At 75.1% G+C, this 54,985-nt stretch carries 54 protein-coding genes, 3 tRNA genes and 1 other RNA gene (1 of these 58 only partly in view); 24 read left to right on the top strand and 34 right to left on the bottom strand.

Translation table 11 applies throughout. The features are described from left to right. The 6 genes from ACR80Q_RS02000 to ACR80Q_RS01975 form a co-directional block, all read left to right on the top strand. Positions 1–1,292 carry the 3' portion of a monovalent cation/H+ antiporter subunit D family protein gene (locus ACR80Q_RS02000; RefSeq protein ID WP_435375867.1) on the top strand. 271 nt of this gene lie to the left of the window's left edge, so 1,292 of the gene's 1,563 nt are visible here — the last part of the coding sequence; its start codon lies off the left edge, out of view; the stop codon is at positions 1,290–1,292. Next, positions 1,289–1,651, top strand: coding sequence for a Na+/H+ antiporter subunit E (locus ACR80Q_RS01995; RefSeq protein ID WP_435375865.1), 363 nt, complete (start codon positions 1,289–1,291; stop codon positions 1,649–1,651). The genes ACR80Q_RS02000 and ACR80Q_RS01995 overlap by 4 nt, the downstream gene beginning before the upstream one ends. Next, positions 1,648–1,905 (top strand): MrpF/PhaF family protein, encoded by a 258-nt coding sequence (locus tag ACR80Q_RS01990; RefSeq protein ID WP_435375864.1) that lies wholly within the window; start codon positions 1,648–1,650, stop codon positions 1,903–1,905. The genes ACR80Q_RS01995 and ACR80Q_RS01990 overlap by 4 nt, the downstream gene beginning before the upstream one ends. Beyond that, positions 1,902–2,288 carry a monovalent cation/H(+) antiporter subunit G gene (gene mnhG / locus ACR80Q_RS01985; RefSeq protein ID WP_435375862.1) on the top strand — a complete coding sequence of 129 codons (387 nt, stop codon included), beginning with the start codon at positions 1,902–1,904 and terminating at the stop codon, positions 2,286–2,288. Before ACR80Q_RS01990 ends, mnhG begins: the two co-directional genes overlap by 4 nt. Positions 2,289–2,297: 9 nt before the next feature. After that, positions 2,298–2,789: a phage holin family protein gene (locus ACR80Q_RS01980; RefSeq protein WP_435375861.1), complete on the top strand. Its 492-nt coding sequence runs from the start codon at positions 2,298–2,300 to the stop codon at positions 2,787–2,789. 130 nt (positions 2,790–2,919) lie between these two features. Further along, positions 2,920–3,744, top strand: a complete 825-nt coding sequence (locus tag ACR80Q_RS01975) for an alpha/beta fold hydrolase (RefSeq protein WP_435375860.1) — start codon at positions 2,920–2,922, stop codon at positions 3,742–3,744. Positions 3,745–3,778: 34 nt separating this feature from the next. Here ACR80Q_RS01975 and ACR80Q_RS01970 read toward each other — a convergent pair whose 3' ends face one another. Beyond that, on the bottom strand, positions 3,779–4,969 hold the full coding sequence (locus tag ACR80Q_RS01970) for a MarP family serine protease (RefSeq protein WP_435375859.1): 1,191 nt from the start codon (positions 4,967–4,969) through the stop codon (positions 3,779–3,781). Then, complete coding sequence (locus ACR80Q_RS01965) at positions 4,966–5,673, bottom strand: NUDIX hydrolase (RefSeq protein WP_435375858.1); 708 nt, start codon at positions 5,671–5,673, stop codon at positions 4,966–4,968. The genes ACR80Q_RS01970 and ACR80Q_RS01965 overlap by 4 nt, the downstream gene beginning before the upstream one ends. Positions 5,674–5,817: 144 nt before the next feature. Here ACR80Q_RS01965 and ACR80Q_RS01960 point away from each other — a divergent pair, with 144 nt between their 5' ends. Both ACR80Q_RS01960 and ACR80Q_RS01955 read left to right on the top strand, forming a co-directional pair. Further along, positions 5,818–6,345 carry a hypothetical protein gene (locus ACR80Q_RS01960; RefSeq protein WP_435375857.1) on the top strand — a complete coding sequence of 176 codons (528 nt, stop codon included), beginning with the start codon at positions 5,818–5,820 and terminating at the stop codon, positions 6,343–6,345. Positions 6,346–6,448: 103 nt separating this feature from the next. Beyond that, positions 6,449–7,123 carry a Crp/Fnr family transcriptional regulator gene (locus tag ACR80Q_RS01955; RefSeq protein ID WP_435375856.1) on the top strand — a complete coding sequence of 225 codons (675 nt, stop codon included), beginning with the start codon at positions 6,449–6,451 and terminating at the stop codon, positions 7,121–7,123. Here the strand turns inward: ACR80Q_RS01955 and ACR80Q_RS01950 are convergent. From ACR80Q_RS01950 to sp36, 5 genes are all read right to left on the bottom strand, one after another. Beyond that, complete coding sequence (locus ACR80Q_RS01950; protein ID WP_435375855.1) at positions 7,080–7,691, bottom strand: NUDIX hydrolase; 612 nt, start codon at positions 7,689–7,691, stop codon at positions 7,080–7,082. The two genes, ACR80Q_RS01955 and ACR80Q_RS01950, sit on opposite strands and share 44 nt — an antisense overlap. Then, entirely contained in the window at positions 7,688–8,473 is a 786-nt protein-coding gene (locus ACR80Q_RS01945) for an MBL fold metallo-hydrolase (protein WP_435375854.1), read from the bottom strand. The genes ACR80Q_RS01950 and ACR80Q_RS01945 overlap by 4 nt, the downstream gene beginning before the upstream one ends. Before the next feature lie 32 nt (positions 8,474–8,505). Next, the gene (locus ACR80Q_RS01940) at positions 8,506–9,255 is read right to left on the bottom strand and encodes an NUDIX domain-containing protein (RefSeq protein WP_435375853.1); all 750 of its coding nucleotides are present in this window, start codon (positions 9,253–9,255) and stop codon (positions 8,506–8,508) included. Between the two features lie 30 nt (positions 9,256–9,285). Beyond that, the gene (locus ACR80Q_RS01935; protein ID WP_435376040.1) at positions 9,286–9,756 is read right to left on the bottom strand and encodes a RidA family protein; all 471 of its coding nucleotides are present in this window, start codon (positions 9,754–9,756) and stop codon (positions 9,286–9,288) included. Between the two features lie 403 nt (positions 9,757–10,159). Then, entirely contained in the window at positions 10,160–10,315 is a 156-nt protein-coding gene (gene sp36 / locus ACR80Q_RS01930) for a Sp36 family protein (RefSeq protein ID WP_502306123.1), read from the bottom strand. Positions 10,316–10,423: 108 nt separating this feature from the next. On the opposite strand from sp36, the gene bagA reads away from it, so the two are divergent. Both bagA and bagB read left to right on the top strand, forming a co-directional pair. Continuing rightward, complete coding sequence (gene bagA / locus ACR80Q_RS01925; protein ID WP_435375852.1) at positions 10,424–11,419, top strand: ATPase BagA; 996 nt, start codon at positions 10,424–10,426, stop codon at positions 11,417–11,419. Further along, positions 11,416–12,612 carry an ArsA family ATPase gene (gene bagB / locus ACR80Q_RS01920; protein WP_435375851.1) on the top strand — a complete coding sequence of 399 codons (1,197 nt, stop codon included), beginning with the start codon at positions 11,416–11,418 and terminating at the stop codon, positions 12,610–12,612. Before bagA ends, bagB begins: the two co-directional genes overlap by 4 nt. A 19-nt stretch (positions 12,613–12,631) precedes the next feature. On the opposite strand, the gene ACR80Q_RS01915 is transcribed toward bagB, so the two are convergent. Further along, entirely contained in the window at positions 12,632–13,072 is a 441-nt protein-coding gene (locus tag ACR80Q_RS01915; protein WP_435375850.1) for a WhiB family transcriptional regulator, read from the bottom strand. A gap of 164 nt (positions 13,073–13,236) precedes the next feature. Between ACR80Q_RS01915 and ACR80Q_RS01910 the strand changes: the two genes are divergently transcribed. Both ACR80Q_RS01910 and ACR80Q_RS01905 read left to right on the top strand, forming a co-directional pair. Beyond that, positions 13,237–15,798: a penicillin-binding protein gene (locus ACR80Q_RS01910; RefSeq protein WP_435375849.1), complete on the top strand. Its 2,562-nt coding sequence runs from the start codon at positions 13,237–13,239 to the stop codon at positions 15,796–15,798. 56 nt (positions 15,799–15,854) lie between these two features. After that, positions 15,855–15,931 (top strand) — tRNA-Pro (locus ACR80Q_RS01905). Between the two features lie 50 nt (positions 15,932–15,981). On the opposite strand, the gene cuyB is transcribed toward ACR80Q_RS01905, so the two are convergent. The 5 genes from cuyB to ACR80Q_RS01880 form a co-directional block, all read right to left on the bottom strand. Beyond that, the gene (gene cuyB / locus ACR80Q_RS01900) at positions 15,982–16,695 is read right to left on the bottom strand and encodes a cysteate racemase (RefSeq protein WP_435375848.1); all 714 of its coding nucleotides are present in this window, start codon (positions 16,693–16,695) and stop codon (positions 15,982–15,984) included. After that, positions 16,692–17,963, bottom strand: a complete 1,272-nt coding sequence (locus ACR80Q_RS01895) for a carboxylate--amine ligase (protein ID WP_435375847.1) — start codon at positions 17,961–17,963, stop codon at positions 16,692–16,694. Before ACR80Q_RS01895 ends, cuyB begins: the two co-directional genes overlap by 4 nt. Positions 17,964–18,100: 137 nt before the next feature. Continuing rightward, positions 18,101–19,090, bottom strand: coding sequence for a metallophosphoesterase (locus ACR80Q_RS01890; protein ID WP_435375846.1), 990 nt, complete (start codon positions 19,088–19,090; stop codon positions 18,101–18,103). Continuing rightward, positions 19,087–20,220, bottom strand: a complete 1,134-nt coding sequence (locus tag ACR80Q_RS01885) for an aspartate-semialdehyde dehydrogenase (protein WP_435375845.1) — start codon at positions 20,218–20,220, stop codon at positions 19,087–19,089. Before ACR80Q_RS01885 ends, ACR80Q_RS01890 begins: the two co-directional genes overlap by 4 nt. Before the next feature lie 5 nt (positions 20,221–20,225). Then, entirely contained in the window at positions 20,226–21,533 is a 1,308-nt protein-coding gene (locus tag ACR80Q_RS01880) for an aspartate kinase (RefSeq protein WP_435375844.1), read from the bottom strand. A 122-nt stretch (positions 21,534–21,655) separates the two neighbouring features. Here ACR80Q_RS01880 and ACR80Q_RS01875 point away from each other — a divergent pair, with 122 nt between their 5' ends. Continuing rightward, positions 21,656–22,606: an ABC transporter ATP-binding protein gene (locus ACR80Q_RS01875; RefSeq protein ID WP_435375843.1), complete on the top strand. Its 951-nt coding sequence runs from the start codon at positions 21,656–21,658 to the stop codon at positions 22,604–22,606. Continuing rightward, positions 22,603–23,739, top strand: a complete 1,137-nt coding sequence (locus tag ACR80Q_RS01870) for an ABC transporter permease (RefSeq protein WP_435375842.1) — start codon at positions 22,603–22,605, stop codon at positions 23,737–23,739. Before ACR80Q_RS01875 ends, ACR80Q_RS01870 begins: the two co-directional genes overlap by 4 nt. 10 nt (positions 23,740–23,749) lie before the next feature. Here ACR80Q_RS01870 and ACR80Q_RS01865 read toward each other — a convergent pair whose 3' ends face one another. From ACR80Q_RS01865 to ACR80Q_RS01845, 5 genes are all read right to left on the bottom strand, one after another. Beyond that, a complete protein-coding gene (locus ACR80Q_RS01865) occupies positions 23,750–24,349 on the bottom strand; it encodes a DUF5063 domain-containing protein (RefSeq protein ID WP_435375841.1) in 600 nt (199 codons plus the stop codon). Beyond that, entirely contained in the window at positions 24,342–24,941 is a 600-nt protein-coding gene (recR, locus tag ACR80Q_RS01860; protein WP_435375840.1) for a recombination mediator RecR, read from the bottom strand. Before recR ends, ACR80Q_RS01865 begins: the two co-directional genes overlap by 8 nt. 54 nt (positions 24,942–24,995) lie before the next feature. Continuing rightward, positions 24,996–27,800 (bottom strand): DNA polymerase III subunit gamma and tau, encoded by a 2,805-nt coding sequence (locus tag ACR80Q_RS01855; RefSeq protein ID WP_435375839.1) that lies wholly within the window; start codon positions 27,798–27,800, stop codon positions 24,996–24,998. Positions 27,801–27,912: 112 nt separating this feature from the next. Next, a complete protein-coding gene (locus tag ACR80Q_RS01850; protein ID WP_435375838.1) occupies positions 27,913–29,358 on the bottom strand; it encodes a sodium/glutamate symporter in 1,446 nt (481 codons plus the stop codon). Positions 29,359–29,444: 86 nt separating this feature from the next. Beyond that, complete coding sequence (locus ACR80Q_RS01845) at positions 29,445–29,825, bottom strand: YchJ family protein (RefSeq protein ID WP_435375837.1); 381 nt, start codon at positions 29,823–29,825, stop codon at positions 29,445–29,447. A gap of 62 nt (positions 29,826–29,887) precedes the next feature. On the opposite strand from ACR80Q_RS01845, the gene ACR80Q_RS01840 reads away from it, so the two are divergent. Further along, positions 29,888–31,009, top strand: coding sequence for a class I SAM-dependent methyltransferase (locus tag ACR80Q_RS01840; RefSeq protein ID WP_435375836.1), 1,122 nt, complete (start codon positions 29,888–29,890; stop codon positions 31,007–31,009). Positions 31,010–31,064: 55 nt separating this feature from the next. Here the strand turns inward: ACR80Q_RS01840 and ACR80Q_RS01835 are convergent. Then, positions 31,065–31,149 (bottom strand) — tRNA-Ser (locus tag ACR80Q_RS01835). A gap of 96 nt (positions 31,150–31,245) precedes the next feature. On the opposite strand from ACR80Q_RS01835, the gene ffs reads away from it, so the two are divergent. The 3 genes from ffs (at position 31,246) to ACR80Q_RS01820 (ending at position 32,449) form a co-directional block, all read left to right on the top strand. Further along, positions 31,246–31,342: signal recognition particle sRNA small type (gene ffs / locus ACR80Q_RS01830), an RNA gene on the top strand. A gap of 98 nt (positions 31,343–31,440) precedes the next feature. Next, positions 31,441–31,740, top strand: coding sequence for a type II toxin-antitoxin system VapB family antitoxin (locus tag ACR80Q_RS01825; protein ID WP_435375835.1), 300 nt, complete (start codon positions 31,441–31,443; stop codon positions 31,738–31,740). A gap of 76 nt (positions 31,741–31,816) precedes the next feature. Next, complete coding sequence (locus ACR80Q_RS01820; RefSeq protein WP_435375834.1) at positions 31,817–32,449, top strand: LytR C-terminal domain-containing protein; 633 nt, start codon at positions 31,817–31,819, stop codon at positions 32,447–32,449. Positions 32,450–32,463: 14 nt separating this feature from the next. On the opposite strand, the gene ACR80Q_RS01815 is transcribed toward ACR80Q_RS01820, so the two are convergent. From ACR80Q_RS01815 to ACR80Q_RS01780, 8 genes are all read right to left on the bottom strand, one after another. Continuing rightward, positions 32,464–32,952 carry an Lrp/AsnC family transcriptional regulator gene (locus ACR80Q_RS01815; protein ID WP_435375833.1) on the bottom strand — a complete coding sequence of 163 codons (489 nt, stop codon included), beginning with the start codon at positions 32,950–32,952 and terminating at the stop codon, positions 32,464–32,466. Positions 32,953–33,096: 144 nt separating this feature from the next. Next, complete coding sequence (locus tag ACR80Q_RS01810; RefSeq protein ID WP_435375832.1) at positions 33,097–36,669, bottom strand: indolepyruvate ferredoxin oxidoreductase family protein; 3,573 nt, start codon at positions 36,667–36,669, stop codon at positions 33,097–33,099. A 142-nt stretch (positions 36,670–36,811) separates the two neighbouring features. Beyond that, positions 36,812–38,146 (bottom strand): methyl-accepting chemotaxis protein, encoded by a 1,335-nt coding sequence (locus ACR80Q_RS01805; RefSeq protein WP_435375831.1) that lies wholly within the window; start codon positions 38,144–38,146, stop codon positions 36,812–36,814. 86 nt (positions 38,147–38,232) lie between these two features. Further along, a complete protein-coding gene (locus ACR80Q_RS01800) occupies positions 38,233–40,080 on the bottom strand; it encodes an ATP-dependent metallopeptidase FtsH/Yme1/Tma family protein (RefSeq protein WP_435375830.1) in 1,848 nt (615 codons plus the stop codon). 302 nt (positions 40,081–40,382) lie between these two features. Continuing rightward, positions 40,383–40,472, bottom strand: a tRNA-Ser gene (locus ACR80Q_RS01795). Between the two features lie 94 nt (positions 40,473–40,566). Beyond that, entirely contained in the window at positions 40,567–40,845 is a 279-nt protein-coding gene (locus ACR80Q_RS01790) for a DUF2277 domain-containing protein (protein WP_435375829.1), read from the bottom strand. 72 nt (positions 40,846–40,917) lie between these two features. Next, positions 40,918–41,352 (bottom strand): nucleoside deaminase, encoded by a 435-nt coding sequence (locus ACR80Q_RS01785; protein WP_435376039.1) that lies wholly within the window; start codon positions 41,350–41,352, stop codon positions 40,918–40,920. An 88-nt stretch (positions 41,353–41,440) separates the two neighbouring features. Further along, positions 41,441–42,001 (bottom strand): tRNA adenosine deaminase-associated protein, encoded by a 561-nt coding sequence (locus ACR80Q_RS01780; protein WP_435375828.1) that lies wholly within the window; start codon positions 41,999–42,001, stop codon positions 41,441–41,443. Between the two features lie 86 nt (positions 42,002–42,087). On the opposite strand from ACR80Q_RS01780, the gene upp reads away from it, so the two are divergent. The 4 genes from upp (at position 42,088) to ACR80Q_RS01760 (ending at position 45,230) form a co-directional block, all read left to right on the top strand. Further along, positions 42,088–42,723, top strand: a complete 636-nt coding sequence (gene upp, locus ACR80Q_RS01775; RefSeq protein WP_435375827.1) for a uracil phosphoribosyltransferase — start codon at positions 42,088–42,090, stop codon at positions 42,721–42,723. A gap of 132 nt (positions 42,724–42,855) precedes the next feature. After that, positions 42,856–43,041, top strand: a complete 186-nt coding sequence (locus tag ACR80Q_RS01770; RefSeq protein ID WP_435375826.1) for a hypothetical protein — start codon at positions 42,856–42,858, stop codon at positions 43,039–43,041. Positions 43,042–43,263: 222 nt separating this feature from the next. Continuing rightward, positions 43,264–43,845: a PH domain-containing protein gene (locus ACR80Q_RS01765; protein WP_435375824.1), complete on the top strand. Its 582-nt coding sequence runs from the start codon at positions 43,264–43,266 to the stop codon at positions 43,843–43,845. After that, positions 43,842–45,230: a bifunctional adenosylcobinamide kinase/adenosylcobinamide-phosphate guanylyltransferase gene (locus tag ACR80Q_RS01760; RefSeq protein WP_435375823.1), complete on the top strand. Its 1,389-nt coding sequence runs from the start codon at positions 43,842–43,844 to the stop codon at positions 45,228–45,230. The genes ACR80Q_RS01765 and ACR80Q_RS01760 overlap by 4 nt, the downstream gene beginning before the upstream one ends. 4 nt (positions 45,231–45,234) lie before the next feature. Here ACR80Q_RS01760 and ACR80Q_RS01755 read toward each other — a convergent pair whose 3' ends face one another. From ACR80Q_RS01755 to ACR80Q_RS01740, 4 genes are all read right to left on the bottom strand, one after another. Continuing rightward, entirely contained in the window at positions 45,235–46,266 is a 1,032-nt protein-coding gene (locus tag ACR80Q_RS01755) for a CorA family divalent cation transporter (RefSeq protein ID WP_435375822.1), read from the bottom strand. Further along, complete coding sequence (locus tag ACR80Q_RS01750) at positions 46,206–47,762, bottom strand: lytic murein transglycosylase (RefSeq protein WP_435375821.1); 1,557 nt, start codon at positions 47,760–47,762, stop codon at positions 46,206–46,208. Before ACR80Q_RS01750 ends, ACR80Q_RS01755 begins: the two co-directional genes overlap by 61 nt. A 219-nt stretch (positions 47,763–47,981) precedes the next feature. Beyond that, on the bottom strand, positions 47,982–48,650 hold the full coding sequence (locus ACR80Q_RS01745; RefSeq protein ID WP_435375820.1) for a hypothetical protein: 669 nt from the start codon (positions 48,648–48,650) through the stop codon (positions 47,982–47,984). Continuing rightward, on the bottom strand, positions 48,647–49,891 hold the full coding sequence (locus ACR80Q_RS01740; protein WP_435375819.1) for a serine/threonine-protein kinase: 1,245 nt from the start codon (positions 49,889–49,891) through the stop codon (positions 48,647–48,649). Before ACR80Q_RS01740 ends, ACR80Q_RS01745 begins: the two co-directional genes overlap by 4 nt. An 85-nt stretch (positions 49,892–49,976) precedes the next feature. Here ACR80Q_RS01740 and ACR80Q_RS01735 point away from each other — a divergent pair, with 85 nt between their 5' ends. Together ACR80Q_RS01735 and ACR80Q_RS01730 are read left to right on the top strand one after the other, a co-directional pair. After that, a complete protein-coding gene (locus ACR80Q_RS01735; RefSeq protein WP_435375818.1) occupies positions 49,977–50,618 on the top strand; it encodes a trimeric intracellular cation channel family protein in 642 nt (213 codons plus the stop codon). Positions 50,619–50,692: 74 nt separating this feature from the next. Then, positions 50,693–52,438: an EAL domain-containing protein gene (locus ACR80Q_RS01730; protein WP_435375817.1), complete on the top strand. Its 1,746-nt coding sequence runs from the start codon at positions 50,693–50,695 to the stop codon at positions 52,436–52,438. Here the strand turns inward: ACR80Q_RS01730 and ACR80Q_RS01725 are convergent. From ACR80Q_RS01725 to ACR80Q_RS01715, 3 genes are all read right to left on the bottom strand, one after another. Beyond that, the gene (locus ACR80Q_RS01725) at positions 52,407–53,249 is read right to left on the bottom strand and encodes a hypothetical protein (RefSeq protein ID WP_435375816.1); all 843 of its coding nucleotides are present in this window, start codon (positions 53,247–53,249) and stop codon (positions 52,407–52,409) included. The two genes, ACR80Q_RS01730 and ACR80Q_RS01725, sit on opposite strands and share 32 nt — an antisense overlap. 117 nt (positions 53,250–53,366) lie before the next feature. Continuing rightward, positions 53,367–54,593: an NAD(P)/FAD-dependent oxidoreductase gene (locus tag ACR80Q_RS01720; RefSeq protein WP_435375815.1), complete on the bottom strand. Its 1,227-nt coding sequence runs from the start codon at positions 54,591–54,593 to the stop codon at positions 53,367–53,369. A gap of 29 nt (positions 54,594–54,622) precedes the next feature. After that, on the bottom strand, positions 54,623–54,985 hold a 363-nt coding region (locus ACR80Q_RS01715; RefSeq protein ID WP_435375813.1), incomplete at its 5' end, for a bifunctional 3-phenylpropionate/cinnamic acid dioxygenase ferredoxin subunit.

Raw genomic sequence — 54,985 nt, 5'->3', positions numbered from 1 at the left:
CCTCGACCGCCTTCGCCGTCTTCACCGGCGACGACGAGGACCGCTACTTCCTGCCGCTGGTCCTCGTGCTGTCCGGCGGCGTGTACGGCGCCTTCGTCACCGCCGACCTGTTCAACCTGTTCGTGATGATCGAGGTCGCGCTGATCCCGTCCTACGTCCTCATCACCCGGCGCGGCTCCGCGTCGGAGATGGGCGCCGGCCGGGTGTACCTGACGGTCAACCTGCTCGTCTCGACCGTCCTGCTGGCCGGGGTGGGCCTGGTCTACGGCGCCACGGGCACCGTCAACCTGGGCGAGCTGGCCGGCGCGGCGACCGAGTCGGTCGGCGCGGCGCTGGGCGGCGGGGTCGTGCTGATCGCGCTGGCCGCCAAGGCGGCCCTGGTACCGCTGCACTCCTGGCTGCCCCGCACCTACCCGTTCGCCTCGGTGGCCACGACCGCCCTGCTGTCCGGCCTGCTGACCAAGATCGGCGTCTACGGCATCTTCCGCATCTACGCCGTCATGTTCTCCGGTGACGAGCGGCTGCAGACCCCGTGGCTGGTCATCCTGCTGCTGACCATGGTGGTCGGGGTCCTCGGCGCGCTCGGCGAGTCGTCGATGCGGACCATCCTCGCCTTCCACATGACGAGCCAGGTCGGCTACATCCTGCTCGCCATCGGGTTCTTCGGGGAGCGGGGGCTGCAGGCAGGCATCTTCTACCTGGTGCACCACATCATCGTGAAGGCGGCGCTGTTCCTGGCCTGCGGAGCGGTGGAGCACGAGGCGGGCACGGGCACGCTGTCCCGGCTGGGTGGGGCCGCCCGCCGCGAGCCGTTGCTGGCCCTGGCCTTCATGGGCGCGGCCCTGTCGCTGGTCGGCATCCCGCCGTTCTCGGGCTTCGTCGCCAAGTACTCCCTGGTGAGCGCCGCGGCGGTCGAGGGCGAGTGGGTCGCGGTCGCGCTGATCGTCGTGGTCAGCCTGTTCACGCTGCTGTCCATGCTGAAGATCTGGAACGGTGCCTTCTGGGGGGCCGACCCCGACGAGGAGGGTCGGGCCCTGACGCCGGGCGCCTCCGGTGCGCTCCCCGACCAGACCGACCCGATGAGCTCGACGCTGCTGCGTCGCGCCAAGGTCGCCATCACCGAGGGCCCCCCCGGCGGCATGCCGCGGGGCCTGATCCTGCCCGGGCTGGCCCTGGCCGTGCTGTCGCTGGTGATCGGCCTGGGCGCCGACGTCCTGCTCGGGCTGGCGGGGACCGCGGCCCAGGGCCTGGTCAACCCCTCGGCCTACGTGAGCGCGGTGGCGGGCCGATGACCGCGCAGCTGCGACGCGCAGCGCGGTCGCTGGCCTTCGCCGGGTACTTCGTCAGGCTCCTGGTGGTGGCCAACTGGGAGGTCGTCTCCGACCTGCTGACCCCCGGCAGCCGGCTCCGGCCCGGCATCGTCGCGCTGCCGCTGCGGTCCCGCAGCGCCGGGGAGATCACGCTGCTGTCCGCCCTGATCACCCTGACCCCGGGCACGCTGACCATCGACGTGTCCGACGACCTGGACGTGATGTACGTGCACGGGATGTACGCCCCGGACGCCGACGAGTTCCGCGCCGAGCTGAGCGACCTGGAGAGCCGGATGCTGCACGCGGTGCGCCTGGACGACCACCAGGAGGCCGGCCGATGATCGTCGTCGACGTGGCCCTCGTGGTGCTGGCGCTGTCCCTGCTGCCCGCCGTGTGGCGGATCGCGGTCGGGCCGACCGAAGCGGACCGGGCGCTGTCCGCGGACCACGTCTTCTTCGTGTTCCTGGCCGTGGCGGGCCTGCTCGCGCTGAGGCTGCAGGACTCGGTGTTCCTGGACGTCGTGCTGGTGGGGACCCTGGTCGGGTTCCTGGCCACCGTCACCCTGGCGCGCCTCGTCGACCGGGGTCGCTCGTGAGCGCCGTGGAGGTCGTGCAGGCCGGCCTCGGCTACGGGCTGGTGGTGCTCGGGGTCGGCCTGGTCGCGGTCGCCGCCCTGGGCCTGATCCGCTTCCCCGACGCCTACTCCCGGCTCAGTGCCGTCACCAAGGCCGCCACGCTCGGGGTCTGCCTGACCCTGCTCGGCGTGCTCGTGCTGGACCCGTCCTGGTCGAACGCCGTCAAGGTGCTGCTCGCGGTGGCCCTGCAGTTCGTCACCTCCCCGGTGGGCGGGTTCGCCCTCGGGCGCGCCGCCTACCGCTCCGGCAGCCCGTTGGCCCCGAGCTCGTCCTACGACGAGCTGGGGGGCCGCCACGGGCGCCGGAGCGGCGACATGGGTGGCGACGACCCCGCGCGCCGTTAGCCTTCGTCCATGACAGCGCCCCAGACCGACCGCACCATCGGCCAGCTGGTCACCGACGCCCTCGACGACGTCCGGTCGATCGTCCAGCACGAGAAGGCCCTCCTCAAGGCCGAGGTCAGCAGCGCCGCCAAGGCCGGCGGGGTCGGCGTCGGGCTGCTCGTCGCGGCCGTCGTGACGTTGAGCCTGGCTCTCGTCTTCCTGCTCATCACGGCCGCCGAGGCGCTCGTCGCCGCCGGCCTGCTGCGCTGGGCCGGGTACCTCGTCGTGGGCGGGGCGCTGCTGCTGCTCGCGATCCTGCTCGGGCTGGTCGGCGTGGCGTCGCTGAAGAAGGTCAAGGCCCCCCAGAAGGCCGTCGAGCAGGGCAAGGGCACCGTCGAGGACGTCAAGAACGCCTTCGGCAGCGACGAGGAGACCGTCGCGGCGGGCGCCACGCGGGTCGGCAGCAGCGGCGCGACCGCGGCCCCGTCGGCCGGCAGCCACGCGGCGGGGCGCACGGGCTGAGCGAGGGCAGGAGCCGCTGAGCCCCCGACGCCGGCCGCCGTTCCCGGCGCACCTGACCGACGCCTCGGTCGTCGGCGTCCCGGGACCGTGGCAGCACCGGTTCGTCGGGGCCCACGGCAGCCGGTTCCACGTGGCGGTCTGCGAGCCACCGGCCGGCGGGTCCGCGGAGGCCCCGCTGGTGCTCCTGCTGCACGGCGCGCTGCAGAACTGGTACGCCTGGCGGGGCGTGCTGCCGGGCCTGGCCGCGGCCGGCTACCGGGCGGTGGCCGCCGACCTGCGTGGCCACGGCGCCTCCGACGCCACCCCCCGCGGGTACGACCTGCCGGGCCTGGCCGACGACGTGGACGCGCTGGTGCGCTCGCTCGGCGCGCAGCGGGCCGTGGTCGTGGGGCACGACCTGGGCGGGTGGGTCGGCTGGACGCTGGCCGCCCGGCACCCGGAACGCCTCAGCGGCCTGGTCGCCGTCGCCGCCCCGCAGCCGCGTCCGGCGCTGCTGACCGGCGGGGTGCTGCGTGCGGTCCTGTCGGCCCAGGCCCCCAGCTGGCCCGAGCGTGTCCTGCTGCACGGCGACGGCATCAGGTCCCACCTGGACGCGGCGCGGGCCACCCCGGCCCCCCGGGCCGACGTCGAGTACTACCTGGCGTCGGTCCGGGTGCCGTCGGTGGCGCACACCTGCCTTGAGCCGTGGCGCTGGCTGGCGCGCGCCTCGCCCCGTCCCGACGGGGTCCGCTGGTGGCGCTCGGTCCGCCCGCCCGTGGCCGCGCCGGTGCTGCAGCTGGACGGCGGGCGGGACCCCTGGGTCCGCACCGGGTCCGACGACCCCGTGCCCGGCGGGCCGGGCAGCGCGCGGGCGGTCGTCGCCGACGCCGGTCACCTGCTGCCGGAGGAGGCCCCCGCCGCGGTGCTCGAGCACCTGCTGGCCTGGCTGCCCGGGGTGCTCGGGCCGCAGGGCTGAGCGTCCTGGGCGGGCCGACGGCACCCGCGGGCGCTCAGGCGGGCGCGCAGTCCCCCGTGGCGACGGCCCCCGAGGCCGCCGCGGCCACGTCCAGCACCGGTGCGGCCTCGGCCAGGGTCACCGCGTAGCCCGTGCTGGCGTCGTCCAGGCTCCGCGCGAACACCACGCCGACGACCTGGCCGGACACGTCGAGCACCGGTCCGCCGCTGTTGCCGGGGCGGATCTGGGAGTTGAGGGAGTACACCTCGCGCGTGACCTCCGCCTCGCCGTAGATGTCCTCCCCGACCGCGGTGATGACGTCGCGGACCCGGCCGGACGACAGCACGTACGGCCCGTTCAGCGGGAACCCGGCGACCACGACGTCCGCCCCGCGGCCCAGGTCCACCCCGATCGGCAACGGCCTCGCCGTCAGGCCGGGGACGTCGACCACGGCCAGGTCACGGGCCGGGTCGAACACCACGACGGCCCCCGGCAGCCGCTCGCCGGTCCCGCCCACCTGCACCTGCACCTCGGTCATGCCCGCCACCACGTGGGCGTTGGTGAGCACCCGGTCCTCCGCCACGACGAAGCCCGACCCCTCCTGGCCGCGACGGCACGCCTCGGCCTGGCCGCTGACCCGCACCACCCCGGCTCCGGCCGCGACGACGGCCGGGTCCTGGGCGACGCCGGGGTCCGGGTCCTCGACCGGCAGGACCGGTTCCGCGCCGGCGAACACGGTAGGGAACAGCTCCCCGCTCACCGAGCCGTACCAGTCGTCCAGGGCCCCGGCGAGCGGGTCGGGGACCACCTCGTCGACCACCCCCACGACGCGTGAGTCGGCCACGACGCGCGACAGGGTGGGGAACGGGCTGACCCGGACGGCCCCGGCCACCACCCAGACCACCAGGGCGGTGGCCACCACGGCACCGAGCAGACCCGTCGCGGCGTCGACCGCCCGCGCCGGCTGCCAGGTCACGCGCTCTCGCAGCCCGCCGGCCAGCGCACCCAGCAGCGCCTGGCCGAGCACCCCGGCGACCACCGTGCCGCCCAGCAGGACCAGCGACCGGGTGGGTCCGGCGGACATGTCGGCGACGGCCAGCGGCAGCAGCTGCGAGGCGGCGACGGCCCCCACGACGAAGCCCAGCAACGACAGCGTCCCCACGAACAGGCCCTGGCGGAACCCGGTCCCGGCGTAGCCGACCAGCAGCAGCACCAGCAGCCCGTCCAGCAGCAGCGCCCCGCTCACGGCGGCGCCGCCCCCGACAGCGGGCTGCCCTCGTGGTCGACCACCGGGGTCTGGTCCCACGGCCGGGCGAGCCCGGACAGGTCCAGCAGCCAGGACAGCAGCCCCGCCGTGAACCCCCAGACGAACAGCCCGCCGGCGAGGAAGCCCGGTCCGCTGCCCCGGCCGGCGGGGTACCGCACCCCCACCCGGTTGGCCGGGTCGACGAGCTCGGCGACCGGCACCCGGACGACCTGGGCGACCTCGAGCGGGTCCACGACGCCGACCGGGCCGGGGGCGTGCCACCAGCCGACGACCGGGACGACCTGGTGCGAGGACGGGGGCACCCACAGCGCCGGCGTCGTCCCGAGCACGTGCACCGACCCCGGGTCGACCCCCACCTCCTCGGCGGCCTCCCGCAACGCCGTGGCCGTGTCGTCGGCGTCCTCGGGGTCGCGGCGGCCCCCGGGGAACGCGACCTGGCCCGGGTGGCTGGCGAGCGAGTCCGAGCGACGGGTCAGCAGCACGTCGGGCGCGGAGCCGTCACCGGTCGCGTCGCCCAGCAGGACGAGCACCGCGGCCCGTCGGACGGCGCCGTCCCCGGGCGGGGTGGCGCGCCACCCGGCCGGCAGCTCCTGCCCCGCGAGGACCGCTCGCCGCCAGGGGGCCAACCAGGCCGGCTCGTCGGCGCCGGGGCCCGCTGCGACGGTCGGGGCAGCGGACGGCACCCGCCCAGGGTACGAGCAGGTGCGCCCTCCGGGTGACGTGCGGCCCTGGCCCTCCAGGCGGGGCCACGGCCGGACGACACCTGCACCACGACGAGAACCCCGAGCCCGCCCGGGCCCGGCCGACCCCCAGCAGGAGACGACCCCATGCACATCCCCAGGCAGACCGACGGCTCGCGCGAGCGCGCAGCCCGTCGCACCGGCCACGAGGGCAGCGGTGCCACCGCGGTCCCCGGCCCTGCTGCCCTGGGCGCGGACGGGTTGCGGGCACGCCTCGAGCGCCTCGTCGCGCAGCAGCGGGCCGTCACCTACTGGCAGCGGCTGGTGCAGGCCCGGACCGACCTCGTCGTGGCCGGTCTGCTCTACGGCACCCCGGTCCCCGCCGCCCGCACGCTCGCCGCCACCACGCTCGGCGGTGCCGACCAGGCCCGCCCCGCGACGCCCCCCTGCGCGCAGGACCCGGACGACCTGCACGCGCTGGCCACCCCTCCCGACGGCCTCGACGTGGCCGGTCTGCTCGGGGTGGTCTCCCTGGACGGCGACGGCCCGGGCGGTCACCTGGACCGGCTCCGCGTGGCCGCGGGGCTGCTCGCCCACCGCCGGTGCGTGCTGGAGGCCGAGCTGGACGCCGTCACCCTGGCCCTGCAGGACCGGCTCGCCGGGACCTCGGGCTGAGGTCGGCCGTGGCCGCCCCCGGAGACGCCGGACGCGCCACAGCCAGCAGGAACGGCCGTGATCCGGCATGATCCGACGTGCCGGTTCGAGCGAGGGAGGTCGCATGACGGAGGAGATCCTGCGTCGGGCACCGCTGCTCGCCGCGCTGGACGAGGAGTCGGCCCGCGCCCTGGTGACGCGGATGCGACCCGTCGAGCTCGCCCGGGGCGAGCGGCTGTTCCACGAGGGCGACCCCGGGGACGCGCTGTACGTCATCGAGACGGGCAAGATCAAGCTCGGTCGGCGGGCCGCCGACGGCCGGGAGAACCTGCTGGCGATCCTGGGTCCCGGGGAGATGTTCGGCGAGCTCTCGCTGTTCGACCCGGGCCCGCGGGTCGCCACCGCCGTCGCGGTGTCGCCCAGCCGGGTGCACTCCCTGACGCGGGACGACTTCGTGCCGCTGCTCGACCAGCCCCGGGTGGCCCTGTCCCTGCTGGCGGCGCTGGGTCGTCGGCTGCGCCGCACCAACGAGGCCCTGGCCGACCTGGTGTTCTCCGACGTGCCGGGCCGCGTGGCCAAGGCCCTGCTGGACCTGGCCAAGCGGTTCGGCCGCCCCGTGGACGACGGCGTCCTGGTGGCGCACGAGCTGACCCAGGAGGAGCTGGCTCAGCTCGTCGGGGCCAGCCGCGAGACGGTCAACAAGGCGCTCGCCGACTTCGCCGGCCGGGGCTGGCTGCGGCTGGAGGCCCGCGCGGTCACGATCCTGGACGTCGACCGGCTGGCTCGTCGAGCCCGCTGAGCAGCCACATCAGCGCGACCAGGCTCAGCCCCTCGTTGACCCGGCCCTCGCGCACCAGCTCCCGCACCTCACGCAGCGGCACCCAGGCCACCCGGTCGGACTCGGCCGGGTCGGGCTCGCCGACCTGCTCGCCCGCCCCGGCCAGGCAGACCTCGAAGCGGTGGTCCCCCAGCCCGCCGATCGGGTGGAACCCGGTGACGTGACGGACGTCCGTCACCGTCCAGCCGGTCTCCTCCAGGGTCTCCCGCGCCGCCGCCTGCTCGGCGGTCTCGCCCGGCTCGAACCGCCCCGCCGGCACCTCCCAGCCCCAGGCGTCCGGGACCAGCCGGTGCCGCCAGAGCAGCAGCACCTCCTCCTCGGGCGTGCCACCGGTCCCCGGGTCGCCCACCGCCACCGGCCGGCGCACCACGCACGCAACGGCCGGCAGCGGCTGGCGCAGGGCGTGGTGGTCGTAGCGGTGCCCGTCGGGGTGGACCACGTCGATCAGGTGGAGCCCGACCCAGGGGCTGTCGTACAGGCTGCGCTCCCCCAGGACCCGCCAGCGGCTGGTGCCCTCCTCACCGCTCACCCGGCCCGGGCCAGGTGGACCAGGGTCGCCCGGACGGTGCGGGACGCGGCCTGGACCAGGACGGGGTCGGTCACCTCGGGGTAGACCGCGGCCACCACCGCGGCCACGAGCACCTCGTCCGCCGGGTCCGCCTCGTCCGCGCGGTCCGCCGGGCCCGCCGGGCCCGCCTGGCCGTGGCGGCCCGCCAGGGCGGCGCGGACCTGCTCGACCCGGGCGAGCCGGTGCGCGCGGAGCTCCCGTACCGACGCCACCAGGTCGGGCAGCACCGGCCCGTGCCCCGGCAGGCCTGTCCACGGGCCCGCCGCGCCGTCGCCCAGCGCGATCAACCGGTCGAGCGAGTCCAGGTAGTGCGTCAGGTCGCCGTCGGGGTGGGCGACCACGGACGTGCCGCGCCCCAGCACCGTGTCGCCGGTCAGTACCTCGGACCGCCGGGGCAGCAGCAGCGCCAGGGAGTCGTCGGTGTGCCCCGGCAGCGGCAGGACGACAACCCTCTCGTCGCTGGCCGGCTCCAGCAGCGACCACCCGGGCGGCTGCCCCAGACGAGGGTCCAGGGCCATCACCGGCGCCCCCGCGGCCGCCACGGCCTGCTGGAGCACCGGGTGGTCCAGGGCGGCGGCGTGGTCGGGGTGGCGGTGGGTGAGCAGCACCCCCCCGAGGCGTCCCGAGTCCCGACCCACCTCGGCGAGCACGGCGTCCAGGTGGGCGGCGTCGGCGGGCCCGGGGTCCACCACGAGCACCGTCCGGCGTCCCACCAACCACGTGTTGGTCCCCTCGAGGGTCATCGGCCCAGGGTTGGGGGCGCGCACCAGCCGGGTCACGGCACGTCCCCGGCGTGCCGGGGCAGCAGCAGGTCGACCCCGCGCTCGCCGACCTCGGGGCCCTCTCGCCACACCGCCCGCGGCACGACGGGGACCAGGACGGCCCCGGCGACCAGCCGGGCCACGGCGGTCGCAGCGCCGACCCCGTCGGCGGCCGCCTGCAGGCGACCCAGCACGGCACGCGTCGGGGGCAGCGCGGCCCGGGTCCCGTCGCCCAGCGCCGCGAGCAGCTCGGCCGGACCGGCCCAGCCGTGCTCGTGCACCTCGTGGTCGGGGGGCATCCGCCCGGGCGCGCGGGCCCCGTCGCCCCCGCTCCCGCTCAGCACCCCGACGAGGAACGTGGAGTCGTAGCGGCGCGGCTCGTGCTCGGGGGTCACCCAGCGCACGAGCGGACGCAGCAGCTGCGGCGCCACCGCATGACCGGTCTCCTCGGCCAGCTCGCGGGCCGCGGCCCGCGCCAGGACGGTGAACCGGTCGGGGTAGCCGGGGTCGTCGCTGCGCCGGAGCCGGTCCACGTCGTCGACCGCCCCGCCGGGGAACGCGAGCAGGCCCGGCGCCACGGCCAGCTGCCGGCCGCGGGTGATCCACAGGACCTCGACCGTCCCGGCGTCACCGTCACGCAGCAGGCAGACGGTCGCCGCCTGCCTGGGAGGGCTGCCCTGGGGCGAGCCCGCCAGCAGCCACGCGCGTGCGGTCGCGTCCGCCCGGCGCGGGAGGGGGAGGACCGTGGTCTCCGGCTCGCTCACCACTGACCTCCTGCTGCGCCCGGGACGGGCTCAGCGCACCTCGACGACGATCTCCACCTCGACGGGGGCGCCGAGCGGCAGGGCAGCCACCCCGACCGCGGACCGGGCGTGACGACCGGCCTCGCCGAACACCTGACCGATCAGGACGGACGCACCGTTGAGGACGACCGGCTGCTTGCCGAAGCCCGGGGCGCTGGCGACGAACCCCGTGACCTTGACGACGCGGACGACGCTGTCGAGGTCGACCAGCGACGCGACCGCGGCGATGGCGTTGAGCGCGCACTGACGGGCCAGGGCGGCGGCCTCCTCCGGGGTCACGTCGACGGCCTCGTCGCCGACGACGCCGGTGGTGGTCAGCTGGCCGTCGAAGAACGGCAGCTGACCCGACGTGTGGACCAGGTTGCCGGTCCGGACGGCGGGCACGTAGTCCGCGACCGGGGCCGGGACGACGGGCAGCTGCAGACCGAGCTGCTCCAGACGCTGCGAGGGCGGGCCGGACAGCTCCGGCTCGGGCGCCGGCTCCGGCTGGGTCCCGGGCTCGGCCTCGGCCTCGGACCCGGGCTCGGTCCCGGGCTCGGACCCGGACTCGGGCTCGGACGGCTGCAGGTCCGACGGCTGCTCGCCGAAGGCCGCGGGGTCGGGGGTGTCGTCACCCAGCACCTCGGCCTCCTCGACCGACGGCTCCGACCGTCCCTGGGACCGCTCGTCGTCGACGGGCTCGTCCCCGGCGCCGAAGGACGCCGTGCCCGGGTCCGGCGCGACCGTGTCGTCCTGGGCGCCGGCCTGCTCACCGTGGTCCACGTCGACCGGGCGACCCGCCTCGTGCTCGTGCTCCGTCACCGGTGGTTCCCCTCGTGGTCGGTGACGCGCGCGGCTGCTGCCGGCGCGTCGGGGTGCTCGCCGCTCACGGCTTGGGTCGCTTGAGGTAGGCGACCAGCCCTTGCCCTCCTGGTCCCTCGATCACGTTGACCAGCTCCCAGCCGTCCTCGCCCCACTGGTCGAGGATCTGCTTGGTGGCATGGACGATGAGCGGCACCGTCGCGTACTCCCACTGCTGCATGTTGCGCAGCGTACGCGTGAACACCCTCCGTACGCGATCACACCGCGCCTGGTCCGCCGGGCCGCCCTGGACGTGCCCCGCAGGTCAGGGGTGTCTACCGTGAGGTCCGTGCCCGACCTCCTCGACCCCCGGGTCCGACTCCACGTCGTGACCGGCAAGGGCGGGACGGGCAAGACGACGGTCGCCGCCTCGCTGGGACTGGCCCTGGCCCGCAAGGGCCGCCGGGTGCTGCTGACCGAGGTCGAGGGGCGCCAGGGACTGGCCCGGCTCTTCGACGTGGACCCGCTGGGCTTCACGCCCACCCCGCTGGTCCGCCTGGGCGAGGGCGAGCTGCTGGGGATGGCCGTCGACGCCAAGTCCGCGCTGCTGGAGTACCTGGAGATCTTCTACCGCCTGGGTCGGGCCGGACGCACGCTCGACCGGATCGGCGCGGTCGACTTCGCGACCACCATCGCCCCGGGGCTGCGGGACGTGTTGCTGACCGGCAAGGTCTACGACGCCGTGCGCACCCGCCAGGGCAGCCGGCGCGGCGACACGCCGTACGAGTACGACCACGTCGTCCTGGACGCCCCGCCCACCGGTCGGATCGGCAACTTCCTCAACGTCAACGCCGTCGGCGCGGGGCTGGCCAAGGTCGGTCCCATCCACACCCAGGCCGAGTCGGTGATGAAGGTGCTCCGCAGCTCCGTCACCCGGGTGCACCTGGTCACGCTGCTGGAGGACATGCCCGTGCAGGAGACCGCCGACGCCGCCGCCGAGCTGCGCGGGCTCGGCCTGCCCCTGGGCAGCCTGGTGCTCAACCAGGTCCGGCCGCCCCTGCTGGAGCCGGACGAGCTCGGGCTGGCGACCGAGCGACGGTGGGACGTGGCGGCCCTGGCCGACGACCTCGCGGCGCTCGGGGTCGGGGGCCGGCACCCACGGTCGCGGGCGGAGGGCCTGCTCGCCGAGGTCCGGGACCACGCCCTGCGGGTGGAGCGCGAGGCCGAGCTCCGCGAGCGTCTGCTGGGGCTCGCGCTCCCCGTCGTCGAGCTGCCCCAGCTGCCGGCCGGCCGCGGGGGGCTGGACGACTCCGGGGTCCACGAGCTCGCGGACGAGCTGGCATGAGCCCCCGCTCCCGCGCGAAGGACCCCGCCGGCCCCGGGCCGCGCCTGGACGTCGACGCCCTGCTCGACGACCCGTCGGTGCGGGTCGTCGTCTGCTGCGGCTCCGGCGGGGTCGGCAAGACCACCGTCGCCGCGGCGCTGGCGCTGCGCGCCGCCGAGCGGGGACGCCGGGCGGTGGTGCTGACCATCGACCCGGCGCGGCGCCTGGCCCAGTCGCTGGGCCTGTCCGAGCTGGACAACACCCCCCGCCCGGTCGAGGGGGTCCAGGCCACGGGCGAGGGGTTCCTCGACGCGATGATGCTGGACATGAAGCGCACCTTCGACGAGGTCGTCGAGGCGCACGCCACCCCGGAGAAGGCCGAGCAGATGCTCGCCAACCCCTTCTACCAGGCGCTGTCGAGCTCGTTCGCGGGCACGCAGGAGTACATGGCGATGGAGAAGCTCGGTCAGCTGCGCGCGGTCACCGACCCCGACGGCCGCGAGCGCTGGGACCTGATCGTCGTGGACACCCCGCCCAGCCGGTCCGCGCTGGACTTCCTCGACGCACCCGAGCGGCTGGGCTCGTTCCTGGACGGGCGCCTGATCCGGCTGCTGCTCGCCCCGGCCAAGGCCGGCGGGCGCGCGTACGTCCGGGTGCTGTCCAGCATCGCCGGCGGCGTCACGGGCGTCATGAACCGGATCCTGGGCGCCCAGGTGCTCACCGACGTCCAGACCTTCGTCGCCGCGTTCGACACCATGTTCGGCGGTTTCCGGGAGCGGGCGCAGCACACCTACGCCCTGCTGGCCGGCGAGGGCACGGCCTTCGTCGTCGTGGCCGCCCCGGAGGGTGACGCCGTCCGCGAGGCCGGCTTCTTCGTCGACCGGCTCCAGGCCGAGGGCATGCCCCTGGCCGGGGTCGTCGTCAACCGGATGACGACCTCCACGGAGGCCGCGCTGGACAGCGACCGCACCCTGGAGGTCGCCGAGCAGGCCCCGCCCGGCACCCGTCAGGTGCTGTGGGTCCACGCCCGCCGGGTCCGTCGGCTCGAGGCCGAGCGCGAGGTGGCGGCCCGGTTGACCCGGCTGCACCCACCGGTGCCCACCGTCGTGGCCCCCGCCCGACCCCTGGACGTCACGGACCTGGAGTCGCTGCGGGGCGTGGGCGACGACCTGGCCGCCGGTCCCGCCGTCAGCCCCCGGACCAGCACGCCCTGACCCCCGCCGGGGCCCGTGCTCAGCTGGCGCGGGCGTTGGTGCTGCGGCTGTCGTGGCCGACGGAGCCGCGCTGCCGGGGGGCGGCACCGACCCGGCCACCCTCGTGCTCGTCCTTCGCCCGCTCCAGCAGGGTGCGCCACGAGGTCACCCCGGGGTGGTCGCGCAGCCACTGGCGGCGCTCCCGCTCGGTCATGCCGCCCCAGACCCCGAACTCCGTCCGGGTGTCCAGCGCGTGCGCCAGGCACTCGCTGCGTACCGGGCACGCCCGGCACACCAGCTTGGCCTGCTGCTGCGCGGCCCCCTGGACGAACAGCGCGTCCGGGTCCTCGCCCTGGCACGCCCCCTGGCTCGGCCACTCCTCGACCCACGGCATCTCGCGGCCCTCCTTCTCACCCCGGCGGGAGTCCCGCCCGCTGAGGCGCTTGTCGACGAGTCGCTGAGAGGTGCTCAGCGGCTGCACTGGTACGGATTCCAAACTAGGGATGGTGCTGAGCCGGTGACAGGGCCTGATCGACCAGTCCTCGCTCGTCCCTCCGGTCAGTACGTCGTCGACCGAACGGTGGATGGCCCCAGGTCAGGACCTGCTCCCGGACGCACACAGGTTCGGCACGTACCCTGGCCGACATGAGGGATCAGCACCGTGCCGTGATACGCGGCACCGTCGGGGGACGGCAGCAGGCACCAGCAGGGACGGTCCCGGCACGGTTCGCCCGGTCGTTGTCCATGCTCCGCCACGACGACCGGGGCAACGTCGCGACCGGGTTCCTGCGGGTGCTGACGCTGCTGGCGGCCTTCGTGGCGGTGGCGCTGGTGGCCGGGGTGCTGGCCGCCGGGCTGGTCCTCCCCGCGGCCGGCGCCGCCGGGTACCTCACCCGCAGCGGCAGCGACTACTACGAGGACCTCCCCACCGACCTCGAGATCCCCCCGCTGTCGCAGACCTCGAGCATGGTCGCCGCCGACGGCAGCCTGATCGCCACGTTCTTCTCCGAGAACCGCTCCCCCACCTCGCTCAACCGGATGGGCGAGTGGGCCCCCAAGGCCATCATCGCCATCGAGGACGAACGCTTCTACACCCACGGCGGCCTGGACACCCGAGGCACGCTGCGCGCCCTGGGCAACAACGTCCTCGGCGGCTCCCAGCAGGGCGCGTCGACCCTCACCCAGCAGTACGTCAAGCAGGTCCAGCTCGAGTCGGCCGTCTACTCCGGCGACCCCGAGGAGCTCGCCCGGGTCCAGGCCGAGATCAACGCCAGCGGCCCGGAGGGCTACGGCCGCAAGCTCCGCGAGGCCAAGCTCGCCATCTCGCTGGAGGAGGAGCTCACCAAGGACGAGATCCTCGAGCGGTACCTCAACATCGCGAACTTCGGCAACGCCACCTACGGGATCCAGGCCGCTTCGCAGCGCTACTTCAGCGTCAACGCGGAGGAGCTGACCATCCCGCAGGCGGCCATGCTCGCCGGGGTCGTGCAGGCCCCCACCCGCTGGGACCCCCTCGACAACCCGGACAACGCGCTGAGCCGGCGCAACACCGTCCTGTTCAGCATGCTCAGCACCGGGGCCATCACCCAGGCCCAGTACGACGAGGCGTCGGCGTCCGAGCTGGGCCTGGCCCCGCGGGAGACCCAGCGCGGCTGCATCACCTCCGGCGCCCTGGCCTACTTCTGCGACTACGCCGAGCAGCTCATCCTCAACGACCCCGCCTACGGCGAGACCCGCGCGGAGCGGGAGAACCTGCTGCTGCGGGGCGGCCTGCGCATCGAGACGACCATCGACCCGCAGGTGCAGGCGCTGGCCTGGGAGGCGGTCCGGTCCCAGGTGCCCGAGGACGAGCGGGCCGGCGTGGCGATGAGCGTCGTCCAGCCCGGCACGGGTCACATCCTGGGCATGGCGCAGAACCGGGTGTTCGGCGTCGACCCCAGCGACCCCGCCCAGAGCGCGCAGAACTACAACGTCGACGCCCGCTACAACGGCGGCAACGGCTTCCAGCCGGGTTCCAACATGAAGCCCATCGTGCTGGCGGCCTGGCTGGACGCGGGCAACGCGCTGAACGAGCGCGTCCCCGCCCCCCAGCAGCGCACCTTCCAGTACGGGGACTTCACCGTCTGCGGGGAGCGGCTGCGCCCCTACGGCGAGACCTACAGCCCCCGCAACTCCGGCGGCACGGCGTCGTCGGTGACCATCGCCGAGGCGTCGTTCCGCTCGGTCAACACCGCCTACATCGAGATGTCGTCGCGGCTGGACCTGTGCGACATCCGGGACATGGCCACCAAGCTGGGCATCCACCCCGCCGTGGACCCCACGGCGCAGATCCAGCCGCTGCCGTCCATGGCGCTCGGCTCCGCCGAGGTCGCACCCCTCACCATGGCCAACGCCTACGCCACGTTCGCCGCCGAGGGCATCCACTGCGCCCCGACGGCGATCACCCGCATCACCGACCGGACCGGGGCCGACCTGGCCGTGCCCGCGGCCGAGTGCGAGCAGGTCATCGACCAGGAGGTGGCCCGCGGCGTGAACGAGGCGCTGCAGGAGACCCTGGTCCAGGGCACCGCGCGCAGCTCGGACTACGAGGGGCTGGCGGCCGGCAAGACCGGTACGACGAACGACTTCAACGCCGTCTGGTTCTCCGGCTACACCCCCGAGCTCGCCGCGTCCGTCTGGGTCGGCGACCCCGGCACCGACGGCCAGCCGCAGCCGCTCAACTCCTTCGACATCAACGGCGAGCGGTACCGGCAGGTGTTCGGCTCCACGTTGGCGCTGCCCACGTGGGACGCGTTCATGAACCCGGCCAGCGACCTGCTGGGCATCGGCGACACCGAGTTCACCGCCCCCGAGGACGACATCCTCGAGGGGCCCCGGTTCGCGGTGCCGGACGTCGTCGGCGAGGACGCGGACGACGCGGAGGAGGAGCTGACCGCGCTCGGCCTGCGCGTGTCCATCAGCTCCACCGGGCGCTTCTCGGACTCCGTCGATGAGGGCGACGTCGTCGCGCAGAGTCCGTCCTCCGGCTCCCTGCAGCGCTCGGGCGCCACCATCACCCTGACGCTGTCGCAGGGCGAGGAGCCCCCGCCGCCCCCGGAGCCCGAACCCGAGCCGGAGCCCGAGCCGGAGCCGGAGCCCTCGGTGGCGGCCGACATCCCGCCGGCCGAGGGCGAGGTCGAGGCCGAGGCACCGCCGGCCGACGGCTGACCCGGCCGCCCGACGGCGAGGAGCACCTCCGGCCTCGGCTACACTCAGGCGCGCAACGGGCTGTGGCGCAGCTTGGTAGCGCGCCTCGTTCGGGACGAGGAGGTCGTGGGTTCGAATCCCGCCAGCCCGACCACACGAAGGGGCCGATCCGCGAGGATCGGCCCCTTCGTCGTCCCCGAGGTCTCAGGGCAGGGCGCGGGCGCCGGCGCGCACGATGGTGGCCACCGCGAGGGAGTCCACCGAGTCGACGACGACGTGCGGGCTGGACCGCACCAGCGCGTCGTTGAGGACGGACAGCTCGGTGCAGGCCAGGGCCACGGCCTCGGCACCGGCCGCCGCGACCCGGTCCACCACGCCCGCCAGGGCGGTGAGGTCGGCGGGCCGCCCGGCCTTGACCTGGTCGTAGATCACCGCCATGACGAGGGCCTGGTCCGCCGGCGACGGCACGACCGCCTCGGCACCGACCGCGGCAAGCTCGTCGTGGTAGGTCCGGGCAGCCAGGGTGCCGTCGGTGGCCAGCACCCCCAGCCGCGCCAGGCCCGGCACCCGCCGGCGGGCCGCGGCCACGGTGGCCCGGACGATGCCCAGCACGGGGACGCCCGCGGCGGCCTCGACCTGCGGCAGGAACGGCTCGGCGGTGTTGCAGGGCAGCACCACGGCCCGCGCGCCGATACGGACCAGGTCCTGGGCGGACGCCGCCATCACGGGGCCCGGGTCCTCGGTGCTGCGACCCAGCAGGAACGCCGTCCGGTCGGGGATGCTGGAGCGCTGGTGGACCACCAGGTCGACGTGCTCCTGGTCGGTGCGCGCGTCCGTCAGGTGCACCACCCGCTGCAGGAAGTACGCCGTCGCCAGGGGACCCACCCCGCCGACGACCCCGACGAGGGTGCGGCTCACCCGCCGGTGCTCCCGGCGGCCTGCACCACCCGGGAGCGGGCCTGCCCGACCGGGTAGTACCGGGTGAACTTGCGGACCTGGTTCGCGTGGCTGGCCGCCAGGTAGGCGAGGCGACGAGGGTTACGCTCGGGGGCGTACCAGAGCGGGTTGTGGACCTGGCCCGCGCGGTAGGCGGCCCGGACCCGCCCCCGCAGACCCTCGTCGGTGACGTAGCGCAGCAGCAGCGCCCGGGGCAGGACGGTGAACAGGTGCCCGGGGACCGCCTGGGTGCGCCCGCCCGGGGCGAACGGCTCCAGACCCAGGACGTGCTCCCGCACGTACGGACCCACCGGGTCGACCTGACCGGCGGCGACGTAGAAGTTGCTGCGACCCAGGCGGGGGTTGAGCTCGAAGAACACCGTCCGACCCGTCCGCGGGTCGTGCTTGAGGTCGAAGTTCGCCCACCCGGTCCACCCGACGTGGGCGAGCATCCGGCGGGCGTGCTCGACGGACACCTCGTCGGTGTCGGTGAGGATCGCGGCCGGGTTGCCGATGGCGCTGGGGGCGTGCTCCTCGAGCAGGACGTGACCGAAGGAGGAGTACCGGACCACCGAGCCGGCGTCGGCGTAGGAGGTCAGGATCCGCATGCCGGAGTCGTCACCGGGGATCAGGTCCTGGACGAGGAACGAGTCGCGGTACCCGGCGTCGCGGACCCGGCGCAGCAGGTCGAGCAGGTCCTCGCGGGTGGGCACGACGAAGCCCTTGCTCTTCCCGGCGAACGACACGGCGTGGTAGGCGACGGTGCTGGCCGCCTTGGCGAAGACGGGGAACGTGAGGGAGGACGTGTCGACGTCGACCGGCTCGGCCAGGTCGACGACGACGGTCCGGGGGTGGGGGACGTCGAGCTCCGCGCAGAGCTCGCTGAAGGACGCCTTGTCGGTCATCCGCTGCAGCAGCGGACGCTGGACGTACGGGACGACGACGTGGGCCCCGAGCCGGTCCCTCACCCCGACCAGCAGCGACACCAGCCGGTCGGCGCTGGCGATGACGAGCCCGGGGACACCGTCGTCGGGGACGAGCTCGCGCAGCAGGGTGACCAGGACGTCCGGGTCCTCGATCCGCGGCTCGACCACGTGACGGAGGATGCGGGAGCGGCCCATCAGCCCCGTCGACGCGGTGGAGACCACCACCGCTCGTACCCCGTGGTTCTCGTGGAAGTGCCGCGCCAGGCTGTAGGCGCCGATGTCCCCGCCCAGCACCACCGGGCGGAACGCCGCCGTGTCCTGCACCGCTCCTCCAGCTCGTGTCACCCGCGGACGCCGTCCGGCGTCCCTCCCTCGCCGGCCCCGCTGACACGCCGGGGCTCGACCCGGACCACCGTACCGTCGAGCCGTCGCCCCCCGGACCCGGACGACGAGGCCGCCCGTCAGACCCGGGGCACCAGCGTCAGCAGCGAGGCCTCCGGCCGGCAGGCGAGCCGCACCGGGGTGAACGGGCTCGTCCCCAGCCCGGCGCTCACGTTGACCCAGGACGACCGCGGCGCGCTGAAGCCGTCGCGGGCCGGCACGTCGGAGGGCCACGCGAACAGGCCCTTCGCGTACCGGGGCGGCAGGTCGCAGTTGGTCACCAGCGCACCGAACCCGGGCACGCACACCTGGCCGCCGTGGGTGTGACCGGCGAGCACCAGGTCGGCCCCGTCCTCGGCCATGGCGCTGAGCACGCGCCGGTAGGGGGCGTGGCTCACCCCGATGCGGAGCCCGCTGGCCCGGCGGCCGTGCTCCGGCGGGGGCATCCGGTCCCGCCGCAGGTGGGGGTCGTCCACCCCGACGAAGCGCACCGTGCGGCCCAGCAGCTGCAGGGTGCCGCGGGCGTTGTCCAGGTCGAGCCAGCCCGCCCCGGTGAGCGCACCGGTCAGGTCGGCCGTCGGCAGCGGTGTGGGCCGGAGGTCCAGCTCGCTGGGCCCGAGGAAGTAGCGCAGCGGGTTCCGTAGCTCGGGCGCGTGGTAGTCGTTGGACCCCAGCACGAACACGCCCGGCCGCTCCAGGAGCCCGCCGAGGGCCGCCAGCACGGTGGGCACCGCGTCGACGTGGGCGAGCATGTCGCCGGTGACCACGGTCAGGTCGGGCTCCAGCGCGGCGAGGCCCGCGACCCAGTCCCGCCGGTGGGTGTTCCGGGGCGTCAGGTGCAGGTCGGACAGGTGCAGCACCCGCAGCGGCGCCGCCCCGGGCTCCAGGACGGGGACGTCGACGCGCCGCAGGGCGTGGGCGCGGGCCTCCAGCAACGACCAGCCCAGGACCCCGGCGCCGGTCAGCACCGTCGCCCCGGCCAGGCGTGCGGCCCGGCGGGCGCCGCGCCGGGTGCGACCTGGACCTTGGCCGCCGGGGCCGTCGGGGCCGGTGCGGCCGGGGCGGGTCACGCCCCGGCCCGCCGCCCCGTCAGCTCGGCCGCGACCAGCTCGGCGATCTCCGCGGTGTTCAGCGCCGCGCCCTTGCGCAGGTTGTCACCGCTGACGAACAGGTCGAGCGTGTTGGGGAAGTCCAGCGCCTGGCGGATCCGACCGACGTAGGTGGGGTCCTGCCCGACCACGTCGGCCGGCGTCGGGAACTGCCCGTTCGCGGGGTCGTCCTGCACCACGACGGTCGGAGCCTGCTCGAGCTCGGCCCGGGCCTCGTCGGCGGTCAGCGCCTCGGCGAAGGTGGCGTGGACCGCGAGGGAGTGCGTCGTGACGACCGGCACCCGCACGCAGGTCGCCGACACCTTGAGGTCGTCGATCCCGAGGATCTTGCGGGACTCGTTGCGGACCTTGAGCTCCTCGCTGGACCAGCCGTCGTCCTTGAGGCTGCCCGCCCACGGCACGACGTTCATGGCCAGCGGCGCCCCGAACGGGAAGCGCCCGTCGACGCCGTCGTCCAGCGCGTCGGCCACCGCGCGGCGGACGTCGCCCGGCGCGGTGCCCAGGGTGTCGTCCGCGGCCACGACCCCGAGCTCGGCGCGGAGCCGGTCGACCCCGGGCTTGCCCGCCCCGGACGCCGCCTGGTAGCTGGACACGACCAGCTCGGTGAGCCGCCAGCGCCGGTGCAGCGCACCGAGGGCCGCCATCATGGTCAGGGTCGTGCAGTTGGGGTTGGCGATGATGCCCTTGGGACGGTGCGCGACGGCCTCGGGGTTGACCTCGGGCACGACCAGCGGGACGTCGGGGTCCATCCGGAACGCGCCGGAGTTGTCGACCACGACCGCACCGCGCGCGGCGGCGACGGGCGCCCAGTCGGCGCTGATCTCGTCGGGCACGTCGAACATGGCCACGTCCACGCCGTCGAACACCCCCGGCGACAGGGCCTTGACCTCGACGCCCTCGCCGCGGACCTGCAGCACGGTGCCGGCGGAGCGGGCCGAGGCGATCAACCGGATCTCGCCCCACACGTCGGGACGGCTGCTGAGGATGTCGAGCATGACGGTGCCGACGGCGCCGGTCGCGCCGACCACGGCGAGGGTGGGCCTGCGGCCGGTGGTGGCGCCGCCGGTCGGGCTGCTGGTGGTGGTGGTCATCGTCCTCAGCGTCCTGTCCCGCCGTACACGACGGCCTCGATCTGGTCGGCGTCCAGCTGGAACGCCGTGTGCACCGCGCGGACGGCGTCGTCCACCTTGTCGGCGTGGGTGACGACCGAGATCCGGATCTCGGAGGTGGAGATGACGTCGATGTTGACGCCCGCCTCGGCCAGCGCGGCGAAGAACGTCGCCGAGACGCCGGGGTGGCTGCGCATGCCGGCACCGACGAGCGAGACCTTGCCGATCTGGTCGTCGTACTGCAGCCGGGTGAACCCGATCTCCGACTGCACGCCCTGCAGGGTGTTCATGGCGTCGGCACCGTCGGTCTTGGGCAGCGTGAACGACACGTCGGTCAGACCCGTCTGCGCGGCCGACACGTTCTGCACGATCATGTCGATGTTGACGCCGGCGCGGGCGACCTCCTGGAAGATCGCGGCCGCCTTGCCCGGGACGTCGGGGACGCCGACGACGGTGATCTTGGCCTCGCTGCGGTCGTGCGCGACGCCGGCGATGATGGGCTGCTCCATGCTGCGCTCCTCACTGGGGGCCCCATCCGGCCGTCGGGCCGGGGGATCGAACATGCTGCCGGTGACGGTGGTGCCGGTGCGGTCGGAGAACGAGCTGCGCACGTGCACGGGGATGCCGTAGCGGCGGGCGTACTCCACGCAGCGCAGGTGCAGGATCTTGGCGCCGTTGGCGGCCAGCTCCAGCATCTCCTCGTAGGTGACGGTGTCGAGCCGGCGGGCGGTGGCCACGATCCGCGGGTCGGCGCTGAACACGCCGTCCACGTCGGTGTAGATCTCGCAGACGTCGGCCTCGAGGGCCGCGGCCAGCGCCACGGCCGTGGTGTCCGAGCCGCCACGACCGAGCGTGGTGATGTCCTTGGTGTCCTGGCTGACGCCCTGGAACCCGGCGACGATCGCGATGGCGCCCTCCTCGAGCGCCGTGCTGATCCGCCCGGGCGTGACGTCGATGATCCGGGCCTTGCCGTGGCTGGAGTCGGTGATGACCCCGGCCTGCGACCCCGTGAACGAGCGCGCCTCGTGACCCAGGTTCTGGATCGCCATGGCCAGGACCGCCATGCTGATCCGCTCACCGGCGGTCAGGAGCATGTCCAGCTCCCGGCCGGGCGGGGTCGGGGTGACCTGCTCGGCCAGCTCCAGCAGCTCGTCGGTGGTGTCGCCCATGGCGGACACGACCACGCACACCTTGTTGCCGGCCTGCACCGTACGGACGATGCGCTGGGCGACGCGCTTGACGGCGGCGGCGTCGCTGACGCTGGACCCGCCGTACTTCTGCACGACCACACCCATGGGACGGACCACCTCCGAGGCTCTGGGACGTCAGCCGTCCCGCGCTCCCCCGCTCGGGTGGAGGCGGCCGGAGTCTACCGAGGCTCCCCCACCCTCGATCCGCGGTGCTGCATGCTGGGCGCATGACCGGCTCGGACGGCGCATCGCAGGCGGACGGGATCCAGGTGGTCGGGGTCCGTCGCTCGTTCGGTCCCGTGCACGCCGTCGTCGACATGAGCCTCGCGGCACCCGCGGGGCAGGTCACGGCCCTGGTCGGGCCGAACGGCTCCGGCAAGACCACGCTCATGCTGATGGTCGCCGGTCTGCTGGCCCCCGACGCCGGCACGGTCCGCGTGGCCGGGGCCGACCCCGCCGGCGAGGGCGCGGCGGTCCGGGCCCGGCTGGGCTGGATGCCCGACGTGTTCGGCGCCTGGGACGCGCTGACCGTCGTGGAGCACCTGCAGGTGTTCGCCCGGGCCTACCGGGTGCCGCCCGCGGTGGCCGAGGTCCGGGTGCACGAGCTGCTGCACCAGGTCCGGCTGGGCGACCTGGCCGGCGCCCCGGCCCGGGTGCTGTCCCGCGGGCAGAAGCAGCGGCTCGGGCTGGCCCGGGCCCTGGTGCACGACCCGGAGGTGCTCGTGCTGGACGAACCCGCTTCCGGCCTGGACCCCGGTTCACGCGTGGAGCTGCGCCACGTGCTGCGGGCCCTGGCCGAGCGGGGTCGGTGCGTCCTGGTCAGCTCCCACGTCCTCAGCGAGCTCGACGAGCTCGCCGACAGCGCCGTCTACGTCCTCGACGGGCGGACCGTGGCCCCCGAGGCCCTCGCGAGCGCCCACGCCCGGTCCGGCTGGCGGCTGCAGGGCCCGGACCGGACCGCCCTGGTGACCGCCCTGGCCGCGCGCGGGCTGCACCCCGTCGACGGACCGGCCGGTGCGCTGGACCTCGCCCTGCCCGACGAGCAGCAGGCGGCCGACCTGCTCACCGACCTCGTCACGTCGGGGGTCCGGTTGAGCCACTTCGCGCCCACCGCCGGCCGGATCGAGCAGACGTACCTGGGGCTCACCGGCCCCGACGGCGGGAGGGCCGAGCGGTGAGCGCACCCACGGGCGAGGTCGGGCCGGGCCGCAGCGCGGAGGCGCCGCCGACCTCCTGGGACCGGCCGACCGGCGGCACCCCGACGTGGCGGGTGTCCCGGCACGGGGTGGGGACGGTGGCCTGGCTGGAGCTGCGTCGGCTGATGCGGGCCCGACGGTGGCTGGTGGCGTGGGCGGCGTGGACCACGTTGGTGACCGGGCTGTGCGGTCTGGTGGTGCTGTCGACGGTGACCCTGGGCGGCGCGATCACCGCGGGCACCGGCACGGTGCTGTTCGGCGTCACGGTGCTGGTGGTGCTGTCGTTCGGCCTGCTGGTCGCCCCCGGGCTCGCCGCCACGAGCATCAACGGTGACAGCCGCGACGGGACGCTGGCCACGCTGCAGGTGACGCTGCTGAGCCCCGCCGAGATCGCCGTCGGCAAGCTGCTCGCGGCCTGGTGCGGCACCCTGGCGCTGCTCGCCGGGGCCCTGCCGTCGCTGGTCGTCGCGTTCGCCCTCGGCGGCACCAGCCTGACCCGGCTGCTGGTGATCGTGCTGCTGGTGGGGGTGTCGCTGGCCGTGGTGACCGCCGTCGGGCTGGGCCTGTCGGCCGTGGTCGTCCGGCCGGTCGCGAGCGTCGTGCTGTCGTACCTCGTGGCGTTCTGCCTGGCCGTGGTCTCGCCGTTGCTCGTGCCGTTGTCCTCGGCGCTGCTGACCACGACGGAGACCGTCACCTACGTCGAGCCCGCGGGCTACGACCCGGACACCGGCCGGCCCACCGACTGCGTGGAGCGCCGCTCGCAGGAGAGCCTCCCGCGCACCGACCTGACCTGGTGGCTGCTGGTCACCAGCCCGTACGTGGTGGTCGCCGACGCCGCCCCGCTGCAGCCCGACCTCGACCCTGCCTCGGGGTCCGACGTGCTGCGCGGTCTCGGCGACGTGTCGCGGGAGGCCCGCCTGGGTCCCGACCTGTCGGTGGACTGGTGCAGCGAGCTGGACGACCGGGCCCGCGCGGCGGAGCGCGCCGCGCTGCCCCCGGTCTGGCCGTGGGGCCTGGCGTTCTACGCCGTCCTCGTGGCCGGGTCCACGGCCCTGGCCGTCCGCCGGCTGCGCACCCCGGTCGGCCGGCTCCCCGTCGGCCAGCGCATCGCCTGACCGGGTGCCCTCAGCGGGCGTGCAGGGCCTCGAACTCGGCCTCGGCGGCCACGTCGGCGTCCACGTCGAGCCGGGCGTGGGCCATGAGCGAGACGAGGGCCCGCTGGGCGGCGGTGCCGCGCTGGCCCCAGGTGGCCAGGTAGGCGAACTGCCACCACCACAGCGCCTCCGCGACCCGTCCGGCCTCGAGGTGCCGCAGCCCGTAGGCCAGGTCAGACGCCACCTGGGTCAGGTCGTCGGCGAGGCTGCCGATGGCGACGTCGGAGCCGCCCTGCGGGTCGACGGTCTCGGTGTAGGTGTCCTGGTCCCCGAGCGCCGCGACCAGGCCCAGGCGCAACGGGTCCATGTCCGGCTCCGGCCCGGTGTCGGGTTCGAACCGGTCGGCCGGCACGACGTCGCGCGTGGCCCCCAGCCGGGCGCCGACGGCCAGGATCCGCGACAGCGCCAGGTGCAGCAGGGGGATCGCCGCGCCCTCGCCGTCACCGGCGGCCACGTGGGTCGTGGTGTCGAGGAAGGCCTGGACCTCGGCCGCCACCTCGACCGCCAGGGACACGTCGCCCTCGCTGACGCGGCTCGTGGTGCCCGTCGTGCCGTCACCGGTGTCAGACATCGATCAGTCTCCGTCCCTCGAACGCCCTCCCGAGCGTCACCTCGTCCGCGTACTCCAGGTCTCCACCCACAGGGAGGCCGCTGGCCAGCCTGGTCACCCGCAGCCCCATCGGCCTGACGAGGCGGGCCAGGTACGTCGCCGTGGCCTCGCCCTCCAGGTTCGGGTCGGTGGCCAGGATCAGCTCGGTGACCTGGTCCGAGGCCAGCCTGCCCATCAGCTCTCGGATGCGCAGTTCGTTGGGGCCGATGCCGTCGATGGGGCTGATCGCGCCGCCGAGCACGTGGTAGAGCCCGCGGAACTCCCGCGTCTTCTCGATGGCCACGACGTCGCGGGGCTCCTCGACGACGCAGATGACGGCCGGGTCGCGGCGGGGGTCGCGGCAGATCCGGCAGCGCTCCTCCTCGGACACGTTGCCGCAGACGTCGCAGAAGCGGACCCGGGCCTTGACCTGCGCGAGCACCTCCGACAGCCGGGTCACGTCCTCCGGGTCGGCCTGGAGCAGGTGGAAGGCGATGCGCTGCGCCGACTTGGGACCGACGCCGGGCAGGCGTCCGAGCTCCTCGATCAGGTCAGCGACCACTCCTTCGTACACCCCGTGAGACTACGGCGCCCGGCACCCCCGCCGCGCCCGGCCGCGGGGTCGGCCTCAGGTGCCGTCCGTGCGGTCGTCCTGGATCACCTGCGCGCCGAGCAGCCGGGTGAGCACGTCGGTGCCGTGGCCCGAGCCGTCGACGTCGGCGCTCGGGTCGTCGCGGGACACGACGTCGTCCACGGCTGGTTCCGGCGCGATCGGCTCGACCCGTGGACGGGTGCGGGCCGGGGCCTCCTGCACCGCCGGTGCCCCCGGGTCGCCCCCGCCCGGGGCGGCGGGTCGGGCCGCGGACGGCACCGTCCGGGCGCTGGGGCCGGTGACGACGGGCCACCCGTCCGCGCCCAGGGGGGCCGGGCCGTCGTCGGGACCGGGGTCGGGCTCGGCGGGGCCGGGGTCGACGGGCGGGGCCCCCCCGGCACCACGGCCCCCGACGACCCCGACCGCCTTGCGCTCGACGCCCAGGGTCTCGACCAGGGCCTCCTTGACGCAGTCGGAGTGGCCACGCTGGTTGAACGCGTCGGCCAGCCCCTGGGTGGGGAAGCCGAGGGTGAGGCTCTGGCCGTCCAGGGCCAGGACCTGGGCGTTCTCGCTGACCAGGGTCCAGGTCAGCCGTCGGATGGTGCGGAGCCGGTCGACCACCTGGTCCCAGGTCCGACGGACGACCTCGACCGTGACACCGCCTGCGTCGGTCCCGCCGTCGGGCCCGGACCCCGCCGGGGGCGGGGTCGGGGGGGCCTGCGTCGGGGGCCGGTCCGCCGGGCCGTCGGACCGCGGTGCGGCGGGCTCCCGCGGTGCGGCGGGCTCCCGCGGTGCGGCGGGGTCCCGCGGTGCGGCGGGGTCCCGTCGCGCGGCGGGGTCCCGAGGTGCGGCGGGGTCCCGTCGCGCGGCGGGGTCCCGAGGTGCGGCGGGGTCCTGCGGTGCGGCGGGCGCCCGCGGTGCGGCGGGGTCCTGCGGTGCGGCGGGCGCCCGCGGTGCGGCGGGGTCCTGCGGTGCGGCGGGCGCCCGCGGTGCGGCGGGGTCCTGCGGTGCGGCGGGCGCCCGCGGTGCGGCGGGGTCCCGCGGTGCGGCGGGTGCCCGTCGCGCGGCGGAGGCCCGAGGTGCGGCGGGGTCTCGTCGCGCGGCGGGGTCCCGAAGTGCGGCGGGGTCCCGTCGCGCGGCAGGGTCCCGAGGTGCGGCGGGGTCCTGCGGTGCGGCGGGCTCGCCGGAGCGCTCGGCGGTCCGGTCCGAGGGCGCCGGGGCCGTCCTGGGGTCGAGGGGTCGACCGGCGGTGGCCGGCCAGTCCGGGGTCGCAGGGGTCCCGGCGGTGGAGCCCGGCGCCCCGGCCGCGTCGCGTGGACGCGGCTCGGGCGGGGTCTGGTGGTCCGGGCGCTGCTGGGTGGCGGGCTGCTGCTGAGGGGGCGGTGCTGTCGGCCGGGTCGCCCGCTGCGGCTCAGGCTGCCGCGGCTCGGAATGCCGCGGCTCGGGCGGCCGCGGCTCGGACGGCTGCGGCTCAGGCTGCCGCGGCTCGGAATGCCGCGGCTCGGGCGGCCGCGGCTCGGACGGCTGCGGCTCAGGCTGCCGCGGCTCGGAATGCCGCGGCTCGGACAGCCGCGGCTCGGACGGCCGCGGCTCAGGCTGCCGGGGCTCAGGCTGCGCTGCCGGCGCCGACCGCGGCTGGGGCCGCGGCAACGCCCCGCCCTCGCCCAGCGCCGCCAGCTGACGCTCCAGCCGCTCGACCCGGGTCGGCACCGCACCGTCGTCGTCGGCCCCCACGACGAGCAGCCGCGCGACGAGCAGCTCCAGGAGCAGGCGCGGGCTGGTGGCGCCCGCCATCTCACCCAGGGCGGCGGCGACCACGTCGGCGGCCCGGGACAGCTCGGCGTGGCCGAACCGCGAGGCCTGGTGCCGGAGCCGCTCGAAGGCGTCCTCGGGGACCTCGGGCAGCACCGCGGCCGCCCCCTCGCCCACCCGCGACACGATGACCAGGGTCCGTAGCCGCTCGAGCAGCTCGTTGGTGTAGCGGCGCGGGTCGTGGCCGGACTCCACGGCGTGGTGCACCGACGCGAACGCCGCGGCCCCGTCGACCGCGGCGAGCGCGTCGACCAGGTCGTCCAGCAGCGACTCCGGGACGTAGCCGAGCAGGTTGGTGGCCAGGTGCACGTCGACGTCGCCGTCGGCACCGGCGATCAGCTGGTCCAGCACCGACATCGAGTCCCGCACCGACCCGCCGCCGGCGCGGATGACCAGCGACAGCGCGGCCGGCTCGACGGTGACCCCCTCGCGGCGGCAGACGTCCTCGAGGTGCTGCAGCAGGCGGGCGGGCGGCACCAGCCGGAACGGGAAGTGGTGGGTCCGGGAGCGGATGGTGCCGAGGACCTTCTCCGGCTCGGTGGTCGCGAACACGAACACGACGTGCTCCGGCGGCTCCTCGACCACCTTGAGCAGGGCGCTGAACGCGTCGGTGGTGATCTGGTGCGCCTCGTCGATGATGACGACCTTGTACCGGTCGCGGACCGGGAAGTTGGCCACCCGCTCGCGCAGGTCCCGGGCGTCGTCGATGCCGCGGTGGCTGGCGGCGTCGATCTCGATGACGTCGAGGCTGCCGGTGCTGCCGTTGGCCAGGTCCACGCAGGACGGGCACTGCCCGCACGGCGTGGGGGTGGGCCCCTGGACGCAGTTGAGCGAACGCGCGAGGACCCGGGCGCTGGTCGTCTTGCCGCAGCCGCGCGGGCCGGAGAACAGGTAGGCGTGGTTGATCCGCCCCTTGGCCAGGGCGGCCGTGATGGGGGTGATGGCGTGGTCCTGGCCGACGACCTGCTCGAACGTGTCCGGGCGGTACCGGCGGTACAGGGCGAGGATCGGACGCGCCTCGTCTGCCATGGCCGTCACCTTACGGCGAGCGCCGGACACCCCGCCGCCGTCGGTCCCCAGGCCGGCTCCCGCCGGCCCAGGACGGCCCCGTCCTGGTGGCCAGGCCCGCACCCCGCACAGATCAGTCGCGCGTGCCGACCGGCATCTCGACCGTCGTCCGCTCCCCGCGACGCCCGTAGTAGAGGATCCCGACCGCCAGCGAGAACACCAGCAGCGCGGTCATCCCGAGCAGCAAGGGGGTCGGGCCCGTCGCGGCGATGAGCGGGATGGCGGCCGCGGTGATGAGCCCGCCGCCGAAGAACGGCTCGAACGCGAGCTGCTTGTAGCCGAACGCCTCCATGGCCGGGGTCTTGCCGTCCGGGTCGGCGACCTTGATCAGGATGATGCCCGTCGCGGTGACCCCGAGGGACTGGCCCAGGTCGCCGATCCCGCGCTCGAACCAGAAGTTGGGGATCATGCGCTGCGCGAGGAACGCGAACACACCGAAGTTCCAGGCCAGGCCGGCCCCGGCCAGCAGCAGGAACGGGACCAGGTTGTCGGCGATGGCCTGGATCGACAGCGTGGCGAGGGCGCTGACGATGAGCAGGTCCAGGGCGATGCCCTGCAGCCGCAGCATCATCTGCCGGTCGATGATGCCGGTGCGGTCGAACTTGTCGGCGAACACCTGCACCGCGACACCGCCCAGCATCGCCAGGGGGAACAGCGGGACGAACGCGAAGATCTCGATGGTGTCGGCCCACAGCAGGGTCTCCAGCGCCTGCAGCCCCTCGAGCAGGGCCGCCCCGATGAGGATGGCCACCGCGACGATCGCGAAGTGGATGGCCAGCGGCTCGATGGACGCGCTGCGCACGGTCATGAACGCGGCCGGCGGCTGGTCCTTCTCGTACAGACCACGCTGCTCGGCCAGCGACGCCTTGGCGTCGCTCTCCAGCACCACCGCCCGCCCGGTCCGCACGCCCCAGTTGATGATGGCGATGCCCACCACGACGCCGGACACCACGCCCACGGTGGCCAGGCCGAGCGCGAGGTCCTGCCCCTCGGCGAACCCCAGCTCGGCGAGGGTGTCGCCCAGCCCGGCCGCGGTGCCGTGGCCGCCCTCGAAGCCGATCTCGATGAGCGCCCCGGAGATCGGGCTGAGCCCGAACACCGGCACGAGCACCAGGATCGCCAGCAGCAGGCCGATGACGTACTGCCCCGACGCCATCGTGACCCCGAGGGCCAGCTGTGGTCCGGCCAGGTCCGCGGCGTCCTTGACCTTGGGGATCTTCTCGCCCAGGAACAGGGTCGCGAAGACGACCGAGATCAGCAGCCCGGGCAACGACGACCACACCTCGAGGAACGAGGCCGGCCAGAGCCCGCCGCCCAGCAGGGAGTCCTCGCCCGCCCCCAGGGCCACCGCGGCGGCGCCGACGACCTCCGGCCCGACCAGCAGCGCGATGAACCCGCCGATGATGGAGCTGGGCAGGAAGAGCTTCTGCGCCGTGCGCGACCTGATCCGGATCAGCTTGGCGACGAGCAGCAGCACCCCGAGCACGAGCAGGCTGAGCCCGATGGTCTCCGGCGACATGGTGGTCCCCCGTCCGTAGTGGCCGCCCACCTTCCCGGCTGGCACCGCCCGTGACAAGACCGCCACGCATCGTGCCCGGTGGTGGTCTACCGGCCGGTCACCCCGTCCAGGTAGTACCAGCGACCCCCCTCGCGGACGAAGCGGCTCACCTCGTGCTGGGACCCCCGCCCCCCGGGCGAGCGGTGGAAGGCCTCGAACGCCACGGTCCCCTCGTCGTCGAACATGCCGCCCGCGGTGGTGGCCAGGACGTCCAACCGGTACCAGCGCAGGTCCGGGTCGAGCTCGAGCGACGACGGACGGGTGCTGCGGTGCCAGGTCCGCAGCAGGTGCCCCACGTCCCCGACGGCGAAGGCGCTGTAGCGCGAGCGCATCAGCTGCTCGGCCGTGACGGCTCGGGAGTGGTCGACGTGGACGGGCCGGCAGCACCGGTCGAGGGGCAGTCCGCTCGAGCAGGGGCAACGTTCCATGACGGCATCATGGGGCCGCTCCGGTGGACCGCCGACCCCCGGGACCTCCGTAGTCTCGACCGGTGACGACTCCCCTGGACGACCTGACCCGAGCCCCCGACGTCCAGGCCCCGAACCTGGTGGCGGTCGACGCCACGGACCGCTTGCTGCTCGACACGGCCGCCGAGACGGTGGCGGACCTGGCCCCGGGGCAGGTCGTCGTGGTCGACGACCAGTACGGGGCGCTGACCGTCGGGCTGGCCGCCCTGCACGGCGCCACCGGGGTGCGGGTGCACACCGACCGGCTGACCGGCGAGCTGGCCCTGGCGACCAACGCGGCCCGTACGGGGGTCACCGACGCCTACTCCGTGCACGGGCTCGACGCCGGTCTGCTCGGCGGCGCGCGACTGGTGCTGCTCCAGCTGCCCCGGAGCCTGTCCGCCCTGGACGAGGTCGCCGCCGCGGTGGCCCGGTGGGCCGCGCCCGACGTGACGCTCCTGGCCGGCGGCCGGGTCAAGCACATGACCCGGGCGATGAACGAGGTGCTGGCCCGTCACTTCGACGACGTGACCGCGGGCCTGGGCCGGCAGAAGTCGCGGGTGCTGACCGCTCGCGGGCCCCGGCCGGCAGCCGACGGGACCGCGACGTACCCCGAGACCGAGCACCACGCCGACTACGACCTGACCGTCGCCGCGCACGGGGCCGCCTTCGCCGGCACCAAGGTGGACCTGGGCACCCGGTTCCTGCTGGAGCACCTGCCGCGCATGAAGCCCGACGCCGTGGACGTCGTCGACCTGGGGTGCGGGACCGGCCTGGTCGCGTGCGTGGTCAAGCGCGCCCGGCCCGCCACGCACGTCCTCGCCACGGACGAGTCCGCGGCCGCCGTGGCCTCGACCCGCGCCACCGCGGCGGCGAACGGGCTCGAGGTCGCCGTGGTGCGCGACCTGGGCCTGTCGCAGCAGCCCGACGCCAGCGCCGACCTGGTCCTGCTCAACCCGCCGTTCCACTCCGGCGCCACCGTGCACCCCGGCGTCGCCCGACCGCTGTTCGCCGAGGCCGCGCGGGTGCTGCGCCCCGGTGGCGAGCTGTGGACGGTCTACAACTCCCACCTCGAGCACAAGGCGACGCTGGCCGGGATCGTCGGGCGGACCGAGCAGATGGGCCGCAACAAGACGTTCACGGTGACGCGCTCGGTCACCGCCTGAGCCACGACGCGCGAGAGGCCCGCCCTGCAGGTGGCAGTGACGGGCCTCTCGACCGCGGAGGATGGGGGATTTGAACCCCCGAGGGCGTTAACCCAACACGCTTTCCAAGCGTGCGCCATAGGCCGCTAGGCGAATCCTCCGTCGGTAAGGGTACTGGAGGTCCGGCGGCACTCGGTCCGCCCCGGGCGCCGCCCACGGGCGTGCACCGGCAGCCGCTCCCGGTTGCTACCCTCGTGGACGACCCCCCGTGTGGCGGCACCCTGCTGAACTCCCCCAGGGCCGGAAGGCAGCAAGGGTACGTGGGCTCTGCTGGGTGCACGGGGGGTCCTTCGTGCGCCGGTGACCTGCACCCGCGGCAACGATCCGATGTCGATCGGTGTCCTCCGAAGCGGGGACGGGGAGATCCCGCCCGGTCGTCGTATCCTCGGGCCGTGATCTTCAAGCGGGTGGGCCACGTGCGTCCGTACCCGGACCACGGCCGGTACTCGGCCAAGGACTGGGCCGACGTGCCGCCTCGCCCTGTCCGCCTGGTCGAGCTGGTCACCACCAAGCGCACGCTGGACCTGGAGCAGCTGCTCGACGAGGACTCGACGTTCTTCGGCGACCTGTTCCCGCACGTCGTGCAGTGGCGCGGCGAGCTGTACCTGGAGGACGGCCTGCACCGGGCGGTCCGCGCGGCCCTCGGGCAGCGAGCAGTCGTCCACGCCCGCGTGCTGGTGCACGAGGGCTAGGCCGGAGGACCCCGACATCTTCAACCGCAGACGCCCCGAGCCGCCGCCGGAGCCGGACTGGGACGACCCCCTGTGGGTGCCCCAGCCGGTCGAGCGCTGGATCGAGCCCGAGGAGATCGTCCACCGGCAGCGACGTCGTCGTGGTCGTTGGCGAGCGCTCCGCCACGCCGTCGTCCTCCTCATGATCATCCTCGCCGTGGGCGGGGTGGGCGTGGCCGCCGGCGGGGCGGTGCTCGGTCGCTGGGACCTGCCGTGGTCCCCCGCCCCGAGCAACCAGGCCTCCGCCACGGCCGAGCCGTCGACCGCCGCGCTGGCCTGCGAGCCGGCCGTCGTCACGCCCGCCGGGGTCGCCGGGACCAGCGTCGAGGTGCTGAACGCGACCTCGCGCAGCGGGCTGGCCGGCACCGTCGGCGACGAGCTCGAGGTCCGTGGCTTCACGGTGGTCGACGTCGGCAACTTCGCCGGCCCCGTGGCCGAGCCGGCCCAGGTGCGGTTCCCGGCCGGGGCCGAGCCCGCCGCCCTGGCCGTGGCCGCGCACCTGGAGGGCGCCGTCGTCGTGGCGGACCCGCAGGTCACGGTGGTCACCGCCGTGCTCGGGGACGCCTGGACCGGGGTCGCGACGCTCGACCAGGCCGTGGCGACCGCCCAGGTGCCGCAGCCGTCGGTCATCGCCTGCGCCGCCGGCGCGGAGGCCGAAGCCGTCGGCTGAGCGGTCCCCGGCTCTCAGCCGGTCTGGCCCGCCCGGTCCCCCAGGACCGGCAGCGTGGTCTTCTCCCGGTGCTCCAGCACCAGCGACGTGTGCTCGGCCACCACGTTGTCGAAGGAGGCGATGTCGTTGAGCAGCCGCTCGCCCAGGCTGGTCACGTCGGCCGCGGACAGGTGCACCAGCACGTCGTAGGTGCCCGTGGTCAGGCTGATGCCGACCGTCTCGTCCAGCTGCCAGACGGCGTCGATGAACGCGGCCACGACCTCGCTGCTCTTGGGCTGCAACCGGACCGACACGACCGCGCGGACGGTGCGCCCCAGCGCCCGGTGGTCGACGACGGCGTGGTACCCCGTGATGACGCCGGCCTCCTCGAGGCGACGCACCCGGGCCAGCATCGTCGACGGCGCGACCCCGGCCAGGTCCGCCAGCGCCTTGTTGGACCGACGGGCGTCGCGCTGGAGCTCGGCGAGGACGAGCCGGTCCAGCGCGTCGAGGGCTAGGGGCATGACCTGACGCTAGTCGGGCGCCCCGGGCGTGAGCGCACGGCCGGTCGGCCCGGGGCCGCGGCGCAGGCCCCGACGACTGTCGTCACCGTGGGTGCACCCCCGGGGTGTGCCCACCTCGCGCCGTGCTCCCAGACACCCCGGCGCTCAGCCGCCGTACCCGGCCATCGCCTCCTGGACCGCCACCCGGTACTCCGCGACGCGACGTTCCTTGAGCGCCTCGTAGCCGCGGACGGTGTCGGCCATCCCGGCGATCTCGACCGCTCGCGCGTGGCTGCCGGCGGACAGGCCCGCCACCAGGCGTGCGACGAGCCCGACGTACTCGCCGACCAGCGCGCGCTCGGTACGACGCATCTCGGTCGCCCCGAACGGGTCGAGCCGGGTGCCCCGCAGCCGCTTGCCCCGCGCCAGCGCCGAGAACGCCGGCCGGGTGCGGTCGTCGAAGCGGATCTTGCCGCGGCGTCCGAGCGCCTTGAGCATCGGCGGGTGCAGCAGGAACGAGCGCGACCCGGTCCCGGCCTCGGCCGCCGCGGCGTCGGCCTCCGGCAGCAGCATGAGGCGCGCCACCTCGTACTCGTCCTTGTAGGCCATCAGCTTGTGCAGCGACCGGGCGACGGTGGTGGTCAGCTCGTCGTGCCCCTCGCCGACCAGCTCGCGCTCGGCTGCGGCGACCCGCTGGACGACGTCCAGGAAGCGGACGGAGTACCTGGCGTCCTGGTAGCCGACGAGGTCCGCGGCCAGCATCCGGACGACCTCGGCCAGGTCGTCGTGCAGGCCCAGGCCGTCGACGCGACGACGGAGCGCCCCGGGCAGCGGCGGGGTCGACAGCATCTCGCCGGCGGTGACGCGACGGTGGGCGACCTCGGCGTCGACCCGCTCGGGGTCGGCGGCCCAGGCGCGACCCCAGTCGAACGCGGCCAGGTTGGCCTCGACCGCGACACCGTTGAGCTCGACGGCGCGGCGCAGGCTGGCCACGCCCACCGGTACGGCCCCGGTCTGGGTCGCCGCCCCCAGCACGAGGACGTTGGCGTAGGCGGCGTCGCCCAGCAGGACGCGCGACATCCGGCTCGCGTCGCCGGCCAGCAGCCGGCTCGACGCGGCCCGCAGCCTGGTCGTGACCTCGCCGTCGGTGGGGTACGCGATGGACGGCTGCGACACCATCCGACCGGTGGGCGTGCGGGTGGTCGACAGCACGACGCGGGTGGCCCGCGGGTCGCAGGCGGCCAGCACCGGGTCGCTCGCGCCGACCAGCCCGTCGAAGGCGAGCAGGGTGGAGGTCTGGCCGTCGCCGATCAGGTTGGTCGAGGCCGCACCGTCGCGGGTCAGGACGACGTCGCTGATCACGGGGCCGGCCTTCTGGGAAAGGCCCGTCTGGTCGAGCCCGCTGACGTCCCAGCCGTCGAGCATGGCCGCGGTCCCCAGCATCTGGGCCACGGTGACGACACCTGTGCCGCCGATGCCGGCGAGCCGGATCCGCACGACGTCCTCACCGGTCGGTGCGACGGGCTCCGGCAGCTCCCACCCCGGACCACCACCCGCACCACGTGCCGTCGCGTCGGCCGGACCGACGCCGGGTGCCGTCGCGTCGGAACCCTCGGACACGTCGATCTCCATGAACGCCGGGCAGTCGCCCTTGACGCAGGAGAAGTCGAGGTTGCAGGAGTCCTGGTCGATCCGGGTGCGGCGCCCCAGCGGGGTGTCGACCGGCTGCACGCTCAGGCAGTTGGACACCGCGCCGCAGTCGCCGCAGCCCTCGCAGATGCGGGGGTTGATCGCGATCCGCTTCGGGGGCGTCTCGACCCGGCCGCGCTTGCGCCCGCGTCGGAGCTCCGCGGCACAGGGCTGGTGGTGGATGAGGACGGTGACGCCGTCGACGGCGGCGAGCTCGGTCTGCACGTCGACGATGTCGTCCCGGTCGCGGACGTCGACCTCGCGCGGCAGCCCCGCCCGGTCGTAGTCGCCGGCGTCGGGCGCGGTCACGACGACCCGCTTCGCGCCGAGCGCCAGCAGCGTCGTGGCCAGGGCGGGCACGCCGACGCTGAAGGTGGCGTCCTGCCCGCCCGTCATCGCCACGGTGTCGTTGTAGAGGATCTTGAACGTGATGCGGGCGCCGGCGCCGATCGCGGCCTGCACGGCCAGCTGACCGGAGTGGAAGTAGGTGCCGTCGCCGAAGTTCTGCACCACGTGCTCGGTCTCGACGAACGGGCTCATCCCGATCCAGTGGGCGCCCTCGTTGCCCATCGCGGTGATGCCGAAGGTGTCCCCGACCAGCGCGGGGTCCATCAGCAGGCTCATCCCGTGGCAGCCGGTGCCGGCGCCGACGAGCGTGCCGTCGGGGACCTTGGTGCCCCAGTTGTGCGGGCAGCCGGAGCAGAAGAACGGGGTGCGCTGCGTGGACAGCGGCAGCAGCGAGCCGACCTCGATGCGCTCGCGGGGCGGCGGCGTCAGCCGCTCGGCCAGGCGCTGCGACAGCCGGGCGCGCAGGGCCTCGACGATGGCGTCGGCGTCCATCAGGCCGTACTCGTGGAGCAGCTCGACGCCCGCCTCGTCGCGCTTGCCCACCACGCGGGGACGGTGGTCGGTGTCGTACAGGACCTCCTTGATGAGGCCCTCCAGCGTGGGGTTCTTCTCCTCCACGACGACGATCTCGTCGAGCCCGCGTGCGAACCGGCGGACCAGCTCGCGGTCGAACGGCACCGGCATCCGCAGCTGCAGCAGCCGGATCCCCGCGTCGGCCAGGTCGGCGTCGCTGCTCAGCCCGAGCCGGCGCAGCGCCTCGCGGGTCTCGTAGTACGTGTAGCCGGTCGACACGATCCCGATCCAGGCGTCGTCCGGGTCGACAGGGGTCCGGTTGAGGTTGTTGAGGACGCCGTAGCGGTAGGCCAGGTCCTGCCGGACCGTCCGGAACTCCTTCTCGACCGCGATCATGCGGGCCGAGCCCAGGAACACCGCCGACGGGTGGCGCTCGACGGCGTCCCAGCCCTCCGGCATGACGGGGTCGGCGTCCAGGACGGGCAGGTCCACGGTGCCGACGGCGTCCGCGACCGGGGTGACGATCTTCATGGCCGCCCACAGCCCGCAGGCGCGGCTGATGGCGACGGCGTGCAGGCCCAGCTCCAGGCACTCCGCCGGGGTGCCGGGGTACAGGATCGGCATGTGCAGGTCGACCAGGGCGGCGTCGCTGCTGGACGGCATCGTGCTGGACTTGGCGGCCGGGTCGTCGCCGACCAGGGCGACGACGCCGCCGTGCTGGCTCGTGCCGGCGAACACGCCGTGACGGATGGCGTCGGTCGCCCGGTCCAGGCCGGGGGCCTTGCCGTACCAGATGCCCAGCACGCCGTCGTAGGTCGCGTCGGGGCGCGAGGCCGCCAGCTGCGAGCCCATCACGGCCGAGGCGCCGAGCTCCTCGTTGACGGCGGGGCGGTGGACCAGCGGCAGGTCGTCGTGCAGCCGCTTCATCCGGGCGACCTCGAGGTCGTACCCGCCCAGCGGCGAGCCGGGGTAGCCGGACAGCAGGGCGGCCGTGCTCAGCCCCGCGGCCCGGTCGCGGCGCAGCTGCTCGATCGGCAACCGGGCCAGGGCCTGGATGCTGCTCATGATGACCCGGCCCGAGTCCTTGGTGTACCGGTCGTCCAGGCGGTAGCCGTCGGCGGTCGCCGCCGTCGGCGCCGGGTCCACCCTCGCGCCGGCCTGGTCGCGGGTGTCCGCGGTCTCCGTCATTAACGACCTCCTCGTCGGTTCCGGCGAGGGTGGCAGTCGTGCGGGCGCCAGACAAGGCGGCCGAACGACACGACGCTCGACCGAGCGTCAGACCTCATGAGCAATAGATCCTGCGGTCAGTGGCAGAACATCGTTCGACGCCTCAGTCGGTGTCGACGACCGTGGCGGCATCAGCCACGCCGCGCAGCTGGGTGGCGACCTGCCCGGCGGCCTCGGTCGCGCTGAACATCGACGCGGACACCTCGGCCGTGGCGGCGGTCTGCTCCGTCACCGCGGCCTCGATGGTCTGCTGGGCGTCCAGCACGTCCCCCATCACGGACCGGATCCGGTCGACGAGGGCCGCGGTCTCGGCCACCTCGGTGCGCACCGACGCCACGACCCGCCGGATCTCGTCGGTGGCGGACGTCGTCTCGCGCGCCAGCTCCTTGACCTCCTCGGCCACCACGGCGAACCCGCGGCCGGCGTCACCGGCCCGGGCCGCCTCGATGGTCGCGTTGAGCGCCAGCAGGTTCGTCTGGGCCGCGACCCCGTTGATCCGGGTGGCGATGGCCTCGATCTCGCTCATCGTCGCCGTGAGCCGCGCGATGGTCTCGACCGACTCCTGGGAGCGGGAGTCCGCGTCCAGCGCCGTCGCCGACGCATGCCCGGCGGCCGCCGCGATGGACCCGATGGCGCCACGCAGCTCCTCCAGGACACCGGTCGCGGTGCTCACGTCCCGGCTGAGCGTCTGCCCGGCGGCCTCGAGCTCCACCATGCGTCCGGCCACGTCGGCGGCCCGGGCGCGGTTGGCCTCGAGCCGTCGCACCGCCCGGGCGGCGGAGGCGTCGCGCTCCTCGGCCAGCCGGGCGAGGTTGGCCGCCCGCTCGCGCTGCGCGAGCTCGGCCTCGTGCCGGCGGGTGGCCTCGGCCTGCTCGGCGAAGCGCCAGCCGAAGGCCAGCGCGGCCGCCTGCGCGAGGAGGAACACCGCGTGCAGCCCGGCGTAGGGGACGGGGTTCTCCTGGGCGTGGTGGGACGAGAACACCGACATGGGCGCGACGAGAGCCATCAACGAGTGGTGCAGGGCCACGTACAGCACGGCGGTGAGGAACGGGGCCCACGACTGGTAGAGCGCCACGACGGTGAGGAGCACGTAGAAGGAGATGTGCAGGTCGGTCAGGCCACCCCCGGCGTGCACGAGGACGCTGGCGCCCAGCATGAGCGCGAGGCTCACGGCGCTGCTGCGCACGGCCTGACCCGCGCCCGAGCGCGCCACCAGCAGCAGCGGCAGCACCGCGGCCAGCTCGAGCCACACCATCAGCTCCCCGGTGCCCCGCACCAGGGCGAGCACGAGCAGCAACGGCACCTGGACCGCGGCGACGGCCACGATGACGCGGTGCCGGGCCCGGAACACGTCGTCGGTGAGCGGGATGCTGCGCGGCAACCAGCCGGCCGGACCGGCACCGGTCACCGTGGTGCCGGGTGAGGACGTGGAGGTCATGGCTCCACGATCGGCAGCGGGCGGCGACACCTGAGGCCGGTCCGTGGGCGGCACCGCACGGTCGGCCGTCGGCATGGGCGCCACGGTCAGGCCAGCTCTCGGGCGCGGTGAGCCTGAGGCGGCACCCGGGGCAGGTCGCGCGCGCTCACCTCGGCCTGGATCACCCGCAGCTGCGCCAGCGTGAGGTTCTCCGCCTCCAGCAGCTGCTCGGCGACCGCGTTGAGCAGCGCCCGGTGCCCGGTGAGCAGCGCCGTCGCCGCGGCGTGGGCCTCGCGCAGCAGCTCCTCGGCGACCTCGCGGACCTCGCGGGCGACCTCGCCGCCCATCCGCACGGTGTCGTCGTCGACCAGCAGGTAGCCGTGCCGCGACATGCCGTACTTGGTGACCATGGCCAGCGCCCGGCTGCTGGCCGCCGTCAGGTCGCCGTGGGCGCCCTGGGTGTACTCACCGTCCAGCAACAGCTCTTCCGCGACCCGCCCGCCCATGCTCACGCGGAGGTCGGCGAGCGCCCGGCCCCGGGTCAGGAACACGTCGTCGTTGCCGCTCATCCAGGTCACGCCCCCGGCCGGGCCGCGGGGCACGATCGACACCTGGACCGGGTCGTCCGCGTCGTCCAGCAGCAGCGCCGCGACGGTGTGGCCGGCCTCGTGCCAGGCGGTGACGCGGCGGTCGAAGTCGGTGACCAGGGCCGAGGTGCGGGCCCGACCGAGGGCCACGGTCGCGATGGCCGCGTCGACGCAGCCGGCGTCGACCACCGCGAGGTCGCGACGGGCGGCCTCCATGCAGGCCTCGTTGACGACCTGGGCCAGGTCGGCCCCGCTCATCCCGGGCGTGCGGCGGGCCACGGCGACCAGGTCGACGTCGTCCGCCATCGGCCGTGACCGCGCGTGCACGGCCAGGATCTCCGTCCGGCCCCGACGGTCGGGGGCGGGCACCTGGATCTGCCGGTCGAGCCGGCCGGGACGGGTCAGTGCGGGGTCGAGCACGTCGGCACGGTTGGTGGCGGCCAGCACGATGATCCGGTGGTCGGTGTCGAAGCCGTCCATCTCGTTGAGCATCGAGACGAGGGTGTTCTCGCGCTCGGTGTCGGCGCCGCTGTGCCCCGGACCTTCGGAACGGGCGCGGCCGATGGCGTCGATCTCGTCGATGAAGATGATGCCCCCGTCGGAGTCACGCGCCCGGTCGAACAGGTCGCGGACCCGGCGCGCGCCGACGCCGGCGTAGGTCTCGACGAAGTCGCTGCCGGCCAGCGGGAAGAACGGCACGCCCGCCTCACCGGCGACCGCCCGGGCCAGCAGGGTCTTGCCCGTCCCGGGCGGACCGACGAGCAGGGCGCCGCGCGGCGGGCGGGCGCCGACGCGGGTGAACCGCTCGCCGTCACGGAGGAACTCCACCAGCTCGCGCATCTCGGTGATGGCCTCGTCGCAGCCCGCCACGTCGCTGAAGCGGGCGCTCGGGACCGCGTCCACCTGCTTGCCGCGTCGGCCCCTCATCCTGGTGGCCCCCGTCAGGGCCCCGCTGCGGACGCCCCAGACCAGCCCGACGACCAAGGCGACCATCACCAGGAGCGGGGCCAGGCTCGACAGCAGGCCCGGGGCCCGCAACGGGTCGGTCTCGACCTCGACGCCCGCGGCGACGAGCTGCTCGGTCAGGGTGCCCGCGTAGGCGTCGGGGAAGTCCGCGGTGATGATCGAGGAGTCCGTCAGGGTGAGGACGACGCTGGCCGCGCCCTCGTCCAGCAGCGCGGACTCGACCTCGCCGGCCTCGACGGCATCGACCGCCTGCGACAGGGGCACCCCCTCGGCCGCATCCGGTCGTCCCTGCTGCACCCCGACGGCCGCGGCCACGGCGACGACCAGCAACCCGGCCAGCAGGACGCCGCGACGTCGACGAGCGGAACGGGCTCGCTGGTGGTGCGACTGCGGGGAGGCCATGGCCTGTCATCGGCACGCGCGCTGCCGCCCTTCACCGCTCGTGGGCGTAGACAGGCAGGACGCCCGTCGGGGGCATGCCCGGTGTACCCCCAAGGCTCATGCGCTGGCGGCGTGCTGCCACCTGCGCTCTGAGGGCCTGCCTGGCCGACGACCTCCGGGGTGCCCCGGTCGGCGGTCGACGAGGTGACGGATGTCCTTGCGGTCCGGCGGACCACCAGCCGCACGACGAGCGCGACCCCGGTCAGGCAGCACGCCCAGCCGGGGTCGATCACTCGACGTCGAGGGTGGTGCAGGCCCCTCAGTGGCGGTGACGGTGGGATTTGAACCCACGGAGGAGTCTCCCCCTCACACGCTTTCGAGGCGTGCTCCTTAGGCCGCTCGGACACGTCACCGCCGAGAAGGGTACAAGGCCGACGGGGGTGGCCCGAACCCCTCACCCGCGACCGTGGCCGCCCGGGGGCGCCTCGCGCCCGGGACACGGTCGGCTCAGGACGGCGGCGCCCCCAGGCCCAGCCGGGCCCGCACCTCGGGCCGACGCAGCGGCGGCACGGTCGTCGGTGGCTGACGCCGGGCGGGGAGCTGGTCCAGCAGGGCGGCCGTCGACCGGGCGACCTCGTCCACCGCGGCCTCGAACGCAGCGAGCGCGGCCGGCGGCGGCTGACGCACCCCGCTCACCTTGCGGACGTACTGCAGGGCGGCGGCGCGGACCTCGTCGGTCGTCGCGGGCGGCTCGAGGCCGCGGAGCTCGGTGATGTTGCGGCACATGGCGACCATCCTGCTCGCCCGGGCCGACAGACGGAATGGCCGACAGCGGGAAGGGCCGTCAGCGGGGGGCCGTCAGCGGCGGTCGCGGAAGAACGCCCGGAGCAGCTCGGCGCAGCGGGCCTCCGCCAGGCCGCCGACCACCTCCAGCCGGTGCAACGACAGCGGGTCCCGCGCCAGGTCCCAGACCGACCCGCACGCACCGGCCTTGTCGTCCCACGCCCCGAACGAGCAGCGGGCGACCCGGGCGGCCACCAGGGCGCCCGTGCACATGACGCACGGCTCCAGGGTCACCACGACGGTCGCACCCGGCAGTCGCCACCCCTGACCGAGGGCCCCGGCCGCGCTGCGCAGCGCGTCGACCTCGGCGTGGGCCGTCGGGTCGCCGGTCTGCTCGCGCCGGTTGCGTCCCTCCCCCAGGACGGCACCGTCCGGGCCCAGCACGACCGCACCGACCGGCACGTCCCCGTGGTCCAGGCACCGCTGCGCGAGCTCCAGCGCCCGCTCCATGGCCGCCAGCTCGACCGGCGTCCCCGGCCTCACGCCCCAGTCCCCATCCGGCGCCGTCGCACCGGTCGTCGCACCCGCCGACGCAGCGTCAGCGCAGGGTCTCGAGCAGATCGAGGAACCCGACGCGCTCACCCAGCTCGCCGAGGGCCCGGGCCGGGTCGTCGGCGTCGGCCTCGACGATGGCCTTGAGGCTCTCCCCGCCCACGCCCAGGTCCTCCAGCAGCGAGAGGTCACCGGCCCAGGGGACCTCGGTCAGCTTGGGGACGTCCTCGTCGGCGACCGGCGCCGGCTCCTCGTAGTCGTCCAGGCCGGACCGGTAGGTCTCGTCGAACCCGGGCCCCACCAGACCGGCCGCTCGCAGCGACCCCGCGTCGGCCCAGACGTCGGGGTCGGCGAAGACGGGGCCGTACGTGCTGGCGCGGGCGGCCGGCAGGTCGCTGACGAACACCCGGGCGTCGTCCTCGCCGTCGACGCGCACCAGCGCGAACCACTCGTCCTCGCGCTCGAGCAGCACCAGACCGGTGGCGCCGTCGACGCTGACGCGCACGGTGTCCACGAGGTCGTCCAGGCTCTCGAGCGTGCCCAGGTCCGCGTCCCGGGACGTCCAGGAGCGACCGGCGGGGACCAGGAGAGCGGCGAAGTACGACACCCCCTCATCCTGGCACCAACCGAGCACGACGTGTCGGTCCCGGCGCGGCTGACCCGTGGCGCCCGACAGGTCGGTAGCGTGCGGTCATGCGCGTCCACGTCGCCGACCACCCGCTCGTCTCGCACAAGCTCACGACGCTGCGTGACGTCGCGACCGACTCCCCCACCTTCCGCCGGCTCGTCGAGGAGCTCGTCACGCTGCTGGCCTACGAGGCCACCCGCGACGTCGCCACCGAGACCGTGCAGGTCAGGACCCCGCTGACCACGACCGAGGGCGTCCGGCTCGCCTCGCCGAAGCCCATCGTCGTGCCCATCCTGCGCGCGGGTCTCGGCATGCTCGACGGGATGAGCCGGCTGCTGCCGACCGCGGAGGTCGGGTTCCTCGGCATGCTCCGCGACGAGGAGACGCTGCAGCCCAAGACCTACGCCAACCGGCTCCCCGACGACCTGTCCGGTCGGCAGTGCTACGTGCTGGACCCCATGCTCGCCACCGGCGGGACGCTGGCGATGGCCGTGGACTTCCTGCACGACAAGGGGGCGCGGAGCATCACGGCGATCTGCCTGCTCGCCGCCCCCGAGGGCCTGGCCGCGCTGGAGCAGCACGTCTCGGACGAGGTCGACCTGAACGTGGTCGTCGCCGGGCTGGACGAGAAGCTGGACGAGCGGGGCTACATCGTCCCCGGCCTGGGTGACGCGGGCGACCGCCTCTACGGCGTGGTGTGAACCAGGACGCCGCACCCCGACCCGGGCATCCCCGCCCGGCGTGGCGGGTGGACGCCCCGGTGCCCGCATGAGGATGCTGAGCGGTCGGGTGAGTGCCCGGACGGCGACCAGTGACGGCGAGGCGAGGTGCACATGCTGAAGAAGGTCCTGAAGTGGGCGCTGTGGATCTTCCTGGTGTTCCTCGTCTACGCGATCTTCCAGAGCCCGGAGCAGGCCGCGGGCATCGTCGTCGGGGGCTTCGAGGGCATCGGTGCCGGGTTCGACGCCGTGTTCACGTTCTTCGACGAGGTCCTGCGGCAGTCCAGCGACACCCCCTGACCGATGGCGTGGCGTCGCCGGCGTGACGAGCCCGCCGGGGGTCCTGTCTCCCGCCGCGGCGACGTTCGGCCCGGTGCGAACCCGTTGCAGCGCCATGGCCGGTCCCCGACGCCCGCAGTCGTCGGCCCGGGACGCCCCCGGACGCCCCGGCCTTCGTTGCGGGACGCGCTGACCGACGTCGAGTGGCCGCTCCCGGGTGAGAAGCTGCCGCTGGACGAGCCGGTGGCGCCCCCGACCTCCAAGGGGATCGAGCGGGCCCAGGCCATCGTCCGGCGCAAGCTGGGCACCGGCCTGGTCCCGGGCGAGAAGGTGCTCGTCGCCCAGCACCGTCACCCCGTGCTGCTGGTGGAGCCCGTCCTCACGTCGATCGCCGCGCTGGTGGCCATCGGCTGGGTGAGCGACTACCTGGGCGACCTGAACGCGGTCCGCGGCGTGCTGATGGTCGGTTGGCTGGCGCTGGTCGGCCGGGCGTTCTGGCGCTACCTGGCCTGGACCTACGACTGGTTCGTGGTGACCGACCGCCGGCTGCTGCGCCTGCACGGGATCCTCGACAGCAAGCGGGACATGATGCCGCTGATGAAGGTCACCGACATGGCCTTCGAGCGGCCGTTCTGGGGCAAGCTGTTCGGCTACGGCCGGTTCGTCCTGGAGTCCGCCGGGCGCGACCAGGCGCTGCGCGAGATCACGTTCGTGCGGGACCCGGAGCGCGCCTACGAGCTCATCTGCCTGCAGATCTTCGCCCGTCCACCGTTCCAGGGCGACCGGCAGCCCGCTCCCGGAGGCAGCCGCCGGACCGAGCGGTGAGCGAGCTCGTCCTGCTGGGCACCGGGTCCGCCGACGGCTGGCCCAACCCGTTCTGCGGGTGCGCGTCGTGCCTGTCCGCCGCCGCCCGCGGTGAGGTGAGGGGCCAGAGCGCGGCGCTGCTGGACGGCACGGTCATGCTCGACTGCGGGCCCGAGGCGCCGCGGGCCGCGGTCAGGGCCGGGACCTCGCTCGTGGGGGTCCGGCTGGTCCTGCTCACGCACTCCCACCCCGACCACACCTCACCGGCCCCGCTGCTGTGGCGCTCGTGGACGCGGACGGGGCAGCCGTTGCTGGTGGTGGGACCCGACGACGCGGTCCAGGCGTACGAGCCCTGGCTGGGGCCCGAGGACCCCGTGACGCTGCGGCCGGTGGTCGCCGGGGACGAGGTGGTGGCCGAGGGCTACCGGTGCCGCGCCGTCGCCGGGACCCACGAGGTCCCCACCGTGCTGTGGGACGTCACCTGCCCCGACGGGACCTCCCTGCTCTACGCCACCGACACGGGCCCGCTGTCCTCGGACGCCCTCGAGCAGGTCCGGGGGCGTGGCTACGACCTGCTCGTGCTGGAGGAGACGTTCGGAGACCTGACGACCCACGGCACCGCCCACCACGACCTGGTCAGCTTTCCCGCCCAGCTGGCCGAGCTGCGACGCGTCGGGGCCGTGACCGGGCGGACCCGGGTCCTGGCGACGCACCTGTCCCACCACAACCCGCCCACCGACGAGCTGGCCGCGAGGCTCGCCGCGTGGGGCGCGGAGGTCCGACCGGACGGGACCCGGGTCCGGCTGGGTGACGCGGTGGCGGCCGCCACGGGTCCGGGGACGCGACCGGGCCCGGACCCGTACCGCCCACGACGGACCCTGGTCCTCGGGGGAGCCCGTTCGGGCAAGAGCACCCACGCCGAGCGGCTGCTCGCGGACCGGGACGACGTGGTCTACGTCGCGACCGCCGGGTCGCGCGACGGCGACGCGGACTGGCAGGCCCGGGTCGCCCTGCACCGGCGACGACGCCCCGAGGGCTGGCGGACGGTCGAGTCGACGGAGCTGGTCACGCTCCTGGAGCAGGACGGCCCGCCGCTGCTGGTGGACTGCCTGGCGCTGTGGTGCACCGACGCCCTGGACCGGGCGGGGGCGTGGGAGCCGGACCGGTGGCACGACGGCGACGCGGAGCAGGTCTACCGGGAACGGGTGGCAGACCTGCTCGGCGCCTGGGGCTCGACGCCCCGGCAGGTCGTGGCCGTCAGCAACGAGGTCGGGTCCGGGGTCGTGCCGGCCACCTGGTCCGGGAGGCTGTTCCGCGACGAGCTCGGTCGGCTCAACGCCGCGGTGGCGTCGGCCAGCGAACGGGTCGAGCTGGTGGTGGCAGGGACCGTGCAGCGGCTGCGGTGAGGCGTCAGAGCCAGCCGCGCCGTCGGAACACCACGTACAGCCCGACGGACAGCGCGGCCATGACCCCGAGCACGGCCGGGTAGCCGAACCGCCAGCCGAGCTCGGGCATGTCCTGGAAGTTCATGCCGTAGATGCCCGTCACCAGGGTCGGGACGACGAGGATGGCGGCCCAGGCCGAGATGCGCTTGACCTGCTCGTTCTGCCGCACGCCGATCTCGGCCAGCTCGGCAGCGCGTTCGTTCTGCTGCTGCGCGACCAGACTCGCCGACACCATGAGGATGTCCGACAGCGCCGCCCGGAGCGCGTCGACCCGGTCCACCACCCGTCGTGCCCGCTCCGCGACCGCCCGCAGCCGCTGGGCGCCGGCTCGGCCGTTGTCGCGGTTGACCTGCTCGGGCAGGGGCTCCAGCACGTCGACGAGCGGGTGCGTGGCGCGCTCCAGGGCGATGACCTCGCGGGACAGCTCGTAGATCCGCCGGGGGGCCTCGGCCGCCCCGCCGAACACCGCCGTCTCCACCTCCCGCATGTCGTCGTCGATGCTGTCGAGCACGTCCGCGTACCCCTGCACCACGAGCGCGGCCGTGGCCGCGACCACGTCGCACCAGCCGGGTGCCGCCGGTGGGTGCGGGAGGGACCGCAGCACCGCTCGCACCGCCTCGACGTCCGGGCCGTCCTCGTGGCGGACCAGGACGGCGCCGGACGACATCACCAGCACGACGTGCCCCAGCTGCACGGTGCGCTGCTGCTCGTCGTAGGTCGCGGGCCGGAGCGCCACCAGCAGGTCCTCGCCCAGCACCTGGCGGGTGGGCCGGTCGTGGCGGGCTCCGGCGCTGCGCAGGGCGGACGGACCGATCCCGGCCGCCGCCGCGGCGTCGTGCTCCTGCGGGGACAGCGGACCGGTGACGTCCAGCCACCGGATGCCCGTGCCGGCTCGCCCTGACGGGTCGCCGGTGGCGTGGGGACGGTTCGTGGTGCTCAGCCGACGGGGGGCGTCGTCGAGGTGCCGGTCGGCTCCACGCCGGGCTCGACCTCGCACCCTGGCGTGGGCTCGGCGTCCGTCGGGGACGGCGTCGGCGTGGGCGTGGCCGTCGGACCGGTGCAGGGCGGCAGGCACGGCTCGCCCGGGGGTTCCGTCGTGGGCGGGGCGGACTCCCCCTCGGGCGGGGCGGGCTCGCACGTCGGGGTCGGCTCGGCGCTCGGCGGGGTGCTCGGGTCGGTCGTCGGCGCCGTCGGCCCCGTGCTCGGCTCCCCCGTCGACGGGGGCACCGTGGGCTGGGTCGGCTCGGTCGAGGGCGTCGACGGCGGGGTGGTGGTGGGCACGCTCGACGGGGGCGGGCTCGTCACCGTCGGCTTCGGGGTGACCGTGGTCGGGGGCCGGGTGGGGGAGGCGGTCGGGGGCCGGGTCGGCGACGCGGTCGGGGGCCGGGTCGGCGAGGCGGTCGGGGGCTGCGTGACCGTCGGGGCGGGTGCGACGGTCGGGCGGCCGGGGGACGGCCGGGGCGTGACCGCAGGGCCGGGGGTGAAGACCGGGCCGGGTGCACCCGCACCAGGGGTGCGGTCCAGCGCGCTCGACGGCGGCGGCGACCAGCCCGCGGGCCCCGGGTAGCCGTCGGACGTGGGGTAGTAGGGCTCGTCGTAGGTCGTGTCCCCGTAGCCGTCGTCCGGGAACGCGGTGGGGCCACCGTCGCGGTAGCCGGCGGCGGTCGACAGCACCAGCTGCACGTACTCGGTGGAGTTGTTGTAGCGGCGGACCGCGGCGGCGGCGGGACCGGGCTGGTCCACCCCGCCGTCGCCGGAGCACAGGTAGCGCGCCGCGGCCAGGGCGGCGTCGTCGATGTCCTGCGGGTCCTTCACCCCGTCACGGTCGCCGTCGCTGCCCCAGCGCTGCCAGGTGCCCGGCAGGAACTGCATCGGCCCGAGCGCCCGGTCGTACTCGGTGTCGCCGTCCAGCGCGCCCCCGTCGGTGTCACGGATGACCATGGTGCCCGCGAGCGAGCCGTCCAGGCGGACCCCCAGGATCCCGGGCACGGAACGGCCGTCGGCGGTCACGGTCGCGCCGCCGTACCGGCCGTGGTTGGACTCCACCCGACCGATGCCGGCGAGCAGCGCCCAGTCGATCCCGCAGGTCGGCTGCTCCCGCGCGAGCACCTGGGCGGCGGACCGGTAGGCCCGCAGCGTGGCCGCCGGGATGTCACCGGTCGCGAGGCCCGAGGGGACGGCCGAGGCGAGGAACTCCCCGCCCAGCGTGTCGAAGTCGTCGGCGAACGGGTCGGCGAACGGGTCGGCGAACGGGTCGAACGGGTCGCCGTACTCGTCGAGACCCTCGAGGTCGGCGTCCGGCAGGGACGACGCCAGCGAGCCCTCGGAGCCCCCCATCGGGCCGTCGGGACGTTGCGTGCTGGGACCGCCGCCGGTGTCGAGACGGCCCAGCCCACCCTCACCGGCCGCGAAGACGTCGGACGGGGCGGGGGGCGCCAAGCCGGACGGGTCGGCGAAGGCGGCGGTCAGCGCGACGCAGCCGACCCCGAGCACCGCCACGAGGGTCCGGGCCGCACGAGGGGCCGGGGACGTGCGGTGGAGGCGCCCACGACGAGCACCACCACCCCCGGTCCCCGTCGCCGAAGGCATCCGCCCCTCCAAGTCCTGCCGAACACGAAATCCCTCGTGAGGATATGCCCATCCAGGAGGGCGGGTGTACCCCTCGGGCCAACAAACTCGTGAACAGCAGGAGAACCGTCCACCGCGGCGGGCTCAGGAACCGTTGCCGTTGCTCCTGCTGCTGCGGTTGTTGCCGTCGTTGCGGTTCTCCCCGCTGTTGCCCGGGGAGGTGTCCGCGTCGTCCGCGCCGTCGTCGTCCGCGCCGTCGCCGTCCCCGTCGTCCGCGCCGTCGTCGCCGTCCCCGTCCTCGTCCCCGCCGTCGTCCCCGTCGTCCTGGCTCCCGTCCTCGTCCTGCCCGCCGGTGCCGTCCTGCTGGGGGGCGGGCTCCGGGTCCCGGGCGGGCTCGTCGGCGGGCGGCTGCTCGTCCTCGGGCTCCCGCCCGCCGGGCTGCTCCTCCGCGGGGTCGTCGCCCGAGGTCTCCTCGGCCGGCTCCTCCTCACCCGGGGTCGCAGGAGCGGCCGGTTCCTCGCTCGGCAGGCCGGCGGCGAGCGCCTCGGCGGCCGACACGACCAGGTCGGCCCGCGCGTCGTCGAGCACCCCGTCGGCGCGGGCGGCCTCGCTGACCTCGACGAGCGCGTCCAGGGACGACCGGGCCGCCGCCCAGTCCTCGGCCGCGACCGCCGCCACGACCTGCGCGTGCAGCTCGCCCGCCTCGGGCAGGTCCGCCGAGACCGGGGCGGCCGGCTGCGCGCACCCCGCCACGAGGCCCGCGGCGACCACGACCCCGACGAGCGCCAGCCGGCGCCGGCTCGGCCGCGTCATCCGTTCACCGCCCGGTCCAGGTCCTCCAGCAGGACCTCCAGCGGCTGGTCACCGACGGCGGGGTCGACCGCCGCGGTCCTCGTGGCGTCGAGGACCGTCCAGACCAGGATCCCGGCGATCACGAGCAGGACGACCAGCATGGCCATGACCACCGGGCTGGGCCGCCGGCGTCGGGGCGCTGCGGCGTCGTCCTCCACGGGCCGGGCGTCGTGCTCCACGGGCCGGGCGGGCCGGACAGGCCGGGCGGGCCGGACGGACCCGGCGGACCCGGCGGACCCGGCGGACCCGGCGGACCCGGCGGACCCGGCGGGGGCCGAACGCATCGGGCGCGTCGGGTCCGTGGGCACGGCGGGTCGCGAGCCCGTCCCCCCGGACGGCGCGGCGGGGACCCCGCCGACCCGCCGGAGCACCTCCGCCACCTGCAGGGCGCCGGGTCGCACCTCGGGCTCGGTCGCCGTCATCCGTCGCAGCAGGTCGCCCAGCTCGGCCGGCAGGCCCTCGGGAACGTGCGGCGAGCGCTGCAGCCGAGCCAGGGCGGCCTGCGTGGGCGGACCGGGGAAGACACGTTCGCCGGTGAGCGCCTCGAGGAGGACCAGCGCCAGGGAGTAGATGTCGGCGGCGGGGGTGACGGTGCTGCCGGTCACCTGCTCCGGCGCGAAGTAGGCCGCGGTCCCGATGGTGAACCCGGTCGCGGTGTGACCGTGGTCCGCCTCCATCAGGCGGGCGATCCCGAAGTCGGACAGGGCCACCCGGCCGTTGTCGCCGATCAGGACGTTGGCCGGCTTGAGGTCCCGGTGGACCACGCCCTGCTCGTGGACGTGGGCCAGACCGGCCGCGATCTCGGTCCCAACCCGCGCCACCACCGCGGTGGACCACGGCTCGCCGGCCGTGACGGCCATGGTCCGGCCCTCCACGAGCTCCATGACCAGGAACGGCCGGCCTCCCGAGGTACCCGCGTCCAGCACCGTGACCAGGTTGGGGTGGCTGAGCCCGGCGTGCGTGCGCATCTCGGCGGCGAACCGCTCCAGGGCGGCCGGGTCGGGCTGCTCGGCGCGCACCAGCTTGACCGCGACCTCGCGGCCCAGCAGGTCGTCGCTCGCGCGGTGGACGTCGGCGACCCCACCGCGTCCCAGCAGCTCGCCGAGCCGGTACCGCCCGGCCAGGACGTGCTCGTCCGCGCCGGGCAGGGGGTCTGCGCCGTCGTCGGAGACCCGGGTGGTGCCCTCGCCGTCCACTCGCACCTCCAGTACGCCAGGGTTGGTACCCGATCTGCTCGTCACCGAAACGGTACGAGCCCGGGCCCGGAGCCAGCGACGGAGGTGCAGCATGGCCGGTGACGTCGCCGAGCTCCTGGGGGTGACCGTCTTCGCCCTGTCGGGCGGCCTGGTCGCCGCCCGCCGCGGGATGGACCTGTTCGGGGCCGTGGTGCTGGCCCTGGTCGCGGGCCTCGGGGGCGGCATCATCCGCGACGTCCTGCTGGGTGCCACCCCGCCGGCCAACCTGAGCAACGTCTGGGCCCTGGGTCTGGCCGCCCTGGCCGGCGTCGTGGCGTTCTACTGGGACCTGGGGGTCGACCGGTTCCGGCGGGCGGTCCTGGTCCTGGACGCCGGCGGGCTGGGGCTGTTCACCGTCAACGGGGCCGTCACCGCGCTCGTCGCGGGCGCCCCGCCGCTGGCCGCGGTGCTCCTCGGCCTGCTGACCGGTATCGGTGGCGGGGTGCTGCGCGACCTGCTGTCCGGTCAGGTGCCCGTGGTGCTGCAGGACGACATCTACGCGGTGCCGTCGCTGGCGGGCAGCGTGGCGGTCGTCCTGCTGTGGCAGGCCGGGTGGTGGGGCGTCACCGCGAGCATCCTCGTGGCGGTGTCCGTGTTCGCGGTCAGGCTGCTGGCCCGGATGCGGCGCTGGCACCTGCGTCGGACGACGACCGACCCGCCCGCCTGGCCGCAACGTCCGCCCCGGACGGGGTGAGCGGCTTTCCCCGGACCCCGGGACAACCACCGCTGCGGCCGATACCGTTCCCAGACCTCGCCCGAGGAGCTGACATGGCCTTCCAGTCCTGGCCCCCGCACCGTGACCGCACCGCGTCGGTCCTGCGCAGGCGCCCGGGGACCCAGGAGCAGCTCGCCGCCTCGTTGTCGCTGCTCGCGGCGACGTTGGACTCCACGGCGGACGGGATCCTGGTGGTGGACCTGAACGAGGTGGTGGTGGGCCGCAACGAGAAGTTCGCCCAGATGTGGCGTCTGCCCCCTGACCTGGCGAAGGCGACGGCCGGTGCCGACGACCGCCCCGTCCTGGAGTTCGTCGTCAGCCAGGTCAAGGACCAGGCCGGGTTCCTGGCCCGCGTCGAGGAGCTGTACGCCAACCCCGAGCTGGTGGACGACGACGAGATCGAGCTCGCCGACGGACGCGTGTTCTCCCGCTACACCCAGCCCCAGCGGATCGACGGCGAGGTGGTGGGCCGGGTGTGGAGCTTCCGGGACCGGACCGCCGAGCGGCGGCTGGAGCAGGACCTGCGTCGGATGGCGTACCACGACGACCTGACCGGCCTGGCCAACCGGGCCCTGTTCATGCAGCGGGGCCGGGCGATGGCCGAGGCCGCCGAGGCCACGGGGCGACCGATGGGGGTGGCCGTCCTCGACCTGGACAACCTCAAGGACGTCAACGACCAGCTCGGGCACCGGGCCGGGGACGAGATGCTCCAGCTGGCGGCCACCCGGCTGACCGCCTCGGCCCGGCCGGGGGACCTGGTGGCCCGGCTCGGCGGTGACGAGTTCGGCGTGCTCATGCCCGACGCGACGACAGCCACGACGGTCGCGGTGCTGCACCGGATGTCCGTCGCCATGGCCGCGCCGGTGCAGCTGTGCGGACGGCAGGTCCGCTCCTCGCTCAGCGGCGGCAGCTCGGTCGCGGTCGGCCGGGTCTCCCTGGAGACCCTGCTGCACGAGGCCGACCTGGCGATGTACCGGGCCAAGGCCGACGGCCGCAACCGCGTGCGGGCCTTCGACGCCGACGTGTCCCGGGCCGACCCCCGCACGGCGCTCGCCGAGGTCGAGCAGATCCTGGCCGACCCGGTCGCGCTGAGCACCGTGCTGCAGCCGATCTGCCGGCTGTCCACCGGCGGACTGGTCGGCCACGAGTCGCTCACCCGCTTCCCCGGCCGGGGGCACCGCGAGGTCGGCGAGTGGTTCGCACTCGCCCGTGAGGGCGGCCACGGCCCGGCCCTGGAGGCCCGCGCGATCGGCCTGGCCCGGACCCGCCACGACCCGTCCGCCGGGACCTACCTGACGGTGAACGTCAGCCCGTCGGTGCTGGGGAGCCCGGCGGTGCTCGCCGCGCTGGCCGGCGACCTCACCGGTCTCGTCATCGAGGTGACCGAGGACTCCCGCCTTGACCTGTCCGAGCTGGACCGGCTCCTTGTGGGGTTGCGTGCCCGCGGGGCGCAGGTGGCCATGGACGACACCGGCGCCGGCTACGACGGCCTGCGCCGCCTGGTGCGGCTGCGACCGGAGATCGTCAAGCTCGACCGGGAGCTGGTCCACGAGGTCCACCACCACCCCGAGAAGCGCGCCCTGGTGGAGGCCATGGCGTCGTTCTGCCGTCAGACGGGCACCTCGTTGTGCGCGGAGGGGATCGAGACCGTCGACGAGCTCCGGACGCTGGCCGACCTGGGCGTCGACCTGGGTCAGGGGTGGTTCGTCGGGCGACCGGCGGAGCGGCCGGCCCCGGTCTCGTCCCTGGCCGTGGCGGCCTGCCGGGTCAGCGGGGCTCGGCGGGACCCGGGTCGTTGAGCAGGCCCACCCGGTCGACCTTGCGGTGGTACCGGGTGCCGGCCGCGCCTCCGAGCAGGGCGCCCAGCAGCGTGATGACGAGCACCGCACCGGCCGCGACGGCCCCCGCGGTGGTCAGGTCGGCCGTGCTGACCGGGAGCCCGAGGGAGTCCACCTGCGCCAGGACGTCCAACCGGTCGCCGGCCAGGTAGCCCACGACCGCCAGGACCGCGGAGACGGCCACGGCCCACAGCCAGACCGCGAGGCCCTGCTTCGCCCCGTCGAAGCGGGCCATCCGCCCGGCGACGTAGCCACCGCCGACGTAGGCCAGGAACAACCCGACCCCCACCCCGACCAGGGCGACCACGCCCGCCGTCGACAGGTCCTCCACCGGCACGCCGCCGTCGCCCTGGACCCCGGAGGTGACGCCCAGGACCACCCCGGCCACGCTGAGCAGACCGAGCAGCAGCACGGTCAGGCCGACGGCCACGAGCCAGCCGAAGAACGCCGAGCCGACGTGGACGCCGCCGTAGGCGTCCTTCTCACGGGCCGCGACGTCGTCGGGGTGGTTGGTGAAGAACGTCGTCCCCGGGCCGTGCGGGTCGGTGACCGGCCGCTCGCTGGGGCGCACGGGGGCCGGGGGTACCGGGGGGCGGTCCTGATCCGGGTCGAGGTCCCGCTCCGGGCGGGGCATGGGCCGGGTCCGGTCGTCGGCCACCACGGGCTCGTCCGGCCTGGTCGCGTCGTCCGGCCTGGTCGCGTCGTCCGGCGTGGGGTCCGGCCGATCGGCGGGGCGGGGCGCGTCGGACGGGCGTCCGTCGTCGTGGCTCATGGTTGGTTCTCCTCGCCGGCAGGGTGAGGAAGAGGTACCCCTGGGGCCCGGCACGAAACGTCGACGGGCTCGTCGAGGGTCCCGCCACCTGGACCTGGGGACGAGGTCCGCTCCCGGTCAGCCGCGCAGCAGGGCCCGCAGGTCCGTGGCGGGGTCGGCCAGCACGTCCGGGTCCACCGTGACCTGCCGGTCGACCAGCCGCCGCACGGCCCGGGCGGTGCGCGGGTCGTCGACGCTCACGGCCCCGGTGAGCAGACCGTCACGCCAGCCCAGGACCGCGGCCGGGCCCTGCCCCGGCGTGCCGCGCACGACGGTGCGGGCGCCCGCCGTCGGGTCCCCGACGACCTCGACGTGCCGGTCGTAGCGGTCGGTCCAGAACCACGGCGCGCCGCGGTCGGGTGCCGGGAGGCCCAGCAGCACCGCCGCGGCGGTCTCGCCGTCCAGCCTCGCCGCGTCCCAGTGCCCGCCCGGCGGGGCGGTGACACCGCCGTGCCGGCGTCGGGTGCCGTCGCCGACGGCGAGCACGGCCGGCGCGGAGGTCCGCTGCCGGTCGTCGACGACGACCCCTCCCCCGTCGGCCCGCAGCAGGCCCGACGACCTCGCCAGGTCGTCCACGGGCACCATCCCCGTGGCGACCAGGACGGCGTCGGCGGCGAGCCGAGCGCCCCCGACCAGCCGGACGACCAGCCCGTCGACGTCGTCCCCCTCGAGGGCGGTGACGGTGTCCTGGACCACCTCGACCCCGTGCCGGGCGTGGTCGGCGTGCAGCAGCCGGGCCACCTCCGGGCCCACGACCGCCGCCAGCGGCACGGGGTCGGGGTCGACCAGGGTCACCGTCACGCCCAGCGCGACCGCCGTCGCGGCGACCTCGGCGCCCACCAGCCCGGCCCCCACGACCACCAGCCGCGCCCCCGGCCGCAACCGCTCCCGCAGCCCGCGGGCGTCGTCCAGCGTCCGCAGCACGGTGGCGAGCTCGACACCGGCGAAGGGCGGCCGGTGCGCCGAGGCGCCCTGCGCCAGGACGACCGCGTCGGCGGTGACCGTCGTGCCGTCCGACAGGCCCACCACGGCGACCGCGGGGTCCAGGGCGACCGCACGGACGCCTTGCCGCACGTCCACGTCGTGCTCGGTGAACCACTCCGGCGGGTGGAGCCCCAGCTCGCCCTCGGCCGCCGTCCCCGCCAGGTAGGCCTTGCTCAGCGGCGGCCGGTCGTGCAGCACCGCACCGGCGTCGAGGAGGACCAGCCGGCCGGTGTGACCCAGACGGCGCAGCGCCGCGACCGTGCTGACCCCGGCGACGCCGCCCCCGACGACCGTGACCGCGCCGGCGGGACCGACCGGCACGGGACCGTCAGGCGCGCCGGCCACGACGTTCAGGCCTGGCCGTCGGGGGCCTCGCCCGGGAACAACCACACCGCCCCGTCGCGCACCTGGACCTTGTGGCAGCGGGCGGCCTTGGTCGCCGGCAGCGACAGCGCCGCTCCTGTGGCCAGCGAGAACCGGGCCGCGTGCAGCGGGCACTCCACGGTGCCGTCCTCGACCCAGCCCTCGGCCAGCGAGGCCAGCGCGTGGGTGCAGGTGTCGTCGAGGGCGTAGAACGAGCCCTCGTCGTTGAAGACGGCGACGTCGTCACCGGTGCCGGCCACGTCCCGCGGCACGAGCCGTACCCCGCCGTCGTCGATCTCGTCGACCGCGCAGACCCGCATCCCGTCGCTCACATGACCTCCCGGTCGTCG

Source organism: Aquipuribacter aurantiacus, assembly GCF_051216895.1.
In the GTDB taxonomy this organism is placed as follows: Bacteria; Actinomycetota; Actinomycetes; order Actinomycetales; family JBBAYJ01; genus Aquipuribacter.
The sequence above is the reverse complement of the archived record's forward strand: the minus strand, read 5'-3'. Positions and strand labels throughout refer to the sequence as shown.

What these genes read in the sequence shown, in the direction of transcription:
- ACR80Q_RS01995 (WP_435375865.1), top strand. Translation starts at nt 1,289, where the DNA reads ATGACCGCGCAGCTGCGACGCGCAGCGCGGTCGCTGGCCTTCGCCGGG.
- ACR80Q_RS01990 (WP_435375864.1), top strand. Translation starts at nt 1,648, where the DNA reads ATGATCGTCGTCGACGTGGCCCTCGTGGTGCTGGCGCTGTCCCTGCTG.
- ACR80Q_RS01980 (WP_435375861.1), top strand. Translation starts at nt 2,298, where the DNA reads ATGACAGCGCCCCAGACCGACCGCACCATCGGCCAGCTGGTCACCGAC.
- ACR80Q_RS01960 (WP_435375857.1), top strand. Translation starts at nt 5,818, where the DNA reads ATGCACATCCCCAGGCAGACCGACGGCTCGCGCGAGCGCGCAGCCCGT.
- ACR80Q_RS01955 (WP_435375856.1), top strand. Translation starts at nt 6,449, where the DNA reads ATGACGGAGGAGATCCTGCGTCGGGCACCGCTGCTCGCCGCGCTGGAC.
- ACR80Q_RS01945 (WP_435375854.1), bottom strand. Translation starts at nt 8,473, where the DNA reads ATGACCCTCGAGGGGACCAACACGTGGTTGGTGGGACGCCGGACGGTG.
- sp36 (WP_502306123.1), bottom strand. Translation starts at nt 10,315, where the DNA reads ATGCAGCAGTGGGAGTACGCGACGGTGCCGCTCATCGTCCATGCCACC.
- bagB (WP_435375851.1), top strand. Translation starts at nt 11,416, where the DNA reads ATGAGCCCCCGCTCCCGCGCGAAGGACCCCGCCGGCCCCGGGCCGCGC.
- ACR80Q_RS01910 (WP_435375849.1), top strand. Translation starts at nt 13,237, where the DNA reads ATGAGGGATCAGCACCGTGCCGTGATACGCGGCACCGTCGGGGGACGG.
- ACR80Q_RS01885 (WP_435375845.1), bottom strand. Translation starts at nt 20,220, where the DNA reads ATGACCACCACCACCAGCAGCCCGACCGGCGGCGCCACCACCGGCCGC.
- ACR80Q_RS01880 (WP_435375844.1), bottom strand. Translation starts at nt 21,533, where the DNA reads ATGGGTGTGGTCGTGCAGAAGTACGGCGGGTCCAGCGTCAGCGACGCC.
- ACR80Q_RS01875 (WP_435375843.1), top strand. Translation starts at nt 21,656, where the DNA reads ATGACCGGCTCGGACGGCGCATCGCAGGCGGACGGGATCCAGGTGGTC.
- ACR80Q_RS01865 (WP_435375841.1), bottom strand. Translation starts at nt 24,349, where the DNA reads ATGTCTGACACCGGTGACGGCACGACGGGCACCACGAGCCGCGTCAGC.
- ACR80Q_RS01855 (WP_435375839.1), bottom strand. Translation starts at nt 27,800, where the DNA reads ATGGCAGACGAGGCGCGTCCGATCCTCGCCCTGTACCGCCGGTACCGC.
- ACR80Q_RS01850 (WP_435375838.1), bottom strand. Translation starts at nt 29,358, where the DNA reads ATGTCGCCGGAGACCATCGGGCTCAGCCTGCTCGTGCTCGGGGTGCTG.
- ACR80Q_RS01845 (WP_435375837.1), bottom strand. Translation starts at nt 29,825, where the DNA reads ATGGAACGTTGCCCCTGCTCGAGCGGACTGCCCCTCGACCGGTGCTGC.
- ACR80Q_RS01815 (WP_435375833.1), bottom strand. Translation starts at nt 32,952, where the DNA reads ATGCCCCTAGCCCTCGACGCGCTGGACCGGCTCGTCCTCGCCGAGCTC.
- ACR80Q_RS01810 (WP_435375832.1), bottom strand. Translation starts at nt 36,669, where the DNA reads ATGACGGAGACCGCGGACACCCGCGACCAGGCCGGCGCGAGGGTGGAC.
- ACR80Q_RS01805 (WP_435375831.1), bottom strand. Translation starts at nt 38,146, where the DNA reads ATGACCTCCACGTCCTCACCCGGCACCACGGTGACCGGTGCCGGTCCG.
- ACR80Q_RS01800 (WP_435375830.1), bottom strand. Translation starts at nt 40,080, where the DNA reads ATGGCCTCCCCGCAGTCGCACCACCAGCGAGCCCGTTCCGCTCGTCGA.
- ACR80Q_RS01790 (WP_435375829.1), bottom strand. Translation starts at nt 40,845, where the DNA reads ATGTGCCGCAACATCACCGAGCTCCGCGGCCTCGAGCCGCCCGCGACG.
- ACR80Q_RS01785 (WP_435376039.1), bottom strand. Translation starts at nt 41,352, where the DNA reads ATGGAGCGGGCGCTGGAGCTCGCGCAGCGGTGCCTGGACCACGGGGAC.
- upp (WP_435375827.1), top strand. Translation starts at nt 42,088, where the DNA reads ATGCGCGTCCACGTCGCCGACCACCCGCTCGTCTCGCACAAGCTCACG.
- ACR80Q_RS01770 (WP_435375826.1), top strand. Translation starts at nt 42,856, where the DNA reads ATGCTGAAGAAGGTCCTGAAGTGGGCGCTGTGGATCTTCCTGGTGTTC.
- ACR80Q_RS01745 (WP_435375820.1), bottom strand. Translation starts at nt 48,650, where the DNA reads ATGACGCGGCCGAGCCGGCGCCGGCTGGCGCTCGTCGGGGTCGTGGTC.
- ACR80Q_RS01735 (WP_435375818.1), top strand. Translation starts at nt 49,977, where the DNA reads ATGGCCGGTGACGTCGCCGAGCTCCTGGGGGTGACCGTCTTCGCCCTG.
- ACR80Q_RS01730 (WP_435375817.1), top strand. Translation starts at nt 50,693, where the DNA reads ATGGCCTTCCAGTCCTGGCCCCCGCACCGTGACCGCACCGCGTCGGTC.
- ACR80Q_RS01725 (WP_435375816.1), bottom strand. Translation starts at nt 53,249, where the DNA reads ATGAGCCACGACGACGGACGCCCGTCCGACGCGCCCCGCCCCGCCGAT.